Here is a 51,905-nt window from a genome sequence, read left to right as displayed (position 1 = left end):
GAGCAGGCGCCGCAGCGACCGCAGCCGGCCTTGATGTCGGTTGCGCGGAGATTCGCGCCGACCAGCATGTCCGCGAGGGGTTTGAGGATGCCGTGCATGAATTCGGGGCCGGGCGCCGGGTGGCTCTCCAGCGGCGTGCCGGAGATCGGCACGAACGGCACCACGAACGGGTAGACGCCCATCCCGATGAGGCGCTCGGCCATCTCCAGGATCGCCTCCGGCGCGTCGCCGAGGCCGGCCAGGATGTAGGTCGAGACCTGGCCCCGCCCGAAGACCGGAACGGCCGCCTCGAAGGCCGTATAGTACCGCTCCAGTGGCACGCTCGCCTTGCCGGGCATGATCCGGGCCCGGACCTCGGGCGTGACCGCCTCCAGGTGCATGCCGAGGGCGTCGATGCCCGAGGCCTTCATGCGCTCGAACCAGCGGTCGTCATCCGGCGGCTCGCATTGCGCCTGGATCGGCAGGTCGACCGCAGCTTTGACGGCGAAGGCGCTCGCGCAGAGGACGGCGGCGCCCCGGTCGGTCGCGTTCGGGGTGCCTGTGGTCATGACCATGTGCTTGACGCCGTCGAGGAGCACGGCCGCGCGGGCGACCTCGGCGAGCTGTTCGGGTGTCTTGTGCGCGACGGTGCGACCGGCGGCGAGGGACTGGCCGATGGAGCAGAACTGGCAGGTCTTCGTGCGGCTGGCGTAGCGGATACAGGTCTGGAGCACGGTGGTGGCGAGCACGTCCCGCCCGTGCAGAACGGCGATCTTCGCGTAAGGCACGCCGTCGAGGGTCGAGAGCGCGTAGAAGCGCGGCTTGCCCGGGAAGGTCGCCTGCCCGATCACCACCCCGTCATGCTCGATCGCCGAGACCCCGTTGGCGTCCGGGTGACGGACCAGGAAGGGCGAGCCGAAGGCGGCCTCGGTGTGGACCGGCACCATCACGGTGCGGCCCGCGATGGTCATGGCCTTGTGGTCCGACGGTCCGGCCCCGCCGCGGCGGCTCGGCGCCCCGGCGCGGGTGTCGGCGAGCCTAACGCCGTAGGACTGCAACGCGTTGATCAGGCGCTCCGTCGGCATCCCGACCAGTCCCGCTACCACCGGCGGACACGCGGGACGGCTCGTCGGAAGCGGAGAACGGCTCATGGTCGAGGCTCCGGAAATCGGTCTGGGAATGGATCGGCTGGTGCACGAACGAGGCCGGACGGTCGTCGTGGAGGAGGCTGAGGAGTTCGGGCCTTGCGTAGTGGCCGACCGCGTCCATCATCCGCTTGCGCTTGGTCACCAGCGCGAGGTCCATGTCGGCGACGAGGATGCCTTCGCCGGGCCCGAGGGGATCCGCGAGGTGCTTGCCCTCCGGCGAGACGATGGCGGTGCAATTGCCCCCCCGGCAGGCGCCGCGCAGGCGCTCGTCCGGGCACACCTGCGCCACCTGCGCGTCGGTGAGCCAGCCGGTGGCGTTGACCACGAAGCAGGCCGCCTCTAGCGCGTGGTGGCGGATCGTCACCTCCATCTGATCGGCGAAGATCTGGCCCACGAGCGAGCCGGGGAACTGCGCCGCGTGGATTTCCTCGTGGCGCGCCATGAGGGCGTAGCGGGCGAGGGGGTTGTAGTGCTCCCAGCACGCCAGCGCGCCGACGCGGCCGACCGCCGTCTCGACCACGGTGAGCCCGGCGCCGTCGCCCTGACCCCAGATCATGCGCTCGTGGTAGGTCGGGGTGATCTTTCGGCGCTTGAGCTTCAGGGAGCCGTCCGCATCGAAAATCAGCTGCGCGTTGTAGAGCGAGCCGTGGTCGCGCTCGTTGACCCCCAGCACGATCACGGCGCCGTGGCGGCGCGCGGCGGCCGAGACGGCCTGCGTCACGGGTCCCGGCACGGCCACCGCGCGCTCATAGAGGCGGAGGTGCTCGGCGCCCTGCAGCGCGGGCGGCAGCACGAAGGAGAAGTAGGGGTAGTAGGGGACGAAGGTCTCGGGGAAGACCATGAAGCGCGCGCCCTTCGCGGCGGCCTCGTCGATGGCGTTCAGCACCCGCTCCAGGGTCCCCTCCGGCCGGTCGAGATCCGGCGCGATCTGGACGGCGGCGGCCCGCACGATCCGGTTCTCTGACATGGTTGAACCTCCGGCTGTGACGGCGGCCACGTCCCGCATGGCCGCCGGATGCGACGTCCCGGATTGGGGGCCGAGGGCCCGGTCAGACGGTCCAGGTGTCGATGATCACGGCGTTGTCGCGCTTGTGCAGGAGGATGCAGTCGAGGACGTCGAGGGGATTGATCATGCGGATGCCTTCGATGAAGGCGGCCTCGCAGTGTCCGTAGAGCGCCTGGGTCGAGAACCGGCAGGCATAGACCTTGCCGCCCTCGGCCATGAACTTCTCAAGCTGGTTGTTGAAGTTGAGGTGACCTGGAAAGGCCTCGTCGCCGAGCCTCGGGAAGCCGCGCTGGACGCCCAGCGTAATGCCCGGGCCGTAGAGAAGGATGGACGTCTCGAAGCCCTTGCGCTGCAGGCGCGTCGCCTGAAGCAGGTTGACGAGGCCGATGGAGCCCTCGAACGCGACGGTGTGGAAGGTGACAAGCGCCTTCTGGCCCGGCTCGGCTTTAACGTCCTCGAAGACCTTCTCCTCGTAATCGACCAGGACATCGCCCTTCTTGTGAGGCTCGCGGTTCACAGCAGGCATTGATCGTTCTCCTCGATGGATTGAACCGCGGCAGACTGATCTTCGAGCGGTCGCAGTCCATTCATGGCAAGCGGTGTGCCAGAGGGCTTCGATCAATGGGCCATACAAAGCGCGGGTGTTATATTCATACAATAATGCGATCAATAATCACGGCTTAGGTTCGCTGGATCTGTATCCGGGGCCTACCAGATGGGCGGGACGTGGACAAAAAATCGCCAACGCGTGCGCATTCGCGGATCTGCGATTATATGGATTGTATGGAAATCACCCAGGGAATGTTCGAGGTATGGCCGCGGTATGGCTATTGCTAGCCATACAATCACGCATTGATCGCATCATGATCTGGGCCGCCACGCATGACTTCGCCGGAGCGAGACGCACGACCCAACCCGCAGACGGGTGGGGTCGGACTCTGGGTGCCGGATCTGAAGCGGTGGGGTAAGCCTCGTTACCTCGCCATTGCAGAGGCGTTGGCCGATGACATCCGGACCGGGCGTCTGACGGCGGGGACGCGCCTCCCGACCCAGCGCGCACTCGCCGAGGCGCTCGACCTGAACTTCACGACGATTTCGCGCGGCTACGTCGAGGCCCACAAGCGCGGTCTGATCGAGGGGCGCGTCGGCCAGGGGACCTTCGTGATCGATCCGGCGCGTCCGCCCCGTTCGACCGGTGCGGCGGCAGCGCGTCGGATCGGGCCGGTCGACTTCACCATGAACCTGCCACCAGAGCCCGACGCGCCGGCCCTGCAAGCCCGCATGCAAGCCGCGTTCGTGGACCTGTCCGGCGATCTCACCAGCCTGCTGCGCTACCAGGGCTTCGGCGGCACCGAGGAGGATAAGGAAGCGGCTCTGCGCTGGCTGAAAGGCCGCGGAATCGTCCCGCCCCGGGAGCGTCTGCTGATCTGCCCCGGTGCGCACAGCGCCCTGTTCAGCATACTGGGTCAGGTCGCCAAGGCGGGCGATACGATCTGCGCGGAGCGGATTACCTATCCGGGCATCCGCGCGCTCGCCGCGCATTTGCGGCTGCGCCTCGTCGATCTGCCCATGGACCGATTCGGGGTCGACCCGGATGCTTTTGCCGCCGCCTGCACCAAAGTCGCACCGAAGGCCATCTACCTGAATCCGTTGCTGCAGAACCCCACCACCGCGACCCTGCCCAGGGCGCGGCGCGAGGCCATTATCGCGGTTGCGCGGCGATACGCCGTCACCATCATCGAGGACGACGCCTACGCGCGCATCTGCCCGACTCCGCCACCGAGTTTTGCGGAGCTTGCTCCGGAGATCACCTACTACGTGGCGGGTCTCGCCAAGTGCCTGGGTGCCGGACTTCGCCTCGCCTTCCTGGTCGCCCCGAGCGCCCGTTCCGCCCTGCCGCTCGGCGGCGCACTCCGAGCCGCGACCGTGATGGCCTCGCCGATCGCGACGGCCTTGGCGACACGCTGGATCATGGATGGCACGGCGGAGTCCATCGTCCAGTTCGTTCGCGAGGAATCGGCCGCGCGCCAGCGCATCGCGGCCGCGATGCTTCCAGCCGGGACCTATACTGCCGACCCGCATGCCTTCCACGTTTGGATCACGCTTCCGGAGGGCTGGACGCGTTCGGCCTTCGCCAGCCAAGGTCGGTCGGCCGGGCTCGGCGTCATCGGCAGCGACCCGTTTTGCATCGCGGGGACGCCGCCGGAGGCGGTGCGTCTCTGTCTCGGCGGCCCCTCGACCCGGCAGCAGATCACGCACGGATTGGAAGTGCTCGCCCACGCGCTCGAAGGCTCGCCGGCCCTGGCCTCCGCCTATATCTGACCCGTCCGAGCCGCGCACAGGTCGAAGTGACCTGACCGGCCGGCTTTGGGCCGGGCTGATTGAGGGGATCGGCCAGGACCGGAGGAGTCGGACATGCGGCGAGGCCGGAAGACGGGTGCGCAACAGGTGGTGCTGAAGCTGCGCCAGATCGAGGTTCGGACAGTCCCAGGCAAGAGCTTGGTGCCGGCGAGCAAGGAGATGGAGATCTCCGCGTAGAGTGATAACCGCTGGCGCAAGGAGTGAGGCGTCTCAAGAAACCGGCTGCGGCCCTCGTCGAGCGCCGATGGGTGTGCGCCATCGGCTTTCCGGGATCCGGCTTGCTTCGACGTCGCGCTCAGCAAGCATCGCTGGCGCGATCACCCGGACGATGATTGGCTTGCCGAACTTGTTCCGCCCGACGCTGACAGTCCAGCGCACCTGGTCAGGAAATACGGAGTTGATGGTCGATCGAAACTGACCATCATCTTTCGGATAGGCGGCAGGTGATCCAAAAGATCCCCTATTGCCGACATCGGCCCACGAGCGCGATAAAAATCTGGTCGCTGTACTTCGTTCGTATCGATAAACAATCGGCGTCGCGAATAAGATCTAAGAACTGACTTGGTCGTCTAGACTTTCAACCAAGCCTTCGTTCCGGCAGGAAGGCCTGCCGTCCCATTCTCCGGCGTGCGGAACCTTCCGGGCTAGCTTTCCTACTTCCGGCTCGAAACAATGGCGCCAGCCTTCCCGCGGAACGAACGAAGGTACGAAGTCAGGATGACCGAATGCTTTGAAGGAACGGGCTGGCAGTTGAGGGGAGGGGATTGCTGCAGCCTCGCGTCCGGTCAGACGATCAGCCACGGCCCTCGCGCGGCTCCTTTGAGCCCGGTGGTCCCTCAGGCCCATCGGACGATGGTTATTTGTTCGCGGGATGTGCTTTGCAGCCGCCGAACATTAGCAGCTACGCCTGAAGAAAAGCCGCACAGGAGAGGCTAAATCTATTGTACAATCGTCGTACGGGACCAGTCGCCGGCTGATGAGCAACGAGCGACGATGCTGCCTGACACCTTGGGCAGGTGAAAAAAACTTTGGAGCGGGCGATCGGGATCGAACCGACGACATTCAGCTTGGGAAGCTGACACGAATCGCCCCGGGCAGCGCGGCCGCCCTTAACCATCGCCGCACAAACCCCTCTCACGCCTACGAATTCCGGTGCCCTGCGTAGCCAAGCGGGTTGACCCGGCATGCCCGGCCGGCGTGGTATCGCGGTGGTACAACATCCACGGACGGCGGCGGAATGGCATACGCGCGGGAGCGGTCGAGGCTGACGGGCGAGCACGTGAAGAAGGCGGCCGCCCTCGTCGCCGCCGGCAAGGTGCCCGGGCGGGGGATCGACCATGCGGACGTCGGCTGCCCGGGGCTGATCCTGCGGACGACGCCGCTCGCCGTGACCTGGCTCTACAAGTCGCGGGTCTCGACGGTACGCCTCGGAGCCGGGGACGAGCTGACGCCGGCGGCCGCCCGGGAGGCCGCGACCCGCGCCCGCCTGGCGCTCCGGGACGGGGCCGACCCCCGCCAGGACCTCCAGGTGCTCGGGCATGCCCTGCGGTCGGGCGCGAGCGTCGCCGACGCGATGGACGCGGCCTTCCCGGAGGAGATCGCGGTCCCGACCGACGAGGAGCGCCGGCGCCGGGGGCCGTGGCAGTGGCGCGACCTCGTGGAGGAGCACCTGGCGGCGAAGCTGCCCAGGCTCCGGCCCCGGTGGGCGGCGCAGTACGAGCGGCACCTGCGGCGGTCCGCCGACGGCGCGCTGGCAAACAGGCTCGTCTCCCTCGTGACCCTCGACGACCTGGTGGGGGTCCGGGACCGCATCGCCAAGGCGGGGGCGCCCAGCGCGGCCGCCGACACGGTCGAGGCGATCAAGGGGGCGCTCGACTGGGCCTGGCAGCACCACGCCCCGCGGGCCGGGCTCGGCCGCGTCGAGTTCCCGTGGTGGCGGGACCGGCTCTCGATGGACTGGACGTCGACGCCGCGGACGCACACGCCCCGGCTCGACGAGCTCGCCCGGACCCTGGTCATCGCGGAGCGGCACAAGGCCCTGGGCGGCACGGCGAAGGAGGTCAGCCCCGGGATGCTGGCGGCGCTGTGGGCCCTGGTGCTCACGGGCCAGCGCGCCGGCGCGCTGACGGGCACGCTGCGGGCGAACGTCGTCGCCTGGGAGGGGCGGCCGGGCTGGCAGATCTGGACCTGGCCGGGCAGCGCCATGAAGGGGAGCCGCCCCCATGGGATCCCGGTCCCGCCAGACGCCGTCGCCGCCATCGCCCGGCAGGGGGCGGACCCGACGAGCCGGTGGCTGTTCCCGAGCCGGGTGCCCGGCAAGTCGGTGACGCCGGTAGGGCTCACGCAGTGGTTCGACCGGCTCCGCGGCAAGCCCAAGGCGGGACGGGACGGGGTGGCGATCCTGCGCCCCGAGGACGACCTGCTGGGGGCCGCCGGGATCCGGCCTTGGACGCCCCACGACGTGCGCCGGACGCTCGGCACCTATCTCGACCTCGAACGCCTCGGCGGGGCTGGATCCGCCATCCTGGCCCACAAGCCGGCGGCGGCCAGGGGCGAGCAGGCCGAGCGCGAGCTCGCGGAAGCGATCACCCTCCGGCACTACGTCCACAGCCAGCGCCTCGACCTCAAGGCCGAGGGGATGGAGGTCTGGTGCAAGGCCGTCCTTGATGCCTACGAGGCCGCGCTGCAAAAGACGTGAAAAATCCGCCGGCGATTTGAGAACGCCACCATGCCGGCCAGGGGTTCGGTAACACCCTTGTGCTAGCCTCAAGATTCGTCCCGGAGAGATCCATGCCCAAACGCGCGCCCGCCGCCCTTCCCGACACTCGGAGGACCTGAGCGCGCGCGCCGGCCTCCTCACGACAGGAGGCCTCGATGGCCACGTTTTTCGTCGCGGACACGCACCTTTTTCACACCGGGATCCTGCACGCCTGCAAGCGTCCCTTCGCCTCCATCGAGGAGCACGACGCGCTGATCACGGAGGCGTGGAACGCCACCGTCGCGCCGGGCGACACGGTCTATCACCTCGGCGATTTCGCCTTGTCCCGGGACGCGGCCGCCGTCGAGCGGGCGTTCCAGAGATTGCACGGGCGCAAGATCCTCATCGTCGGCAACCACGACCGACGCAGCCGTCGCCTGCCCTGGGTGGAGCAGCACGAGGGCATCCACGAGACGTCGGTGGAGGGCCGGCATCTGGTTTTGTGCCACTACCCCATGCGTAGCTGGCCCCGCGCGTTCCGGGGCTCGCTGCACCTCTACGGCCACACGCATGGGCGCCTGCCGGGGACGACGCAGTCCTGCGATGTCGGGGTCGACGTCTGGGGCTACAGGCCCATCAGCCTCGGCCAGATCGTCGACGCGATGGCGCTGAGCGACACGCAGCCGGAGGAGCTTGTCCGGACATGAGAAGGCCCGCCGAACCGAGGGGCGCGGCGGGCCTTCATCACTCGACCTCGTCGAGCGCCAGCGTGAACTGCCGCTCGGCCTCCTCAGCCAGGATCCGCGCCATGTCCCGCTGCAGGGCGTAGAGCTCCCTGCGGCGGGCGTTGCGGGCATCCCGGCGGCGGTTGACGGCGGCGATGGCCCAGTTGGCCCTCTCCACCTCGCCCGCCCCGAACAGGTCCCTCTCCTCGGGCCCGTTCCCGTTGTCGTTGTCTCCTTCCATCGTCGCCTCCTTGTTGACGGAGTGCGACGGGGGAGACGCTACCAAAGACGGGTTAGGATGATTCATTCCGGGACACGTCGAATCCCGGGGGTGTCCTCAACCCGGCGGTAACCCTGGGCGCCGGGTTCAGGCCGCGCCCAGGGTCAGCCGGCGATGCGGGCCGCGACGGCGCGGGCGGCGGCCGCCTCGGCTTCGAGGGCGCTGGCGTGGGCTTCGAGGAGCCGCGCCAGGGCCGGGCCCACCCACGCCGGCACCTCGCGCGCGCCGGAATGCCAGCGGTCGACGCCGCGGGGGTCGAGGCTCTCGCGCGGGCCGTCGGGGTGCAGCGGCCCGAGCAGGCGGGCCAGGGGGCGCTTCCAGCCCTCGGGGTCGTCGCTGAGGAGGCGGCCGGCGGCCTCTAGGTCGGCGGGATCCATCGGGTGCTCCGGAACACGGGGAAGGCCGGGGCTCTCGCCCCGGCCCGGTCCTCAGATCTCGGTGACGTCCAGGCCGAGCTCGTAGCCGGCGGCCCGGCGGCACTCCTCGTCCGAGGCGCCCGCGATCATGTGGAGGGCGGTGACCGCCTCGTGCTCGGCCCGGTCGATGAGGTCGCGCTGGGCTTCGAGGAAGCTGGCGATCCGGCCGAGGGTGAGGCGGGCCTCGGCCTCGGCGTCGAGGCGGGCCTCGGTGGTGTCGGCGCCGGCGGCGGCGAGGTCGAGGACCTTCCGGGCGGCGGCCTTGACGGCGGCGATCCGGGCGGAGAGCTCGATGTGGGCGGGGGCGGTGAAGGTCGTCATCGTGGTGGTTTCCCTTCCTGTTACCGGGTGACGGCGCCGTCCCGGTAAAGAGAATATGCCACCTGCCGCCGCAGAATACAAGTATAATCGAAGACTTTATCGAAGTTTTTTCGGCGTCCGGAAGTAATGATGGAAGTGCATCCCGGGGGACTCTCGCACCCCAGGCCTTGGGTCACCTTAGCGACTGCCGCGTCAGCCGCGTCCGGGGCGCGGCCGCCCACGCCTGCATCGCCTCGACGAGCTCGGGCGTGAACTCGACGGTGGCGGCGTCGCAGTACCAGCCCCGGTAGTGCAGCCGGGGCTCGACTCCCGCGCCGCGCGCGATCTTGAACGCCGTCGACCGCGAGCACCCGAGGACAGCCTGGATGGCGTAGACCTCGCGGGCCGCGCCGACCGGCGGCGGCTCGATCTCGAACGGGGCCCGGGCGAGCGTGTTGACCGCCTGGAGAAGGCGTGTCTCGCGCCGCCTGGCCTGCTCGCGGGCGAAGGCCTGCGCCCGCTCCCGAGACGGCCGGTCCTCCCGGATTACGCGGGACCGCTCGCCTTCCTCCCACCGCCAGAACGCGGCATCCACGACGTGCCGGATGTAGCGGCCGTGAAAGGCTTCCGCCGCCGGGCCGACTAGCAGGGCCCGGGCGGACCAGGCCTCGCCGTCGCCGCCGTGCGCCACGTACGCCCGGAGCGCGACGCCGGCATCGAGCTGTCCGGCAATCTCGGCCGCGACCCGCCGGGGTAGGTGCCCCAGGCGGATCCCGTTCCGCCACCACACCTCGACGGCGTCCGCGTCGTGAGGGTTCTCGGGCTCGCGCACGAGGGAGAGGCGGTCGCCGGCTGCCGGGATCAGGGGCTCGCCCGTCAGCTCGTCGACGAGGCCGTAGTCGTAAAACTGCAGGCCGGCGATGCTCGCGTCGACCCAGGGCTCGCCCTGCCGCAGGACCTCGATCTCGACGCCGGCATCCGTTCCGTCGAGACCTGTGAGGTCGGGCAGGAGGTCGGGGGAGACGACCTGGATCTCAGCGTCCATCGCCATCCTCCCCGCCCATGCCGTCGATGGCGCGGGCGAGCTCGCGCAGGTGGCTGCCCACGGGCTCAACCGGCCGCGCGAGCTCGGACGTCGACACGGCCCGGCAGGCGCCCCGGACGATGGCGCGGGCCTCCGTCTCGGACAGCTCCGGCTCGTGCCGGGTGACGCCATCGACGACCACGGACCCTGCCGGGAGCGGGGCGGCCGCCTCGACGCCGGCGCCGGGCGCGCAGGCCGTGCACAGGTTGTCCGAAGCCCAGCCGCAGCCGTCGGGGCACGGATCGAGATGGCTGCACCCGCAGGCATGGCAGACCATGCCGACCACCGAGGGGATCCGGAACGTGCCGGCATCGGCGGTGCCCTCCCACCAGGACCCCTCGGGCACGCCGTCGTACCCGACGACCGCCTCGCGCAGGAGCTCGCCCGCGCGCTCGACGGCCTCGTCGCCGGCGCGGCACGCCGGCATCCTGGCGTGCTCCGAGAGGGCCATCGCGACGCCGAGCTCGACGGCAGCCGCCCCGATGCGGGCTTGCACGTGCGCCGGGAGCCCGGCCCACGCGACCGCACCGTCGAACGCATCGGAGGCGATGTTACGGCGCTCACACATCGAGGGGATCCTCCCCGCCCGTGTTCATGGGTTCCAGCACGCCGCCGGCGTGGGCGACGTAGGCGATGGTCAGGAAGACGAACCCGAACACGAGTGCCCACTCGGCCACGACGAACGCGGCTAGGGCGAGCGCGCCGGCGTGGCCGGCGAACGCGAACATGAGCGTGGTGAGGAAGGCGGCGGTGACGAGCGTGGCGCCGACGGTGCCGCACGTGATTGCGAGGAAGGCGCGCATCAAGCGGCCTCCCCAGGGGTGGAAGCGCGGTCCGACGCGGTGGCGGCGATGAAGGCGGCCGCCCCCTTGCGCGCCTGCGAAAGCGCGAGTGAGACCGCATCCCGGGTGGCTTCTTCGATACCTCCCTCGTTGCAGAACCAGGCCGTCTGCACCTTGATCTCCCGCTTCTCAGAGAAGTCACCGCGGGTGAGCAGCGCGGTGGCAGTGGCCTCGATGACGTGATCGCGCACGGTAGAGCTGGGGCGGATATCGACCACTCCGGGCATCACGCTGGCGAGGACCCAGGGCGCCGGTGTCCGCGTCTCGACCCGGCCTGCGTCGCTCTTGGGGACGCGGATGACGTCGGGCCGGGCGTCCGCCTTCGGGACGATCTCGACGCCTTGATAGTCGAGCTCGACAAGCAGGGAGTTCAGGGCCGAGGTGGGCTCGAAATGCTGGCCCGTAACGCCGCACTGGTGAGCCTGGACGAGCTCGGTCCTGATGGCACTGAGGGCCTCGGCGGGGATACGCATGTCGTGTGGTCCCTTCGATTGGGCTGCTGCTGGATCGCGGCGCCACTCCCCCGGCGCCGGGGGGTGTCTCAGGGCCTCGGGCCGTGGATGCCGGCGACCAGCGCGGCCGCTGCGCGGACGCCGGCGTCGCCCTCCGCGTGGACGGCGAGAACGGAGATGCGGGCGGGCTCGACGGTGTGGATGTCACCGCACTCGTCCCGGCGCAGCCCGATGGCGTCCAGGATGGGCGGCGAAATCCGTTGCGTGCCCCGCAGGGACTTCGAGAGGGCGCTGTTGTTGCTGCGGGCCGCGACAGGCAACCCGACCGCGCGGGCGAATGCGACCTGCCCTCCGGCGGCGGCGACGGCATGGCCGAGGCGAATGCGAGCCTGGCGTTCGGTCATTCTCAATGGGGCTCTCCTGTCACCACGGGATGTCGGCGTCTGCGGGGTCGATGGGCGGCGGCGGCGGGGGCGGTCGGTACCCGGGCAGGGGCTGCACGCGAGGGAGCGGCGCTCGCGTCTGGACGGGCCGCACCGGCGGCTCCGGCGCCTCGGGTGGACCGTCCTCGGCCGGCGCCGCCTTCCTCAGTCCGGCCAGCCCGCCCGGCGTCGGGGGGCGCGGCGCAGGGACCGGCGCTGGGACCGCGGCCGCCGTGGGCGCCGGAACACGGCGCATCGGGGGGCGCGGCGCGGGCGCAGGGACGGGCTCCTCGGCCGTGGGCGGCTGCATGCCTTGCACGAGCGCGGTGACGCCCTCGCGCATGGCGCGGACGACGTCGTCCTCGACTGTGCGGACGAGGCCGACGAGGGGATGGCTCTCGTCGCCGCCGGCGGCCGCCAGGGCGGCCGCCCGGGCTTCGACGAGGCGCTGGCGCAAGGCGACGCCCGTGAGGCCATCCAGGCCTTCGAGGAGGGGATGGCTCACGGGCGGGACTCCTCGATGACGATCCAGCGGGGGCCCATGCACCGGACGAGGCCGGCCTTGCGCAGGCGCTGCAGGGACGCGGACACTTGGCGGATCTCCAAACCGAGCGCGGGCGCGAGATGCATGGGAAGCGAGCTCGGCGGCTTGGCCTGCAGAGCGGCGAGGACGGCGGCATCGCGGGCTTGAGAAGCAGCGCTCACCGGCACCCCCGCACGTATGCCCGACCGATGCCCAGGGCCCGGAGGATGCCGGCGCCCGGGGGGCGGCGACCGGAAAGGACGTCGGCCAGATAGCCCGGGCCCACGCCATGGCGGCGGCCCCACGCGGCCGCGGACCCCTGGCGCTGGATCGCGGCGCGGAGCTCGTCGAGGACGGCCTGCGGCGCCACGACCTGCGTCGCCTCCTCGCGGCTCAGGGCGGCCGCGTCGTACGAATCGTCGGGGTGCCAGCTCACGCGCACGCCCCCCGGAGGGCGGCGCGGCCGGCGGGATCGGTCGGCAGGCCGAGATACCTGGCCCGGCTCTGCAGCGCCGGCGGCGTGACGCCCAGCGCCGCGGCCGCCGCGCGAAGGGACAGCGGGCTGCGGATCGCCGCGGCGACGTCGGTGTCGCTGACGCGCTGGCGCTCCGGCATCCGTGCCGTCGGCGGCACTGCCTGGATCGCGACGCCGGCGAGGCGAGCCCAACGGTGAGCGGTGTACTGCGAAACGCCGAGCCGGCGCGCGACGGCGCCGACACCAACCGTGGCCGCGACGACGCGCCGGACGTCGGGCACGGTCACGCCCGAGCCGACTTCTCTCCAGACCCGCATTGCCGTCCTCCGAATCCCCACGTGACGCTTGTGCGAGGGTATTTGAGCACGTTCGTCTTTTGACGAAAGGGGTCTCGGGCCACAAAGTTAACGGAGGCCCGTTTGAACATTGTTCAAAGACCTCGGACGGACCAAGCATAAGGGAAATATGCTTCAGGCTTCTGTCCAAAGTTGACGCCAGGACTGCAAAAAATCTTGCAGGCACCCGCGTCGGTGCTAGCATTCGTCATGTGCCGAACGCCGGCACGGCAAATTCGGAGGGATGCGATGCCGTACGAGAACCGTGTGACCCGAGCCTGGCAGGGGCCGCCGCAGGGGCTGGGGCTGACCTGGCGGCCGGCGCCGCGGGAGCTCCGCGTGAGCGGCGTGCTCAAGGCCCTCTGGACCGCAGAGGCGACGACGCAGGACTATGACGACGCGCTCGCCGGGCCGGAGGGGCGGCACCTGCGGACGGTCGGCTACTCGCGCGACCGCAACAACGACCTGCCTGTGTTCTGGGAGGGCGCGCACCTCGACCGCCCGGCCGCGCAGGTCCTCGTCAACACCGCCTCCAACGGGCTCAAGGCCTTCCGGGAAAAACTCGCCCGGCAGCACGCCGAGGCGGCCGCGCGCGAGGCTCAGGAGGCGGCCGACCGGGAGCGCCAGGCGGCGGAGGACCTCGACCTCGCGACGCGCGCCATCGCCGCGGCACGGGAGTCGCTGGCGAAGCACGAGTGGGCGTGGGCCCTTGCGGATGACGTCACGCGGGCGAAGCGACTGGTCCTGATCCCGCCCGCGCAGCTGGAGCGGCGCCTGGCCTGGGCGCTGGAGATGTACGTCGAGCGGGCCGAGGCCAACATCTCCCGTGCGATGGCCTCGATGACGGCGGTCTACGAGCCTGAAGCCGAGCGGGCCGCCATCGAGGACGTCCGGATCGCAGCGCTGGAGGGCTGCCGGCTCCTGACCGCGCGCGACAGCGACCGGGCCAGCGTCGTCAACAGGGCGGGCTGGGGAAGGACGACGTCCGTGAAGGGGCACGTCCTCGCGGGCCACGAGGCTTTCGACACGATCCTCGCGAGCCACGCACTGCGGGCGCTCCGCACGCACCGTCGCCAGCTCCCGGCGGACCTGGACAGGCGCCTGTTCGGGCTCGACGGCGAGGCGTGGATCGCGGCCAGCGCCGCCTGATTGTGGCTTGCCGGGGCGAGGCGATCATCGAGGCTCCACACACCAAGGAACCCCCGATGCGTTTCCTCGCCCGCCTCGCCGCCGTCCTCGCCGCCGTCGCCCTCGCCCCGATCGCTCTGGTCTGGGACGGGGCGCGGTGGATCCGCAAGCTCGTCGCCCGGCCTGACCCCGTCCTGCCCACCGCGGTCGCGGCTGAGGACTACCTCGATGCCGCCGCGGCGGCCGCCCCGTCCGCGCCGGTGCCCGAGGGCATCCCGGCGAGGCACCCGGTCGGCATGGCCCTCGTCCTCCACGCCCGGCACGTGACCGCCAACGGGGACCCCGTCGACCTGTCCGGCCTGCCGGCGGACGTCGCGACCTGGCTGCACTCGCTCTCGCCCGAGGAGCTCGCCGTCCTCGCCCGCACGATGCCCCACGAGGCCCAGGCCCTCGCCGCTGGAACGGGACACGTCCCCGGCATGCAGGGCCCGCACGCCGCGGACACGTCCGCGGCGCCCGGGACGCATCCGCAGGATGCGGACATGTCCGAGGCGCCGGCATTCTCCTGGCCGTATAGGGGCGCCCTGGGCGACAGCGCGATGGCAGACCTGCTCGCACACGTTGAAGCCCTCAGGCACCGCCAGGTCCGGGTCGCCTGAGCCGCCCCAGCCCCCGAAACAACGAAGCCCGCCGGATCACCGGCGGGCTCTTTCATGTGGGCACGACGTCGGCCTTCGTGCGGCTCCTGTGCGTCTCTCTGCGTCCCCGCGCGGGCGCACCCGGCAAGCCGCAAGCGGAATCTATAGGCGGCGCGACGATTGCTCAGGTGCGCCGGGCAGGGATCCGGGCCTCGGCCTTGGAGGCCCGGATCCGCAGGCCGGCAACTTCGGCGCGAGCGGCGGCAAGCTGCCGGGCGAGCTCTGCCTCCCGGGCGCGGGACGCCAGCAGGGCTTGGCCGAGCCGGTGGACAGCGGCCTCGGAGCGGGCCTCGGCCCGGTCCCATGCGTCCTGCTCCCGGGCGGCCCGGGCGGCACCGTCGGCGGCGAGTAGGGCGCCGTACAGGCCTCCGCTGATGCCGTCATGAAGGTTGTCTACGTGCCGGGACATGCTCGCCTCCGTCAAACTAAGGAGGCCATAGATTCAGCTCGCCGACCCGGCGTCCAGCTGATCCTCGCGGCAGTGTTACCTATTCCCTGGGCGGGGGATTACAGAGTGATGCGTCCGGTGGCCTGCGCGGGCCCGGACGATCAGCCCTCCCGTTACTTCCTCAATGGGGAACAATAATCCAAGGGGACGCGGCGCATGGATCTAAGAGGGTGCAGAAACGGACGTTCGGCTTTGCGCCCATACCAGTCACGAGACGCCGCTTGTGCGCATCTTAAAAGCGGACATCGGTCAAGCCGAAAGCCCCGACATCCTAGCGTTGTGATGCATCAATCGTGCTGATTGCGCCCGCCAGATTCTGCGGGGGCCGCGAGCAACCGGCTCAGGCGACCAAGCTTGCCAGCATTCACGCAGCCTTCGTGATCATGCGTCGAGACGGCCTGCGCGTGTGCACGCGCCATGACGGACGGCGTCACAAGCATGGCGAACGTCGTACGGATCATGATCATCCAATCCCAATGGTTTCGTCGCGGTGAATACTTTTCGGCCAGCCGAGATTGAGGGAGCACGCGACAGTCATCAACTGATTAAGGTAGGCTGACTCGACCAAGGGAGACGTGGCGCTCTTGGGTCACGGACGACCGGGCTGATAGTGATTGGCAACGCATAAGGCGAGATCGTGCACTTCGGGGACGCCGCTTCAGAGTTTCGATACTTGGCGAGCCTCAAAACGCCAGGGCTGAGCGAGGCGGAAATGACGGTGCCCGCAGAGAAGCAAAGCTCCTGCTGACCTGCAATATGCAAATTCTCGGGCTTTAGGCCCTTCCCCGGATTCGAGACTGGACTACGGTAGGAAGTCGACCAAACAACTCACCCTACGATCTTAAGCTTGGCTTAAGTCTCAACGTTAATTGGGCTGTCCGAGCGCGGCGTTCCAAGGGAGATAACTCTAATGCCTCGAATGAGATGGCTCAGCCTTGCATTGGGATTTTGCATTTTGGGGGCCCAGACTTACTCAAGCCACGCGACCGACTTGCCCGTGGACCGCTTTCCCCCCTGGCAGAATGGCGGCAACAACCCTTCCGCTGATAAGGGGCTGGAATTCACGGTTAAGGAAGCCGACAACCTCGCCGACTTCCACGGCGATCTGACCAACGCGCGCCTCGTACTCTATGTGGGCGGCAACTACTTCTTCGCCATGGCGCCGCTGGTGGCGGCCTTTGAGGCGAGGCACCCTGAACTCAAGGGCCAGATCTACTACGAGACGATTCCGCCCGGTCTGCTCGTCCGACAGATGAAGGCCGGCGGGCGCATCACCGTCGGCAACATGACTTGGACGGCAAAGCCCGATGCGTATTTCTCGGGCCTCATGGCGGTCAACCGGCTCATCGAGGCGGGCGATCTCCTCGGCCCACCGACGATCTACGCGACCAACCAGCTTGCGATCATGGTGCCCAAGGGCAACCCGGCGGGCATCAGAAGCTTGGCTGATCTTGCGCGGCCGGGACTGACCCTCGCCATGCCCAATCCGGAATTCGAAGGCGTCGCCCGCCAGATCAAGTCCTCCCTGGCCAAGGCGGGGGGCGATGACTTGGTCAAGGCTGTCTACGAGACGAAAGTCGCCGACGGGACGACGCTTCTGACGCGGATGCACCATCGCCAGACGCCGGTCTGGCTGATGCAGGGACGCGCACAAGCCGGCGTCACGTGGCGTTCGGAAACCTTGTTCCAAGAGCAGGTTGGACTGCCGACCGAGCGCATCGACATTCCGGACGAGCAGAACGCCACCGGCATCTATGCCGGAGCGGTCGTGAAGGACGCCGCGCATCCGGCCGAGGCGAAACTCTGGCTGGACTTCCTCATGGGCGACGACGCGCGAGCGGTCTTCGCCCGCTATGGTTTCGGCCAATATCGGCCCTGAAGTCCGCGGACCGTCGTCGTGATGCCCCGCCGGTTTGCGTCATCGCCGGACCGGCGAGGCCTTCGGGCTACGGGACAGGGCGCGGTTGAGCGTGCGCAAGGCGCGGTCGTCACGGGTGCAAAGATCGTGGGCGAAGGCCTCTTCCAGAGTGGCTGCCTCCGCCGATCGTTTCGTCCGGTCGGCGGCCTCGACCGCCGTCACCGCGCCGAGGACGAGGATTCCGGCGAGACATCCGACACTCAGACCCTGCACTGTCGGCCTCACTTCGCATAATGAAAGCCGGCCTGCTGCAACTCGGGCAGCGTGCCGACGGCGCCGGGGGTCAGGACGACGCCCGGAATGAGATGGTTCGTCAGCTCCGCCGCCAGCGCCTCGTGCGAGAGCTTGTCAGGGTTGAGGTCGCGCCGGATGAGTGCCGCCGCCTGTTCCCAGATCGCGTTGTGGCACGAGAGGAATACGGCGCCCCGGGCCATCAGCGCCGGGATGGTGTTGTTCTCCGGCGAGAACCTTCCCGCCGGGTCCTGGTAGTTCGCGGCCTCCGCTTGAGCCGCCTTCTTCGGCACGATCAGCGTATTGGTCTTGAACGCCTCGCCCGCGAGCTTGGTGAGTTGATACTTGTCCCACATCGCTTGGTCGTAAAGGGCGACATTCGCCGATCCATGGGTCGCCGAGGCGGCCAGAAAATCGGGATGCTTGAACGACCAGACCTGATTGTTCAGGGCGTTGCGCATGAGGTTCAGCCACGGCCCGCCAATGTCGGTGTTGTCCCAGACCTGGCGCGGGCCTCCCTTGTAGGCGATCACCTCCGACAGGGCCTCGTAGTCCCAGAGATCCGGCCGGTCGAGGATCATCGGCACGGTCTTGAAATCCCGCCGACGCGGGGCTTTCGCCAGGCGATCTGTGAGGTCCCGGAGGGTTCGGCTGCCATCGGGTAGGTCGGCGGTGGTGGCTGCCCCGGCGGGGCATGCCTCCGCCCAGCCAGCGGCGAGACCGGCACCGAGGGCGAGCAGCCTGCGGCGTTCGAGGGTCATGAGTGTCCTCTCAGGGGATGCGGTTGCGGTTCAGCGCGGCACGGTCCCGGCGGGCGGTGCCGTCTCACCGAGCGTCACGCCGTCCACGGTCTGCCCGTAGAAATCGTAAGGGCTGTTGTGATGGGCCTTGCGGGTCGCTGCGAGATCGCCGGTAAAGCGTGGATCCTGCGGTCGCTCGCGGCTGTCGATATAGGCGGCGACGTCCCAGGCTTCGGCATCGGTGAGGCTGTTGCCCTGGCTCAGCGGCATGTTGGCCTTGATGAAGCCCGCTGCGTTGACGACCGAACTCATCCCCGCGCCCCAATTGTAGGAGCGGGCCCCCCACAGCGGCGGGAACACGACCGTCCCGTCCGAGCTCGCCTGCCCGGCACCGTCGCCACCGTGACAGAGGGCACATTTCGCGGCGTAGACCTCTCGCCCATGGGCCAGATCGAGGCCCTTGGGCTTGGTGAGCTTCGGGTACCCCTGCCCGGGTAGCTTCACCCCTACGGGAGCCCCGTGGGCGAGAAAGGCGGCATAGGTTTCCAGCGCGACCAGGATGGGATCGCCCAGTGGGGGCGCCTTGCCGTTCATGCTGTAGCGGAAGCAGCCCTGAAGCCGCTCGGCGAAGGTATTTACGTGTCCGTTCTTCGCCCGGTAGGCCGGGTAGACGAGATAGGCCGCCCAGAGGGGAGCGGAATGGCCGAGGCGGCCCCGGTCGAGATGACAGTTCGTGCAGCGCAGATCGTTGCCGACGAAGGCCCGCGCCTCGGCGCCCGTGTCGCGAAAGATGCGCTCGCCCAGGCGAATGACCTTGCCGAAGTCGTCGTCGAGGATGGCGGAATCGGGCTGGGGCACGAAGGGCGGTGCAGTTGTCTCAGCCCCTACGGAACCGAGGGGCGTCAGGACCGCGAGGCCCCCCATCGCCGTTGCCAGCGCGAGATGGGCTGCGAACCGTCTGCTAAAGCGCGTCATAAGGCTCATCGTCCGCCTCCGATCGCCGTGGCGGGGAGAGCGGCGTAGTAGACGGCGACGGCAGTGGCGTCGTCATCGCTCAGCCGGTCGGCGATCCCCTTCATCAGCCCGAGGGGATCGTTGCGGCGTGTCCCGGCTTTCCAGGCGGAGAGCTGGGCCGCGAGATAGGCGGCCGACTGGCTGGCCAGCGGCGGGAAGGCGGCGCCGACGCCCTGCCCAGCCGAGCCGTGGCATTGTGCGCAAGCGGGCAGTGCCTTCGTCCACTCCCCCGTCTGCGCCAGCATTCGGCCGCGGTCGGATGCCGTGCCGTCCGGCTGCGTTGTCCCGTCGGGCGGCGGGGCGCGGAGCCCGGCATAAAAGACGGCCACCGCCCGCCGCTCCTCCGGCGCCAAGCCTTGGGCGATCGGACCCATTATCTCATTGTCCCGGCTGCCGTCGGCGAAGCTGTCGAGCTCGTGCGCGAGGTAGCCCTCCGCGATGCCTGAAAGACGGGGAAAGCCGCCCTCGGCATTTCCGCCCCCGGCATCCCCGTGGCACGAGGCACAGGCCGGCACGCCGGCCTGCGTTCCGTTCCGGGCGATTTCACCACCGTCCATGGCTCGTGCTGGACAGACAGCAACACACATCAACAGTCCGCCGAATGCGATGCGGACACTCCTGCTCGCCGCCAGAGCTAACCTACGATTTATCGAAGGCACAGCGACGAGCGCAGGGAAGGCAAGGTGAAAAACTTTGAACGACGGTGCATACATGCTGCCATCCTCGCCGTCCTGCTTAAGCCAGGCTTAAGGCGGCTGCCTCCCCCCGTCCCCCCTCCACCGAACAAGGGGAAGTCACTCAGCACAACTGTACCTCATCGCGGCGGCGGGCTGGCATCCCGGGCCGGAGGATTGCACTGTCGAGACCGACGGCACGAACATCATTCTGGTCGAACGCGCTAACCGCCGTACGACCCTTCTGCACGATCGCACTTCCGCCAAACCGGCAGTGGCTCCGGCCTCGCTATCGCGGAGATCGCACTCGGCCCAATCGCGCGAGGGGGCCGACGAAGAGCTGAAGTGTCCTGAAGGGTGGCGTGCAGGATCGCGGTTGCCACAGGCCGACCGACACCCTTCACACTCCCTTGAGCAGCCACCGCAGCGGTAGGGCGATGGCGGTGAGGCTCGCCACGCTCAGCGCCCAGATCAGCACGAACCAGCCGAGCTTGCGCATCAGTGATACCCCGCTTCCGCCGTGACCTTACCGCGGAACAGCCAGTACACGTAGGCCGTGTAGGCCAGCACAAGCGGCACCAGCACCGCCGCCCCGTAGAGCAGGAAGGCCTGAGACTTCGGATGCGTCGCCGCCTGCCAGATCGTGACGCTCGGCGGCACGATGTAGGGCCACATGCTGATGCCGAGCCCAACATAGGACAGCAGGAAGAAGCCGAGCGCGCAGAGGAAGGGGGTCACCTCCTCTCGCCGTCCCAGGGCATGGGCGAAGCGCCACGCCAGGAGCCCGACGAGGATCGGCACCGGTGCCCCGATGAACAGGCCGGGCAGGCCGAGCCAGCGGTCACGGAAGGGCGCGCTGAGGCCGAGCATCGCCGCCGAGACTACGGCGATGAGGACCAGCGTCGCCACCGCCAAGGGCTTGGCGAGGTTATACGCCCGGATCTGCAATTCGCCGCTGGTCTTCCAAATCAGCCAGCAGGCCCCGAGCAGGCCGTAGCCTACGACGAGCGCGAAGCCGGTCAGCACAGAGAACGGCGTCAGCCAGTCCCACCAACCGCCAGCATAGGCGCGGCCCTCGATCTTGATGCCCTGGACGAAGGCGCCCAGCGAGATGCCCTGGCAGAAGGCGGCCATGAAGCTGCCCCAGGAGAAGGCACGGTCCCACCACAGCTGCCCGCGCGGCGTCGCCATGCGGAAGCGCATCTCGAAGGCGACGCCCCGGAACACGAGGGCGAGCAGCATCAGGATCAGAGGCATGTACAGGGCAGGAAGGATCGTGGCGTAGGCCAGCGGAAACACCGCGAATAGCCCGCCGCCGCCGAGGACGAGCCAGGTCTCGTTGCCGTCCCAGACGGGGGCGACCGAGTTCACCATCACGTCCCGCTCGGCTTTGCCTCGCACCGCCGGGAACAGGATGCCGAGGCCGAGATCGAACCCGTCCATCGCCACGTAGAGGAACACGGCGGTGGCGATCAGGATCGCCCAGATGAGGGTGAGATCGAGTTCCATCGTGGGCTCTCCTCACTCGGCCGGTTGCAGGTGCGCGTCACCGGCGAGTGCCGGCGCCGGGGTGATGCCGGCCGTGCGGACCGGCTGGCCGACGGGCGGGCCGGATTCGTGCGGACGTGGGGTCTGGTTGAACAGGTGGAACAGGTACCAGATGCCCGCCCCGAACACCGCGAAGTAGACCAGCGCGAAGGCCGCGAGCGAGGCCGCCACGGCGGGGGCGGCGATGGGTGAGACGCTGTCCGCCGTACGCAGCAGGCCATAGACCGTGAAGGGCTGGCGCCCGGATTCCGTCACCACCCAGCCCGCCGTCACCGCGATCAGCCCCGAGGGCCCCATCGCCACGGCGAAGCGGTGCAGCCAGGGCGTCTCGAACAGGCGGCCCTTGTACCGCAGGTACAGCGACCAAAGCCCGAGGCCGATCATCAGCAGCCCGAGCCCGACCATCACCCGGAAGGCCCAGAACACCAGCGGCAGGTTGGTCGGCCACGTGTCGCGCGGCAGATCCTTCAGCCCCGTGACCGTCGCGTCGAGATCATGCGCGAGATAGAGGCTCGCGAGACCGGGGATGCCGATCTCGTACTTCGTCTCGCCCGCCTGCGCGTCGGGCCAGCCGAACAGGATCGAGGGCGCGCGGGTCACGCTGTCGAAGTGGCCCTCCATCGCCGCGACCTTGGCGGGCTGGTGGTGGTAGCTGTTGCCGCCGTGGAGATCGCCGAGCACCATTTGTACCGGGGCGACGAGAGCCGCCATCCACATGGCCATGGAGAACATCAGCCGGGCGCGGGGATTGGTCCGGTCGCGCAGCAGGTGCCACGCGCCGACCGCGCCGACGATCATCGCCGTCGTCAGATAGGCCGCCGTCACGGTGTGGGCGAAGCGGTATGGGAAGGACGGGTTGAAGATCACGGCCGTCCAGCTTTCCGGCACGAACCGGCCGTCGGCATCGAGCGAATAGCCCGCGGGCGTCTGCATCCATGAGTTGGCGGAGAGGATCCAGAAGGCCGAGAGCAGCGTGCCGCCCGCGACCAGACAGGTCGCCAGGAAGTGCAGGCGCGGGCCGACCCGCTCCATCCCGAACAGCATCACCCCGAGGAAGCCCGCTTCGAGGAAGAAGGCCGTGAGTACCTCGTAGCCCAGCAGCGGCCCGAGCACGGGCGCGGTCTTATCCGAGAAGACCGACCAGTTGGTGCCGAACTGGTAGCTCATCACCAGCCCCGACACGACGCCCATGGCGAAGGCTACGGCGAAGACTTTCAGCCAGTAGCGGTAGGTGTCGAGATAGACTGGCTTGTCGGTGGCGAGCCAGAAGGCTTCCAGCACCGCGAGATAGCTTGCTAGCCCGATGGTGAAAGCCGGAAACAGGAAGTGCCAGACGACCGTGAAGGCGAACTGGCTGCGCGCGAGGTCGAGCGCGCTCGGGAGGTGGTCGGCAAGCATCCGTGGGCCCTGCCCCTGGCGGAAATGGGGACGTCCGGGAGGCCCGCCATGGACCGCACCGAACCAGGCATGCCGCCGGGACGTCGCCCCGCCTTCATATGCCGCAGCTCGGGCGTGTCAATACAAATTCATGATTCGAAGACCTATTCGATATTAATTTGCATATTGACCGGCATCGCAGCGACGTCCACGGTGCTGACCACACCGTTTTAGCGACGAGCGTTGTTCCATGAGTATCGAAACCGACAACGATCCTCCCGTGCCACCGCCCGCCTGCCCGCCGATCATCGGCGACGTCGCGCCGAACTTCCGCGCGCGGACGACGATGGGCGCGCGGACGCTCGCTTCGTATCGCGGACGCTGGCTGGTGTTCTTCTCCCACCCGGCCGACTTCACCCCCGTCTGCACCAGCGAGTTCGTTGCGTTCGCCCAGGCCTACGACGCCTTTCGGGACATCGACTGCGACCTGCTCGCCCTGTCCGTCGACAGCCTTTCCTCCCACCTGGCCTGGAAGCACAGCATCGAGCAGCGTTTCGGCGTGCGGGTGCCCTTCCCCATCGTCGAGGATCCCGCCATGGGCATCGCCCGGGCCTACGGCATGCTGCCGGCCGGCTCGACGTCGAGCGCCACCGTCCGGACCACGTTCGTCATCGATCCAGAAGGCATCGTGCGGGCGCTGATCGCCTACCCACTGACGGTGGGCCGCAGCATCGCCGAGATCCTTCGGCTGGTGCAAGCGCTCCAAGCCTGCGACGCGTCGGACGTCTCGACGCCGGAGGGATGGCGACCCGGCGACCAAGTGCTCGTGAACCCGCCCCTGACGAGCGACGAGATCGCCCAGCCAGGCGCTGCGGGGCAGGACTGGTACTATCGCTTGGGAAGCCTGTGATGGCCTCTGGCACGGACGAGGCGACGGCGATCCGGGTCGCCGACCTGCTCAAGGTCGCCGCCAACCCGAACCGGCTGCGCATTCTGTATCTCCTGGCGGAGGGAGAGCGGTCAGTCTCGGAGATCGAGCAGCAGCTCGGCATCCGCCAACCGACGCTGTCGCAGCAGCTCGGGGAGCTGCGCAACGCCGAGGTCGTGGCCACGCGGCGCGAGCACAAGGTGGTGTTCTACAGCCTGAGCGATGCCCGCATGCAGGCCCTCCTCGACGCGTTCGACGACATCCTGATCGCGGGCCGACCGCGGAGAAGCTTGCCCGCGCGCAGCCCGGATGCGCGAGCGCGGGCGCTCGGCCAGGCGGCGATGTTCGGTCAGGTCGGAGAACCTTGATGGACGCTGTCGCCCCGTTCCTCGCGCCGCTCGCCGGCGCTGCCCAGTCCTGCATCTGTTGGGCCTGGCTGGCCTCTGTCCCGGTCCAGCGCGCGCCGGGCTTTCCCTAGGCCTTCCGCAAATCGCCCTGTTCGTGGCGGCGACGCTAGTCGGCCAGGTGGCTCACGACCTCGCCGGTAGCCAACGGCGCGGGCTGGCCGGAGCGAACAGTAGCGTGCCCGGCCTATCGGGGCGCAATGGTGCGGCGACGGTAACCCGAGCCTCAGCCCAGTGGCCTTGCCGGCGCTGCCGCGCCGCTCCGAACACGTGCCTCACGGTCCGGAACCCTAGCTGTCGGCTGAGGGCATGCGATTGAGCCCGCATCGTCGACGCGCAGCGAGCGGCGCCGGGACAAAGCCGGCGCCGCTTAGCTTCAGGCGGCTGCCTTCTCCGGCTTAGCCATCCATTCGCGTCCCTTGAGCATGGCCTTCCAGTAGATCGGAGGCAGCATCCGCTCCTTCAGGAGCCATGCGAGGTGGCTCGGCTTCGTCCCGTCGATCAGCCATGCGGGGAAGCTCGGCATGAGTTTGCCTCCATAGCCGAATTCCGCGAGCAGGATCTTACCTCGCTCGACCGTAAGTGGGCACGAGCCGTAGCCGTCGTAGGCGACCTCGGCGCGGCGAAGGTAGCCCATCTCGACGAGGAGGTTGTGGGCCACCACGGGCGCCTGCTTGCGCGCGGCGGCGGCGGTCTTGGCGTTGGGCGCGTTGCAGGCGTCGCCGAGCGCGTAGACCTCAGGGAAGCGACGGTGGCGCAGGCTGCCGGGGTCCACATCGACCCAGCCGGCGGCGTCGGCCAGGGGCGAGACGCGGACGAAGTCGGGCGCCTGCTGCGGCGGCACGACATGGATCATGTCGAAGCCGGTCTCAACCGTCTCGCTGCTGCCGTCCTCCGCCTTGCGCGAGAACCACGCGCGCCGGGCCGGACCGTCAATCCGGGTCAGGGTGTGATTGAAATTCAGGTTCGCGTCGTAGCGCTTCACGTATTCCATCAGGGCCGGGACGTATTCCTTCACGCCGAACAGGACCGGACCGGCATTGTAGAGCTCGACCGCGATGTCCCCGAGCCGCCCCTGCCGCAGCCAGTGGTCGGCGGAAAGGTACATCGCCTTCTGCGGGGCGCCGGCGCACTTGATCGGCATCGGCGGCTGCGTGAACACGGCGCGGCCCCCGCGCAGGTTCCGCACGAGATCCCAGGTGTAGGGTGCGAGGTCGTAGCGGTAGTTCGAGGTGACCCCGTTCCGCCCGAGAGTCTCGGCGAGCCCCTCGATGCCGGCCCAATTAAGCTTGAGGCCGGGCGCGACCACGAGGCGGTCGTAGCGCACCACCCGGCACCCCTCCAGGATCACCGCCTTGCGCTCGGGCTCGAAGGCGGCGACCGCCGCCTTGATCCAGCGCACCCCGTCCGGGATCAGGGAAGCCATGGTCCTGGCCGTGGCGGCTGGCTCGAACACCCCGCCGCCGACCATCGTCCAGCCCGGCTGGTAGTAGTGCACGTCCGCCGGATCGATGACGGCGATGTCGAGGTCGGGCCTGCGGGCTTTCAGGCTCGCCGCGACGGCGATTCCGCCGGCCCCGCCGCCGACGACGACCACGCTGTGGAACTGGTCGTCGTGCTCGGTAGGAACCCGGCCGCCAGCGGCGATGCGCCGGACGACGCCGCTCAGATCGTATCCGGCCGCCTTGGTGGCAGCCAGGATGTCCGGAAGCGGCCGCGCAGCTGCCGCCTCGCCGAGCGCCCAAAGCGTCGCGGAGCGAGTCCCGGTGCGGCAGAAGGCGAGCACCGGCTTCGGCAGGGCCGCGAGCTCGTCGCGGAAGGCCATTACATCCCCATCCGTCACCTTGCCCGACGTGACGGGTAGGTACCGCGCCTCCAGACCGGCCGCACGCGCGGAGGCCTCCACCTCCCTGAAGCCCGGCTGGTCGCCGCCTTCGCCGTCGGGGCGATTGCAGATCACCGCCCGGAAGCCCGCCTTGGCCGCCGCCGCGAGACCGGAGGGGGCGAGCTGACCCGTCACCGACAGGTCCGGAGAGAGGCGTTTGACGTCCATGGCGGGGTCCTCATCTGATAGATTTATATTATGAGTTGCGATTTCTATAAATCATATGTTGACGTGCACCGCAAGAAGGTCCATCAGCAACGAAAGCGACGGCCTTTCATTTTGTTTTTTTATTAAATGAAAGGTCCGTCGGGATCGGGGCTTGCCGGCCGCCGACTGGTTCGACCGGTCGTGGGCCAGTCCCCTGGACGCGGAGGTCACCGGCCGATGAATGCGCTTCCCGCCATCCTGTCCGGGTCGGGGGTCGGCTTCACGCTCGGCCTCATCGGCGGCGGCGGCTCGATCCTGGCGACGCCGCTTCTGCTGTATGTGGTCGGCATGGCCCAGCCGCACCTCGCCATCGGGACCGGCGCGCTGGCGGTCGCGGCTAACGCGTTCCTGACCCTCGTCGGGCACGCTAGGTCCGGCAACGTGCGTTGGCGCTGTGCCGCCGTGTTCGCCGGGGTCGGCATCCTGGGCGCCCTCGTCGGCTCGACGTTCGGCAAAGCAGTCGACGGCCAGCGCCTGCTCTTCCTCTTCGCGATGCTGATGGTCGTCGTCGGCATCCACATGCTGCGGGGTCGCAAGGTTCAGGGTGGAACCTCGGAGCCTGTCGGGTGCGGTCCGGTACCTAGTTGGAAGGTCGTGGCCGTCGCCTTCGCGGTCGGGGTCCTGTCGGGCTTCTTCGGGATCGGCGGCGGGTTCCTGATCGTGCCGGGCCTCGTCTTCGCCACCGGCATGCCGCTGATCACCGCGGTCGGCACCTCGCTGCTCGCCGTTGGTGCCTTCGGCCTCGCCACAGCAACGAATTACGCCCTGTCCGGCATGGTCGATTGGGCCGTCGCTGGGGAATTCATCGCCGGCGGTCTCGTCGGCGGTTTCCTGGGTATGCGGCTGGCCAACCGGCTCTCCGGTTACAAGGGCGCGCTCAACACGGTATTCGCCACCGTCATCTTCGGTGTCGCCGGCTACATGCTCTACCGCAACGCCGGCGCTTTCGCCGCAACGCCTTGACCGTCGCCGAGGCGGGCGCCCGGTGCCGCACCCGCTTCGGTGACCACCGCGCGGCACCTTTCAGGAAAACCGCCATGACCCTCAATGTCGGCAGCACCGACCGCATCCTGCGCCTCGTCGCCGGCCTCCTGGTCGCAGGCCTGGGTTACGTGATGCTCGCGGGAGTCTGGGCCTATGTCGCCGCCGGCATCGGCGTTGTGCTGGCGCTGACCGCCCTGGTCGGCTCCTGCCCCGCCTACGCGATCCTAGGGATCAACACCTGCCGACGCCGGCTTCCCGGCGCCTGACGCCATCTGTCCGAGGACGACTGACTGGAGACAAGCAATGACCGAAGCCCGTGGCCCCGAACCCGTCATCCAAGCCTTCTTCGACGAGCCCACCAACACGGTGAGCTACATCGTGGCCGATCCCGAGACGAAGCAGGCGGCTTTCATCGATCCGGTACTCGACTACGATCACAACGGCGGCAGCGTCGACACCCGCTCCGTTGAGGCGATGCTGACGGCCGCCGACGAGGCGGGCTACACGGTGGTCTGGACGCTGGAAACCCACGCGCACGCCGACCACCTCTCCGGCTCACCCTACGTGAAGGCCAAGACCGGCGCGAAGATCGGCATCGGCGAGCACATCAAGGAGGTCCAGAAGATCTTCCGCCCGGTCTTCAACGCCACCGACCTGAAGACCGACGGCAGCGATTTCGACCACCTCTTCGTGGACGGCGAGACGTTTGCCATCGGCAATCTCGCCGTCGAGGTGCTGTACACGCCAGGCCATACGCCGGCTGACATCTGCTACCGCATCGGCGGCCACGTCTTCGTCGGCGACACGCTGTTCATGCCCGATTTCGGTACCGCGCGGGCCGACTTCCCCGGCGGCGACGTGCGCACCCTCTATCGCTCGATCCGCAAGTTGCTGGCCCTGCCTCCGGCGACGGTGCTTCACCTCTGCCACGACTACAAGGCGCCGGGCCGCGACGTGTATGCCTGGGAGACCACGGTCGGCGAGCAGCGCGAGCGCAACGTCCACATGAAGGAGGGCGTAAGCGAGGAGGAGTTTGCGGCCATGCGCACCGCCCGGGACGCGACCCTGGCTGCGCCGCGCCTTCTGCTGCCGTCGATCCAGGTCAATATCCGCGCCGGCAAGTTCCCCCCGGCCGAGGCGAACGGCGTTCGTTACCTGACCATTCCGGTCAAACTGAAAGGCGGAGCGGAACTGGGTGTTTGACAGGGCTCATCGGTATTGGGCGTACCTGAGCCGATGATGGACCTCCTGCCTGCGCATCTCGTTCGGGCGGCACTCGGCCTTGTGCTGGGTGCTGTGCTCGGGATGGTCGCGCGCCGAGGTCGGTTCTGTACGCTGGGCGCCATCGAAGATGCCGTCTATGCGCGTGACACGCGCCGCGCCCGGGCATGGCTGCTGGCGACCGGCATCGCCGTGGTGGGCACGCAGCTTCTGGAATCCGAATTCGGTCTCGACCTCGCCCGGTCGATCTATGCGGGGCCGCGCTTCGAATGGGGCGCGATGATCCTCGGCGGAATGATGTTCGGCTTCGGCATGGCGCTCGTCGGCACCTGCAGTTTCGGCGCGTTGCTGCGGCTCGGCGGGGGAGACCTGCGCGCCCTCCTCGTCCTCCTCGTCCTCGGCCTCTCGGCCTATATGGCGATCAGCGGTGTGACAGCCTTCCTGCGCGTGACGATCACCGCACCGCTCAGCCTCGATCTCGGCAGCCAGCGTCTCGGGGCCTTGTTGAGGCTCGATCGGACCGGCCGCGTGACCTTCAGCGTCATCGCAGGCATCGGCCTCTGTCTCGTGGCGCTGACCGGCAAAGACTTCCGTCGGACTCAGCGGCTCCTCGTCGGCGCCATCGCCATCGGGCTCGTCATCGTCGCCGGGTGGTGGACGAACGGGAGCGCGGGCTTCGACGAGTTCGAAACGCGGGCGGTCGGTTCCTTCAGCTTCGCGCGGCCGGTCGGCGACACCCTCCTCTACGCCATGCTCGCGAGCGGCACGCGAATCGATTTCGGCGTAGCCTCGGTCTTCGGCGTCCTGCTGGGATCCTTCGCGGCGGCGCGCGCCGCGGGGGAATTTCACTGGGAGGCGCCTGACGATGCCCGCGAGGTGAAGCGCCACCTGCTCGGCGCCTTCCTGATGGGCACCGGCGGCGTCACGGCGCTGGGCTGCACCATCGGCCAGGGATTGAGCGGGCTCTCGACGCTCTCGGTCGGCTCGATCCTCGCCCTCGGCGCGATCCTCGTCGGGGCTCGCGCGGGGCTCTACTACCTCGTGGACCGGCACACCTGATAGGCTTCGCCGGTTACGGTGTCCGTCCGTTGCAGAACGCGCGGTGCAGGGCGGCGATGATCTCGCGAACCTCCGGCCGGGCCAGCGCATAATAGATGTTCTTGCCATCGCGGCGGGCCTCGACGAGATCGTCGGCCCGTAACCGCGCCAGTTGCTGGGACACGGCCGGCTGCCGCAGGTTCAGCAATTGCTCCAGTTCCGAAACCGAGCGCTCGCCCTCGACCAGCAGGCAGAGGATGACCAACCTTGCCTCGTGCCCGAGGGCTTTGAGCAGCTCGCTGGCATCGCGGGCATTGGCCAGCAACAGATCCAGGTCGAGGCTACCCGGGGCCTCGACGCTCGTCACCGGTTGCGCCTGTTGCAACGGCATCATTCCACTCCTTTCCTCGCCGCCCGAAGCCCGTCATGGGGATCCGGGGAGCCGTTCGAGCAACCGCTCGGCCCGCCCCCAGAAGAAATCCTCACCCGGATAGCCCTCGATCCGGTCGAGCTCGGACCCGTCTTCGACGAGGACGAATGTCGGTGTGTAGCGGATCGGGCGCTTGAACGTGAGTCCGGGAGGGAGACCTGCGTCGAGATCGACACGGCGCAACGGCGCCCGCTTCCCGATATCCGTCTTCGGGTAGATCGGCCCGATCTCCTTGTCCCACGCCTTGCACCACGGGCAGCCGCGCCGCTCGAACTTGATCAGCTCGGCGGCCTTGATGAGGCCGGGCCATAGGGCGAACCCCCACGCCCCCGCCATGACCGCTCGCCTCGTTCCCCGCATCGGCCTTCCCAAGCCCAGGACCACCGATCTTGATATAGCAAAAGACGAATGTGTTCGAGGGGCAACGGCGCAGCCGCCGGGATCGTGATCGCCCTCGGCGCGGAGCCGCCGTCGTCCGTGCGGCTGCAGTGGCGGCCGGATGTCAGGAGGACCGGATTGCCAGGGGCAGGACAATCACTCTACACATGCAGGAACTAGAATATTTGGAGGTGACGCCATGTCGACCCGGCGCCGGTTCCTGGCGGGTGCCCTCGCGCTCGGCCTGCCCTCCAGGGCCATGGCCCAGGCGATCCAGGGCGATGACGGCCTCTACCGGGAGCCCTGGTTCCTCGAAAGCTTCCTCGATCTCCCCGACGATCTGAAGGCTGCGCGGGAGCACGGCAAGCGCCTCGCCATCCTCTGGGAGCTGAAGGGCTGTCCCTTCTGCAAGCAGATCCATCTCGTGAACCTCGCGGATCCGGCGACGAGCGCCTTCATCCGCGAGCATTTCGAGATCCTGCAACTGAACTTCATCGGTTCGCGGGAAGTCACCGATTTCGACGGGCAGATCCTTCCCGAGAAAGCGTTCGCAGAGAAGTACGGCATCCGGTCCACGCCGACCGTTCAGTTTTTTCCGGTGGAGGAGACGGCACTCGCGGGCAAGACCCCCCAGCAGCGCGAGGTCCTGCGAATGCGGGGCTACGTGCCGCCGGAGGAGTTCCGCCGGACTTTCGCCTTCGTGGCCGAGCGTGCCGACGAGCGGACGACCCTGCAGGATTACCTCCGCTCGCCGGAGGCGGCGCAGCGGGGCTGACAGTCCCGCCGCGATAGTCAGCGGCCTCGCAATTCCAGCTTGACTTAGGAGCGATCCACGTCAAACTTGCAATAATTCGCATATGTCGATGGGTTTGCCCGCCGGCAGAGCGAGCGGTCCGAGACGACCGCACCCGCCGCAAAGACGGCGCACCGAGGAAACGCCAGATGCGCAGGCCGATCACAGCCTTTGCGCTCGCGGGACTTTGCGTCCTCGCGACCGCCGCCGGAGCCGAGACGGCTTCCACCGGGCTCGCCCCGTTCAAGATCGTCGCCATTGATGGCAGCGACGCAATCCCCGAGCCGCTCACCGACAAGCCGGGGGATGCGGCGGCCGGCGCGAAGGTCGTCGTGAACCGGCGCCAGGGCAATTGCCTCGGCTGCCATCAGGTCTCGTCGCTCAAGGGCGAATCCTTCCACGGCGAGGTCGGGCCTTCCCTCGACGGCGTCGCGGGCCGGTGGGACGCAGCCCACCTGCGGATGATCGTCGTCAACCCAAAGCACGTCTTCACCGAGGCGACCGTGATGCCGGCCTTCTACCGGATCGACGGCCTCCACCGCGTGCGCGCCGAATTCCAGGGCAAGCCGATCCTGACCGCGCAGCAGGTCGAGGACGTCGTCGCCTACCTCACGACCTTGAAGTGATCTCGCGGGCTGAAGGAGCCGCTTCCCATGACCTCTGCCAAGATTCCCGCATTGAACCGCCGCCAAGCCCTGGCCTTCGGCACCGGCGCCATGGTGGCCACCGCCTTCGCTTTCCGCGCCGGCCCGGCCCTGGCGGCGAAGCCCGCGACCGATGAGGCCATCAAGGCCTTCACCCGCGGCAAAGAGCCGGTGAAGGGCAGGGTCAAGCTCGAACTCCCCGAGATCGCCGAGAACGGCAACACCGTGCCGATGACGGTGAGCGTCGACGGGCCGATGACGGCGGAAAGCTACGTCGAGGAGGTGATGATCGTCGCCGAGGGCAACCCGAACCCCGGCGTCATCAGCTTCCACTTCACGCCGTCGAGCGTCGCGGAGGCGAACACCCGGATCCGTCTCGCAGAGACCCAGAACGTCATCGCGGTCGCCCGCATGAACGACGGCTCCGTCTTCAGCGACGTCCGCCAGGTGAAGGTCACCATCGGCGGCTGCGGCGGCTAACCCATACGCGACAGCATCGAACGAGGACGGGAGGACCACATGGCCGACGTGAAGCCGCGGATCAAACTCGACAAGAAGGAAGTCGCCAAGGGCGGCGTCATCGAGGTGAAGACGCTCGTCTCCCACACGATGGAGTCCGGTCAGCGCAAGGACAAGGACGGGAAGACGATCCCGCGCAAGATCCTGAACAAGTTCACTTGTGACCTGAACGGCAAGACGATCTTCAGCGCCGATATCGAGAGCGCAGTCTCCGCCAATCCCTACTTCCAGTTCAAGATTAAGCCCGAAGAATCCGGAGCGCTGACTTTTACCTGGGTCGATGACGATGGATCGAAGATCCAGGCCACCGAGCAGATCAAGGTCGCCTGACGCGCGCCCGGGGCCGTTCGCCCCGGAGCGCCTCTCCCTGCCGCGCCGGAGCCCTCACCATGGTCCGCCCAACTCTCGCCTTTACAGCGCTCGCGTTCGTCGCGTTGGCCGTCGCGCCACACGCGCAGGACATGCCGTCGGCGCCCGCCGCGAAAGAGCCGTCCGAGCGCCCGGCGTGGCAGGCGCACGGCATGAAGCCCCAGAACCCGGATTCTCCGTTCGAGGAAGTCGTCTCGGGCCTGTATTTCCGTTCCAAGGAAACGCAGGAGATGCAGGCCGACGACTTCAACAATCCGGGCTTCCTCGCCGTCGAGCAGGGCGAGGAACTCTGGTCGAAGGTCGATGGCGCGGCCGGCAAGTCCTGCGCGAGCTGCCACAACGAGGCCTCGACCTCGATGAAGGGCGTCGCGGCGGCCTATCCCAAATGGAACGAGAAGCTCGGTAAGCCGGTCAATCTGGAGCAGCGAATCAACATCTGCCGCAGCGGCGCCTTGAAGGCCGAGCCTTACGCCTTCGGCTCGCCCGAACTCACGGCGATGACCACCTACATCCGCAATCAGTCCCGGGGGATGCCGGTCGCCGTGAAGGTGGACGGGCCGATGACGCCCTGGTTCGAGCGCGGTAAGTCGCTCTACTACCAGCGGAACGGCCAGCTCGATCTCGCCTGCGCGAGCTGCCACGAGAAGAACCACGGCAAATACCTTCGGGCCGATTTCCTCAGCCAGGGGCAGAGCAACGGCTTCCCCGTCTACCGCCTGCGCGACCAGCGGCTGGTGCCGCTGCACGAGCGCATGGAGGGCTGCATGCAGGACGTCCGGGCCACGCCGTTCAAGCCGCTCTCCGACGAGTTCCTCGCCCTGGAGACCTACGTCGCGTGGCGCGGCCTCGGCCTTCCGGTCGAGACGCCTGCCGTGCGCAACTAAGGGTCGGATCGTCCCATGACCTCACGCCGCGACTTCCTGCAGATCGCCGCCGCCACAGCGGCCCTGGTGCCGACGGGCTGGACCCGCGCCTTCGCCCAGCAGCGCCTGACCCAGGACGACCTCCTGGCCTTCGAGCCGATGGGCAACGTCACCCTGGTCCACCTGACCGACATCCACGCGCAGTTGCGGCCCGTGCTGTTCCGCGAGCCCTCGACCAATCTCGGGGTGGGCGAGGCGCGCGGTCAGGTCCCCCACGTCACCGGACGCGCCTACCTCGACCTCTACGGCATCCCCGGCGGCTCGCCGCTGGCCTATGCGCTGACGCCGGAGGACTACGTCGCCTTGGCCCGCAGCTACGGCCGGATGGGTGGCCTCGACCGCATCGCCACGGTGCTCGACGCGATCCGCGCCGAGCGCGGCGACAAGGTACTGTTCCTCGATGGCGGCGACACTTGGCAGAACAGCTACACCTCGATGGTGAGCAAGGGCCAGGACATGGTCGACTGCATGGCGCTGCTGAAACCCGACGCCATGACCGGCCACTGGGAGTTCACCCTCGGCACCGAGCGGGTGAAGGAAATCGTGGATGGGCTCGGCTGCCCGTTCCTCGGCCAGAACGTCCGCGACGCCGAGTGGAACGAGCCGGCTTTCGAATCCACGAAGATGTTCGAGCGCGGCGGCGCGAAGGTCGCGGTAATCGGGCAAGCCTTCCCCTACACGCCCATCGCCAACCCGCGTTGGATGATTCCGAACTGGTCCTTCGGCATTCGTGAGGAGGATGTCCAGGCGAGCGTCGACAAGGCCCGGAAAGAGGGCGCCGACCTTGTCGTGCTGCTCTCCCACAACGGCTTCGACGTCGACCGCAAACTCGCCTCGCGGGTGAAGGGAATCGACGTCGTCCTGACCGGCCACACGCACGATGCGCTGCCGCAGGCGGTGAAGGTCGGCAATACCATGCTCATCGCCTCGGGCAGCCACGGCAAGTTCCTCACCCGTGTCGACCTCGACGTGCGGGACGGCGCCGTGAAGGGCTACCGCTCGAAGCTCATCCCGATCTTCTCCGATGTCATCGCCCCGCAGAAGGCGATGGCGGCCAAGATCCAGGCGATCCGTGCACCCCACGAGACGATGCTGAGCCAGGAACTCGGGCGGACCGAGGCCCTGCTCTACCGGCGCGGCAATTTCAACGGCACCTTCGATGACCTGATCTGCGATGCGCTCCTGTCCGAGCGCGAGGCCGACATCGCCCTCTCGCCCGGCTTCCGCTGGGGCACGACCCTCCTGCCCGGACAAGCGATCACCCACGAGGACGTCTACAACGCCACCGCCATCACCTACCCGGCGGCCTACCGGATGCCCATGACCGGCGCCCGGCTGAAGGAGGTGCTGGAGGACGTGGCCGACAACCTCTTCAACGCAGACCCGTACTACCAGCAGGGGGGCGACATGGTTCGGGTGGGGGGCGTGTCCTACGCCATCGACGTCGCCCGTCCGGCTGGCAGCCGCATCTCCGACCTCACCCTCCTGCGCACCGGCAAACCCATCGAGGCCGGCAGCAGCTACACCGTGGCGGGCTGGGCGAGCGTCAACGAGGGGACCGAGGGTCCGCCGATCTGGGACGTCGTCGCCTCGCACATCAAGGCCAAGGGAACGGTGAACCCGACGCCCGCGCAGGTCACCGTCCGTGGCGCCTAGTCGTCTTCAAGATATTCACACATTGCTATACTTGAAACAGTTCGGAGAGACCGATGTCTGAACCGAAGCCGCGCCCCGATCCGTCCGGGCCGACCTCCCGCCGATCCTTCCTGCGCACCAGCCTCGCTCTCGGCGGAGCGGTCGGGGCCGGGGTGGGAACCGGCGCTTTCGCGGGCCGTGCGGCGGCCGCCGCGCCGGAGGCGAAGAACCTGCCGCCGAACGTGCCGGAATGGTCGCAATCCCTCGGTGACGGTGTCGTGAGCCGGCCCTATGGCCGCCCCTCGAAGTTCGAGGCGGACGTGATCCGCCGCGACGTTGAATGGCTGACCGCCTCTCGCCAGAGCTCGGTGAGCTTCACGCCGCTGCACCAGCTTGAGGGGATCATCACCCCCAACGGCCTCGGCTTCGAGCGCCACCATGGCGGCATTGCCGAGATCGACCCGGCCGAGCACCGGTTGATGATCCACGGCCTCGTCGAGAAGCCGCTGATGCTGACGCTGGAGGACATCAAGCGCTTCCCCCGCGTCAACCGGATCGCCTTCCTCGAATGCGCGGCCAATTCCGGCATGGAGTGGAAGGGCGCGCAGCTCAACGGCTGCCAGTTCACCCACGGCATGATCCACTGCGTCATGTACACGGGCGTGCCGCTCAAGCGCCTGCTCGAAGAGGCGGGTCTCAAGACGAACGCCAAGTGGCTGCTGCCGGAGGGGGCCGATGCGTCGGCCATGACCCGCTCGGTGCCGATCGAAAAGGCGCTCGACGACGCCATCGTCGCCTACGCCATGAACGGCGAGGCGCTCTATCCCGAGCACGGCTATCCCCTGCGCCTCGTCCTGCCCGGCTGGCAGGGCAATATGTGGGTGAAGTGGCTGCGCCGGATCAAGGTTGGCGACGAGCCCTGGCACACCCGCGAGGAGACCTCGAAGTACACGGCCCTCATGGCGGACGGACAGGCGCGGCGCTTCACTTGGGCCATGGACGCGAAGTCCGTGATCACCAATCCGAGCCCGCAGGCGCCCATCCACGGCAAGGGCTTTACTGTGCTCTCGGGCCTCGCGTGGTCGGGACGCGGGGCGATCAATGGCGTGGACGTCTCCCTCGATGGCGGTCGCAACTGGCGCGCCGCCCGCCTCGACGGTCCGGTCCTCGATAAGGCGCTGACGCGCTTTTATTACGAGTTCGACTGGAACGGTGAGCCGCTGCTGCTCCAGTCCCGCGCCAGGGACGAGACCGGCTATGTGCAGCCGACCAAGGCGGCGCTGCGCCAGCATCGCGGCCTGAACTCGATCTACCACAACAACGGCATCCAGACCTGGCACGTGCTGCCCACCGGGGAGATCGAGAATGTCGAGGTCGCGTAACCTCATTCCGGCCGCCCTTTCGGCCATCCTCCTCGCCGCGACGCCGGTGGCGGCCGAGCGCCTAAACATCGGCCGCGCGGCAACGCCCGAGGAAATCAAGGGCTGGGACATCGACGTGCGGCCGGACGGCCAGGGGCTTCCGGTCGGCAAGGGAACGGCGGCACTCGGTGAGACCATCTTCCAGGAGCGCTGCGCCAGCTGCCACGGCGAGTTCGGCGAAGGCGCGGGCCGGTGGCCGGAACTCGCCGGCGGATCCGGGACCTTGAAGTCGGAGAACCCGGTCAAGACCATTGGGTCCTACTGGCCCTACGTCTCGACCGTCTTCGACTTCGTGCACCGGGCGATGCCGTTCGGCGCGGCCCAGACCTTGACGCCGGACGAGACCTACTCGGTCACGGCCTATCTCCTCTATCTCAACGACATCCTGAAGGATCAGGATTTTGAGGTGAACGAGAAGAACCTCGCCAGCATCCGCCTGCCGAACGAGAAGAACTTCTTCATGGACGACCGCGAGACGGCGGAGAAGGAGTTCTGGACGGCCAAGCCCTGCATGACCAACTGCCTGCCCAAAGAGGCGACCATCACAAGCCATGCGCGCATCCTCGACGTGACGCCCGACAAGGCTGCCGACTCCGCGAAGAAGGCGCCGCCGGTCCAATGATGACCGGCGCCCCTATCCCAGGATCGCGGTGCGACAGGCGTCTCTTCATGGCGGGGCTTGCGGTAGGCCTCGCGAGCGCGTGGCCGACCAACAGCGCGTCGGCCAACCCGGCGGAAGCACTGAAGGTCGGCGGCGCCTCCATCGAGACGGCGAGCGACGGCACGCTGTCCTCCTCCCTCGCGTTCATGCTGCCCAACACGCCGCGCGAGGAGGTGGAGACTGTCTTCAAGGTCGAGGGCCAGCGCGCGGAGGCCACCCCAATCCCGACGAACGCGAGCCTCGTGCGAATTGGTTCGGAGATCATCCTGATCGATGCTGGCTCGGGCAACTCATTTCAGCCTACGGCAGGCAAGCTCGGAGAGACATTGGAGAGCCGGAACATTTCGCGCGAGGCGATCACCCAGGTCGTGTTCACGCACGCCCATCCCGATCATCTCTGGGGCGCGATCGACGATTTCGACGACAGCGAACGGTTTCCCAATGCCCGCTACGTGGTGCCGGCGGCGGAATGGGATTTTTGGACCCGCGACGACGTCGAGAACCTGGTGCCCGACTGGCTGAAGGGTCTCTCCGTGGGCTCGCGACGGACCCTGCGCCGTCTTGAGTCGAAGCTGGAGCGCCGCAAGCCCGGCGAGAGCATCGCTCCCGGCCTCACCTACGTCGCGACGCCGGGGCATACACCCGGCCACGCCTCCGTACTCGTCGAAGCGGGACGGGATCAGGTACTGATCGGCGGGGATGCCCTAAGCCATGGCGTCCTGTCGTTCCGGCGTCCCGCCTGGGCGTTCGGAAGCGATCTCGACCGCGACCTCGCTTCCCGCACCCGCCTGACCCTGCTGGACCGGTTGGCGAACGAGCGGATGACGCTCGTTGGCTTTCATCTCCCGGGCTCGGGCGTCGGACATGTCGAGCGTGCCGGCGACAGCTATCGATTCCTGCAGACCTGACGAGATGGTTCCAAGAGGAGCGCGCGTCTCGGATCAGGATCGTTCGACAACGGAGGGGACGAGATGATGCTGTCGCGCAGGGGTGTGTCCGGATTGGCCGCGCTGCTGGCCGGACTCGGGGCGAGCAGGGCCACGGCGGCTCCGGCAACCGGCCCGAAGACCCACCGGGTCGCGATGCAGGTCAGTTCGCGCGAGAGCGGCGTGTTCGATCTTGCCCTCAACAATGCGGTCAACCTCGCGCGCGAATACAGCGAACAGGCCGAGGAACTGGAAGTCGAGATCGTCGCCTATGGCCCAGGCCTGCACATGCTGCGGGCCGATACATCGCCCGTGACGGCGAGGATCCATTCCATCAGCGAGAGCGTGCCCGGGATCGTCCTCTCGGCCTGCGGCAACACAATCAAGGCTACGGAGAAGGCCGAGGGACACCCTTTGGAACTGCTGCCCCACGTCGGCATCGTTCCAGCGGGGGCGGTCCGTCTCGTGACCCTTCAGGAAGCAGGATGGAGCTACCTGCGCGTTTAACTGAGTCCGGTGGGTTGACGAGTTCGTCTCAGCGAATGACGAGCGCCTCGATCCAGCGGGCGCCTGGAACAATGTCCGCACGGGCAGCCTGATCGAACGGGGGCACGGAGGGATCCTGGGGCGGAGCCGCGATGTCGTTGAGGTCCACCGCCATCGGCCTTCCAACCAGCCCGTCCTCCGTTTTCTGAAGAGCGTAATAGAGGCCGTTGCTTAACTTGGCTCCGTAGTCGGCCGGCGCCTTGTAGAGGAAAAGCAGGGCGTGCTCCAGCCACGTGAAATCGCCCGGGCGGACCGTTCCCGGGTTCGCGTAGGGATAGGGGACGTGGCACTGGACCTCGGGCCCCTCGACGCATTTGAACTCACGCATCGACAGAAAGAAGTCCTTGAACTTCGTCCGGTCGAGGGTGACGACGAACCGCGTGGCGTCCGGCCCTGGGGTGAACGTCACGGTGCCGATTGGGATGGACGTACCGTCGCGGGTGCGTAGCTCAAGCTGCTTCGTGCCGACCAATTCCCAAGCATGTGCCGGACCTGCAATCCCGAGAAGGATGGCAGCGTAGAGCAGGCAGGTCCGGAGAAGGTAGGGTCGCATGGGGCGGGCTCTGGAGGCAGATGCCATCAAGGTCAAAGGCGGGTCGTCAGGTCGGTGAGCCGAGCCGGCGAGGCGTTGACCAAGACGGTCTCCGCAGCCTTGTCGTAGCCCGTGGCGATCATCAGGCCGGTGGCCACGAGGATGGCGCCCAAGGCGACCTTCAGCCCCTTGCCGAGCCCCATCATCCGGTCGCGCCAGCGCATCAGTACCTCGCGGGACAGCGTGCCGAGGAGCAGAAGCGGAAGGGCGGCGCCGATGCCGAACAGAAGCATCGTTGCCGCCACCGTACCCAGGTCTCGCCCCTGCGATGCGAGGAGGGACGCGGCCCCGAGGGTCGGCCCCACGCAGGGGCTCCAGACCGCGCCGAGCAGCAGCCCGACCCCAAACTGTCCCAGGAGCCCGGCAGTCGAGAAGCCACCGAACCGGCTCTCGGTCCAATTGCTTACCGGGCCGGCGGCGACGGCAAGCCGGGTCTGGGCGGCCGGAACCATCAGGACGAGTCCGATCAGGACCAGCATGATGGCCGCCACGGTGCGGAAGACATCGGCGTCGAGGCCGAGGGCGAACCCTACTGTCGCCACGAACAGCCCGATGGCCACGAAGGACACCGCGAGGCCGGCGGCCAAGGCGGCGGGGCCGAGCCTGTGCTCCGATGCGGCTGCGCTCAGAACCAGCGGCAGAAGGGGCAACACGCAGGGCGACATCACCGAGAGGATGCCGGCGAGGAACGCGAGGCCGAACGTCGTGGCCATGGCCGACCTACAACGCCTTCTCGACGGCGCCCTCGATCCACTCTGGCTGGGTGTCGCCGACCGAGCGCCCCGTCTCCTTCTCGCCCTTGAAGGTGATCAGGGTGCTCTGCGTCGTCACGCCGAACCGCTTCAACACGTCCTTGCGGCTGTCGAAGTCGACGTCGAACACCTGGAGGTCCTTGAACCGGGGTTGGGCTTCCAGCTTGGCCAGGATTGGTTTCTGTGCAGCGCAGACGGTGCACCAGGGCGCTGTGACATGGACGAGGATCGGCTTGCCCGCCTTCTGCGCCGCCTCGAAGGCATCGGGTGTGAAAATCGCCTCGGCGGCTTGGGCGCCTGTGCCGAACAGCAGGGGAGCGGCGGCCAGGGCGCCGAGCAGGATGCGACGGGTGGTCATGGGGCGGCTGTCTCCTTCATGGAATGGCGCGGCGGACGGGCGGCTCAGTTGGATGCCTGGGTGACGGCGCGGTCGATGTTCACGCGCTCGGCCCAATCCTTGGCTTCCTGCTGCCCCTTGAGGTCGATCAGCCGGGCACCGCTGACGTCCACGTTCTTGAAGTCCGCGCCCGTGACCGTAGCCCCGGTCAGGTTGGCCCCGGACAGGTCCGACCCCATCAGAACCACGTCGGTGAGGTCGGCATCCTTGAGGTTGGCGTATTCGAGCCGCGACCGCCCGAGGTCGGCGCCCTTCAGGTTCGCACCGGAGAGGTTCACCGACACGAACACGGCGCGCATCAGGCCCATGGACTGGTTCCTGATGTCGGCGCCGCCCTTGAGGTCGACCAGAGTGGCGCCGCTCATGTTGGCGCCCTTGAAGTCGCCGATGGGCATGGACCGGCTGAGGTCAGCCCCGCTGAGGTTGGCGTCCCGTGCCGTGATGCCGAACATCTTCGCGTCCGCCAGCTTGGCGCCGGACAGGTCGGCCTTCAGGAACCACGCCTGTTCGAGGTTCGCACCGCTGAGGTCGGCGCCGCGCAGGTTGGTCTTGTTCAGGCGTGCCGTCCGGAGGTTGGCGCCCCGGAGGTTCAGCCCGGAGAGGTCGAGGCCGGACAGGGACTTGTCATGCAGGTCGACCGGCTTGCCGTCCGCGGCCTTGACCAGCGCCTCGACGTCGGCGCGGCTCATCTCGGCCTTGGTCATGGCGGGCGATAACATGTCGGCCCCGAGCAGCAGGTCCTGTTCGGCCGCGGCGGGGCCGGTGGCGAGGGCGGCGAGCATGAAGCTCAGGGCGAGGCGGCGCATCGGTTCACTCCCGGTGGGCACCACGCATGGGTGCCCTTATCGTGTTCGTTGTGTCGCGATGCTATGCCGAGCCGCTGCACCCGGTCGGTGACCCAGGTCACACAAGTCCAGAGCGGCGGGAGAAAAACGCAACGCGAGCCGGACGATCAGCCCGTCGTCATGGCCGGGGGGACTACGCCGCCATGATGGATGCCCAGAAGGTCGAACGCTGGATCGACCGGTTTCCGCTGCTCCAGGCTCTCAGCCCGGCGCATCTCCAGATCGCCCGGGGGACAGTGCATTTCCCGGTGCTAGACGCGGGGGCCATCGCCTACGAACTCGATGGCGAGTGCGCCAACTACCTGATGTGCCTGGAGGGCCGCACGCGCATCTTCCGCATGTCGGAGGGCGGGCGCGAGGTGCTTATTTACAAGGTCGGCCCGGGGGGCACCTGCGCCCTGACCACGCAGTGCCTCCTGTCCGGCGGCAACTTCCCGGCTCAGAGCGTGGCCGAGGAGCGGACCGAACTCGCGGCCCTGCCGGTGAGCACGTTCCAGCACCTGATGGGCGACAGCGCCGCGTTCCGCAGCTTCGTCATGGACGACTACACCAGGCTGATGTCCGGCCTGTTCACGCTCATCGACGAGGTTGCGTTTGCCCCGCTCAAGCAGCGCCTCGCGCAACGGCTTCTGGCCGAGGCTGACCCGCGTGGGGTGGCCTCGGTGACCCACCAGAAGCTCGCAGACGACATTGGCAGCGTGCGCGAGGTGGTGAGCCGCATCCTGGGGCAATGGGCCGAGGCAGGCCTGATCGAGGTCCGGCGCGGCGCGGTCGAGATCGTCGACCGCCCAAACTTGGAGGCCGCCGGTCGCAAGTGACCTGCGGCTTGTCGGCTTGTCAGTCCCGATCAGGCTGGCTCGACGGTGCCGCCGGCCTTCGCCAGCGCGGGGAAGCCGCCGGCGACATGGGCGACCGGCCCGAGGCCCATGTCATTCAGGGTCTTGGCGGCAAGGGCCGAACGGTTGCCGGAACCGCAGTAAAGCACCAAGCGCTTGCCCCCGCCGAGCTCGGCCCGGTGGGTCGGGCTCGCAGGGTCGGCCTGGAACTCAAGGAAGCCGCGGGGGACGTGGACGGCGCCGGCGATCCTGCCGGTCTTGGCCAACTCCTCGCCCTCGCGCACATCGACTAGCACCGTGCCCGGCTGGCCGAGACGCGCCAGCGCCTCCTCGGCCGACAGGGTGTCCACCTCCCGGTTGGCCTGCGCCACAAGGTCCTTCGCGCTGATCTTTGCCATGGTGACCTCCGTCATTCGCCCCACGCCGCGCCGTCGAGGGCGTCCAGCGGGATCTTCAGGTAGCGGCGTCCGTTCGTCTCGGGCTCGGGCAGGCGCCCGCCGCGGATGTTCACCTGCAGGGAATGCAGGATGAGCTTGGGCATCGGCAGCGCGCGGTCACGCGCCTCGCGCATCGCCACGAACGCCTCCTCGGTCGGGGTCTCGACGAGGTGCGGGTTCTCGCTCCGCTGCCGGGCGACGGTGCTCTCCCAGGCCGCTGCCCGGCCGCCCGGGCGGTAGTCGTGCCCGGTGAACAGCCGCGTGTCGTCCGGCAGGGCCAGGATGCGCTGGATGCTGCGCCATAAGGCGTGCGCGTTGCCGCCGGGGAAGTCGGCCCGCGCCGAGCCGCTGTCGGGCATGAACAAGGTGTCGTGGATGAAGGCGGCGTCGCCGATCCGGTAGGCGATGGAGGCCATGGTGTGGCCGGGCGTGAACAGCACCTCGACGTCGAGGTCGCCGATCCGGAAGCGCTCGCCGTCGGCGAAGAGCCGGGACCACTGCGAACCGTCCGTGCGGAACTTCTCCGGCAGGTTGTAGAGCCCCTTCCAGAGCCGCTGCACGTCGACGACCTTCTCGCCGATGGCGGTCGGGACGCCCGTCCTATCGTGCAGATAGCCGGCCGCCGAGAAGTGGTCGGCGTGCGGATGCGTGTCGAGGATCCACTCCAGGACGTAGCCCTCCCGCTCGATATGGGCGAGCAGGGCGTCGGCGGACCGGGTCGCGGTCGCGCCGGACTTCGGGTCGAAGTCGAGGACCGGGTCGATGATCGCGCAGCGCTTCGTCCCGGGGTCCGCGACGACGTACTGGATGCTGCCGGTCGGCTCGTCGTGGCAGCCGGTCACGATGGGATGCCCGCGCAAGGGGCCGACGGTCTGGTTCGACATGGATCTCCTCCTTCCGAGGTTCAGTTGCCCGCGCCGAGGAGCGGCAGAGCCCCGCGGGCGACGACGTAGAGGCCGACCAGGATGACGAGGCCGGCGAAGGTGACGGTCAGGGCGCGCTTGCGCCCGGTGAGGTGCTGGCCGACCCTCGATCCGACGAGGCCCCCGAACACGCCGCCTAAGATGAACAGGCCGGCGAGCGGCCAGTCGATCAGGCCGGAGGCGGCGTAGCTCGCCGCGGTCGCCGCCCCGAAGGCGCTGACCGCGACCAGCGAGGTGCCGATGGCCATGGGCAACGGCATCGACGTCGCCAGCATCAGGCCCGGCACGATCAGGAATCCCCCGCCGATGCCGAAGAAGCCGGAGAACAGGCCAACCGCGAGGCCGATGCCGAGAAGCCACGGCAGGAGCACCGGCGCGCTGGCCTTGGTCAGGCGCACGTCCGGATCGCCGTCGCCCTGCCGCTTGCGCAGCATCAGGCCGCCGACCACGAGCATGACGACCCCGAACAGGGCGAGCAGGCTCTTCCCGTCGACCGCCTTGGCGGCCGCCGAGCCGGCGAGCGCGCCGAGGATCCCGGCGAGCGAGAACGCGGCCGCGCAGCGCCACTTCACGTTCCCGGCCCGCCATTGCGGGACGAGGTTGCCCGCCGCGCTGACCGAGACCGCCAGGGCGCTCGTGCCGATGGCCACGTGGGGCGAGGACACGCCGACCACGTAGGTCAGGAGCGGGACCGCGAGGATCGAGCCGCCCCCGCCGACGAGGCCGAGGATCACCCCCACGACCCCGCCAGAGCCGGCGGCGAGGCCGGATGTGAGGGGAGCGGGCATCATGCGTCGGCTCCCGGCACGGCCGTCGGCTTCAGGCGCGCCGCCGGAACCAGGCGGAACAGCAGCATGCCGGCTACCATCGCCGCCCCGAAGGTCACGGCTTCCATCGGGGCCACGGTCAGGATGGTGAGGGCGGGCCCGGGGCACAGGCCGGCCAGCCCCCAGCCGAGGCCGAAGATCGCGGCCCCGGCGATGAGACGCGCGTCGAGGTCGCGCCGGGTCGGGACATCGAACCTGGGCGCGAGCACCGGCCGGCCGCGCCGCAGCGCCAGGCGGTAACCGGCGGCCGAGACCGCGACGGCACCCGCCATGACGAGGGCGAGGCTCGGGTCCCAGCGGCCCGTCACGTCGAGGAAGGCGCGCACCTTGGCCGGGTCGGCCATGCCCGAGACGAGGAGGCCGAGGCCGAACAGGAGGCCGACGGCGAGGGCGGAGACGGTCTTAGCCATGGCTCAGGCTCCGACGAGACGCCGCGCGACGAGGACGGTGAGGATCGCGACGGTCATGAACGTGCCGGTCGCGGCCAGCGAGCGGGGTGAGCCGCGGCCGATGCCGCAGACGCCGTGGCCGCTGGTGCAGCCGGCGCCGAGGCGCGCCCCGAACCCGACCAGCAGGCCCGCGAGGACCAGGATCGGGAACGATGCCCCGACCGTCACCGGCGGCAGGTTGCCTCCCAGGCCCGCGTAGGCGAGCGGCGCCAGGACGAGGCCTACCACGAAGGCACCACGCCAGCCGGTCTCGCGAGAAGGTGGAGCCAGGAGGCCGCCGAGGATGCCGCTGATGCCGGCGATGCGTCCGTTGAGGAGCAGGAACAGGGCCGCGGCGGTGCCGATCATGGCACCGCCGGCGAGGGCGCTGACGGGTGTGAAGCCATCCATGGTGGTCGCTCCCAGGCGTTGGTCCGGACCAGGTCCGGCTGGCCGCGGGGAACGACGTCCCACGCGGACTAAACATTAGATGATTCTTGATTAGCGATATCTAATAGAATGGCAAGCGGGAAACTTGCGCCCTGGCTCGGGATGCGCTGCGTGGGTGCGGTGGCGCACGGGCGCCCCCCGCCGACGGGGTGCCGGCGGGGCGCGCGTCGACTACAGCTCGACGAGATCAGGGATGGATGTAGGCGAACCCCATGCCCTGCAGGCGCGCGAGTTCGGCGACGCCGCTCGGCACGAGGTCGTCCTCGCCGACGCCGTACAGGGTGGTGCGGTCGATCTTCCGTTCGCGCAGGGTGTTGGCGCAGACCAGGAACCGCACGCCCATTCCCTTGAGGGCGTCGATGCGGCCGGCGAGCTCCTTGTCGTTCGCGGCCGACTGGAACAGGCCGACACCGTCGCCGAGGCTCACCACGCGGATTTCGACATGCGCCCTGCCCACGGCCTCGACGTGGTTGCGCAGGTTGCCGAGCAGGCGCTTGAAGTAGGCCCCTCCGTCCGGGCCGCCCCCGCCGTTGTGGTAGACCACCTTCTGGTCGGCATAGTAGCCGGCCGGCGCCTCCGAGCCGGCGCGGACCGCGCCGATGCCCATCGTCGCGAGGACGACCGCCAGCATCAGGCTCCTAAAGACCGTCTTCATCCGCCACTCCGTCGTCTGTCAGGGGTTCGGGCGCCTCCGAGGCGTCGCGTGAAAGGTCGTCTAGGCGCGTACGGTCGAGGCCGCCGCTCGTGTCCGGCCCGGTCCCGGCGTCGCCGCCGAGGCTGCCGGTCGTCTCCGGCGCCGCCGGCCGCGCGGCCTGGGCGGTGCCCCGCGACCCGAGCACGACGACCTTCGTGCCGGTGGGCACGCGGCGATGCAGGTCGATGACGTCCTGGTTCAGCATACGGATGCATCCGGACGAAACCGCCTCGCCGATGCTCCACGGTTCTGTGGTGCCGTGGATGCGGTAGAGCGTGTCCTTGCCGTCCTTGAACAGGTAGAGCGCACGGGCCCCGAGGGGATTGCGTGTGCCCCCGGGCATCCCGCCGGCCCAGCGCCCGTTCCGCTCCGGGTCACGCCGGAGCATGTCGGGGGTCGGCGTCCAGCGCGGCCAGGACGCCTTGCGCGCGACCGTCGCCTCCCCGGTGAACTCGAAGCCGGCCTTGCCCACCCCGACCCCGTAGCGCATCGCCTTGCCGCCCTCCATGACGAGGTAGAGGAAGCGCCGATAGGGGTCGACCACCAGGGTGCCGGGTAGCTGCTTGGTCGGATAGTCGACGACCTGGCGGACGTTGCGGGCCTTCAGGTCGCGCGGATCGACCGCATCGACCGGGAACGGTTCGTCGGTGACGGCCGCGTAGCGGCGGACGGCATCCGCCGGAAGGCGCGGTCCCGCCTCGGCGACCGGCCCGGGGGCGCCCATCGATGCCGAACAGGCCCCGAGCGCTGCGGCGAGCGCGAGGATCGCCGGGAAGCGCAAGATCGGCCGCATCACGAGCGGCCCTTGGCGCGCGCCTGTGCCACCGCCTGCTTGAAGCCGTCGTAATCGAGGGCGGCAGCGACCTTGAGCGGGCCGATCAGGAAGACCGGCGTGCCCTGTAGGCCGAGGGCGTCCGCTTGGTCGAGGTTGCGCTGGAGCAGGGCCGCGATCTCGCCCTGGTGGGACGCCCGGTCCGACTCCAGCCGGGCCATGTCGACCCCGGAGGCGGACACCGCCTCAAGCATCCGCTCCTTCGGGATCTTGCGGCCGGGGATGCCCATCAGCGTGCGATGCACGTCGTCGTAGCGCCCCTGGTACCTCGCCGCGAGGGCGAGCTGGGCGCCGTAGACGGAGGCGTCGCCGAGGATCGGCCAGTCCTTGTGGACGAGGCGGATGCGGCCGTCCGCCTTCACCAGCCGGAGCAGGTCCGGCTCGGCCTTCTTGCAGAAGGGGCAGTTGTAATCGAGGAAGGCGACGATGGTCAGGTCGCCCTTCGGGTTGCCCGAGACCGGCGCCTCGGGGTCGTTGAGGATGGCGTTCGGGTCGATGCCCTGGGCGAAGGCCTCCTCGGTATGGGGCGCCAGCGACAGCAGGGCTGGCGCGAGGGCGACGGCGGGGATCAGGGCGAGCAGGGTCCTGCGGTCCATGACGGTCTCCGTGGGTATGGTTGGTTCGAGAGGGGGAGCTCAGGCTCCGACGAGGGCGAGGCGGCGCTTCAGGTCCTCGACCGTGAGCTCGCCCTCGGTGCGGGCCTCCCGGACCTCGCCGCCGTCGGGGCGCATCAGGACGAGGGTCGGCGGGCCGACCACCTCGAAGCGGCGCATCAGGGCCCGGGTGGCGTCGTCGTCGCGGGTGACGTCGGCGCGGATGACTGAGACGGCCCTGAGCCGCTCCCGGATGTCGGCATCCGCCAGGACCGTCCGCTCGTTCGTCCGGCAAACGGTGCACCAGTCGGCGGCAAACTCGACGAGCACCGGCTTGCCCTCGGCTCGGGCCGCCAGGAGGGCTGCCTCGAAATCCGGGACGGAAGAGACCGTACGAGCGTCGCCGATGTGTTCAGGTCGTGACGAGCCGAGGCCGGCTAGGGGCCGCAGCGGGTCGTCCGCACCTGTGGCGACGCCGAAAAGAAGAAGGCCGCCATAGGTGACGGCCACCAAGCCCGCCGCGCGACCGGTGCGTGACGGGCGGCCGTTCGCCGTGATCGCCGCGAGCGCCAGCCCGAGGCCGATGACCAAGACCGCCCAGAGGAAAAGCGATAGCCCGTCCGGAAGGAGGCGCGTCACGAGCGAGGCCGCGAGAGCGAGGAAGACGAAGCCGAAGGCCTGCTTCGCCCGCACCAGCCACGGGCCGGACCGGGGCAGGATGCCGGCGCCGAACGCGCCGACGAGCACCAGCGGCGCGCCCATCCCGAGGCCGAGGGCGAAGAGGGCCAGCGCCCCGCGCAGGACGTTCCCCGTCTGGGCGACGTAGAGCAGCGCGGCGGCAAGGGGCGGCGTTACGCAAGGACCGACGACGAGGGCCGAGCTGAAGCCGAGGAACGCGGCGCCCGCGACCGACCCACCTTCCGCCGCCGGGGCGCCGAAGCGGTCCCGCCACCAGCGTGGCGCCTGTAGGTCGAAAAGGCCGAACATCGACAAGGCCAGCGCGATGAAGGCGGCGGCCATCAGGCCGAGGGCGAGCGGGGTCTGGAGGGCGACCTGCAGGTTGCGGCCGAGCCACGCCGCCGCGACCCCGAGGCTGGCATAGGCCGCCGCCATGGCGAGGACGTAGCTTCCGGACAGCGCGAGGCCCCGCCCCGGCGTGAGGCCCTGGCCCGAGCGGACGATCATGCCCGACAGGATCGGCACCATCGGCAGCACGCAGGGGGTGAACGCCAGGAGGAGGCCGAGCCCGAACATGCCCGCCAGGACACCGAGGAGGTTGCCGACGAGGAGGGCGGCCGGTCCGGCGGGGAAGACGTCCTGGCGGGTAGGTGCGGCGGCCGTTTCGCCTACCGGGGTGGCTTCGCCGCCTTGGGACGCTCCGGCGCTCGCCAGGGCGGCGAGGTCCAGCCGCTTCGTGACCGGCGGGTAGCAGATGCCCCGCTCGGCGCAGCCCTGGTAGGTGACCCGGACTTCTCGCATGCTGGCCAGCGCCGCGCCGGGCACGAGGGCCTCCACCGAGTCGTGGTAGATCTCGGTCGGCCCGAAATTCGGGTCGTCCTTTGTCTCCGCGGGCGGCGTGCTGACGGGAAGCTCCGTGCCGGTACCGGCCTCGGCGCGGATCCTGTCGCGGTAAAGGTAGGTGCCGGGCGCGATGGTCCAGCGCAGGTGGAGGGCGAGGTTCGCGTCACGGGTCGCGGCGAGCGTGAAGGGCGTTGGCCGCGCGGCTCTCTCCTGGGACCATCCCGGAGACCAGGCCGCCGCGCCAGCCCAGACTAGGGCGGCGAGGATGAGGTGGGCGAATACGTTCGGCATGGGCGGGGTCCGGATCGGCCCGCCGCGGGTCCGAAACGCAGCTTAAGCCAGGCTTAAGCCAGGCCCGCAGGATGAGGGGCGGTCAGGGGGGACACACGCATGCGCATCCTCGTCGTCGAGGACGATCCCATCCTCTCGGACGGGCTCAGGGCGGGCCTCGGCCTCGGCGGGGCGACGGTCGACTGCGTCGGGACCTGCGCCGACGCCGAGGCAGCGCTGGCGGCGAGCGCGTTCTCGGCCATCGTGCTCGACCTGATGCTCCCTGACGGCTCCGGCCTCGACGTGCTGCGCGGCCTGCGTCGCCGGAAGGACCGGACGCCCGTCGTCCTGCTGACCGCCCTCGACGCGGTGGCCGACCGGATCGCCGGGCTCGACGGCGGCGCCGACGATTACCTCGGCAAGCCCTTCGACCTCGACGAACTCTCGGCCCGCATCCGCGCGGTCGTCCGCCGGGCCTCGGGACGGGCCGCCGCACTCCTGGAGCACGGCGGTATTCGGCTCGATCCCAGCAGCCTCGCTGTGACGGTCGACGGCGTGCCGGTCGGCCTGTCCCGGCGCGAGGTCATGGTGCTGGCGGCCCTCATGGAACGTCCGGACGTGCTCCGCTCCAAGACCGAGTTGGAGGAGCGGCTCTACGGCTGGCAGGAAGAGGTCGAGAGCAATGCGGTCGAGGTCCACGTGCACAACCTGCGCGCCAAGATCGGCAAGCACGCCATCGAGACGGTGCGCGGCCTCGGCTACCGGATGAGGGCGCCGGCATGACATCCCTGCGCGTCAGGCTCTTCGCGATCCTGCTCCTTGCGACCGGGCTGATCTGGCTCAGCGCCGTCGCCTGGATCTACCTCGGCTCGAAGCGGGAGGTGGAGCAGGTGCTCGACAACCGCCTGCAGGAAGCCGCACGCATGGTCGGCTCCCTGGTGGGCGCGGTCGGCGGCACGGCCCCCGACGGGACGCTGCCGACCTTCCCGGCGCCGACGGCCTACGAGCGGCAGCTATCCTGCCAGATCTGGTCGCTCGACGGGCGCATGGTCGCGCGGTCGAGCGGAGCCCCGGAGCGGCGCTTGACCGACGCGCCGGCCGGTTTCTCCGAGCGCGAGGTCGACGGCGAGACGTGGCGGGTCTTTACCGTCGAGGACGCCGGGAAAGGCGTGCGCGTCATGGTCGGCGACCGCCTGGGCCTGCGCGAGCGCCTCGTCACCGACCTCATCATGGGCCTCGTCACCCCCGCGCTTCTCGTCGTGCCGTTCCTCGGGATGCTGATCTGGGCGAGTCTCGGGCAGGGCCTGCGCCCCCTGCGCCGGATGGCTCGCGACCTCGCGGGCCGCGACGCCGACGACATGAGCGCCATCGACGCGGGCCGGGCGCCCGCGGAGGTCCGGCCGCTGGCCGACGCCCTCAACGGCCTGTTCCTCAAGGTCGAGGCGGCGCGCCGGCACGAACGGGAGGTGACGGCCTTCGCCGCGCACGAACTGCGAACGCCGCTCGCCGGGCTGAAGACCCAGGCCCAGGTCGCGATTGCCACCACCGACCCGGACGTGGCGAAGGCGGCGCTGCACCAGATCCTGGCAGCCGTCGATCGCACCACCCGCCTCGTGCGCCAACTGCTCGACGCGGCCCGGCTCGACGCCGCCGGGGAGACTCCGACCCTGGCCGAGGTCGACGTGGGCGCGCTGGTGGCCGAGACCGTCAACGGCATGCGGGTGTCGCCGGGGGTTCGCACCCTGATCGACCCGGGGCTGCGCGGCTATACCCTACGGGCCGATCCCGAGAGCCTGCGCCTCGCGGTGCGCAACCTGCACGAGAACGCCGTGCAACACATGGAGGCCGGCACGGTGGAATGGCTGGCCCGTCCCAGTGGGGAGGGCGTGCTCGTGCGCGACGAGGGGCCGGGGATCCCCGCCGAGGAACTGCCGCACGTCACGACGCGCTTCTTCCGCGGCCGCCACAAGAGCGCCACCGGGAGCGGGCTTGGGCTCGCCATCGCCGAGATGGCGTCCCACCGGAGCGGGCTGAGCCTGCGGCTGCGCAACCGGCCGGATCGCCCGGGGCTTGAGGCGGAGATCCTCCGTGTCTGATGCCGTCAGCCAAGTTCCGGACAGAAGATGTCCTTGAGCGTCGCCAGCACCCGGGCGGCGCGGGGATCCTCTAGCCTGTAGTGGAGCGTCTGGCTCTCGCGGCGATAGGCGACGAGCCCGTCCTCGCGGAGCTTGGCGAGGTGCTGCGACAGGGCCGACTGGCTGAGCTCGACCGCCTCGGCGAGGCTCGTCACGTCCATCTCTCTACGGGCCATCAGCAGACACAGGATAAGCAGGCGCTTCTCGTTGGCGAGGAGACGGAGCAGGCGCGCAGCATCTCCGGCCTTGTCCTCAAGCCGCGTCAGGTCGTTCGGCGTTACGGCGTCCATCGGCGTCGTTCCTGAGTCGGTGATCTCAGTTCATTTAGCGCCTACTAATATAGTGCGTCTGTTCCGTCGGGCCATATAGGCGCATGCCGGCAAGGTCACCGGTCCGGGTGGAGAACTCTCGTTGCGACGGAGGGCGCCACCCGCTCATAAGGAGCCCATCTTTACCGAAGCTGACCAGCACCTTTCGGCGTAGCTAGGTCGACAGAAGGCCGTCCGCTTTTTAAGCGCCCTCACTCGGAAGCAGCCATTCCGTACGTGAAGAGTTTCGGGCGCCGTGAGGCGTACGAAAGTCTCCGAAGAAGGAACCCGCGGGGACCGAGGCGCTCAGCTATGGGGATTGGTCGTTTCG

At 68.9% G+C, this 51,905-nt stretch carries 66 protein-coding genes, 1 tRNA gene and 2 pseudogenes (1 of these 69 running past the window's edge); 27 read left to right on the top strand and 42 right to left on the bottom strand.

The annotated features are described in order from the left end of the window. The 3 genes from BM396_RS05180 to BM396_RS05170 all read right to left on the bottom strand — a co-directional run. Window positions 1–1,064, bottom strand: partial view of an MSMEG_0568 family radical SAM protein gene (locus tag BM396_RS05180; RefSeq protein ID WP_043378880.1) — the 5' portion only. Its footprint begins 40 nt before the window's first position; only the first 1,064 of its 1,104 coding nucleotides appear in the window; the start codon lies at window positions 1,062–1,064; its stop codon lies off the left edge, out of view. Continuing rightward, window positions 1,018–2,094: a Nit6803 family nitrilase gene (locus BM396_RS05175; RefSeq protein ID WP_043378877.1), complete on the bottom strand. Its 1,077-nt coding sequence runs from the start codon at window positions 2,092–2,094 to the stop codon at window positions 1,018–1,020. Before BM396_RS05175 ends, BM396_RS05180 begins: the two co-directional genes overlap by 47 nt. Window positions 2,095–2,176: 82 nt before the next feature. Next, window positions 2,177–2,659, bottom strand: coding sequence for an MSMEG_0572/Sll0783 family nitrogen starvation response protein (locus BM396_RS05170; RefSeq protein ID WP_043378875.1), 483 nt, complete (start codon window positions 2,657–2,659; stop codon window positions 2,177–2,179). 356 nt (window positions 2,660–3,015) lie between these two features. On the opposite strand from BM396_RS05170, the gene BM396_RS05165 reads away from it, so the two are divergent. Then, window positions 3,016–4,455, top strand: a complete 1,440-nt coding sequence (locus BM396_RS05165) for an aminotransferase-like domain-containing protein (RefSeq protein ID WP_043378874.1) — start codon at window positions 3,016–3,018, stop codon at window positions 4,453–4,455. 93 nt (window positions 4,456–4,548) lie between these two features. After that, window positions 4,549–4,668, top strand: a pseudogene (locus BM396_RS31805) (IS3 family transposase); the annotation flags it as partial. Between the two features lie 855 nt (window positions 4,669–5,523). Here BM396_RS31805 and BM396_RS05160 read toward each other — a convergent pair. Next, window positions 5,524–5,601: transfer RNA gene (locus BM396_RS05160), tRNA-Gly, on the bottom strand. 130 nt (window positions 5,602–5,731) lie between these two features. Here BM396_RS05160 and BM396_RS05155 point away from each other — a divergent pair. After that, window positions 5,732–7,192, top strand: a complete 1,461-nt coding sequence (locus tag BM396_RS05155) for an integrase arm-type DNA-binding domain-containing protein (protein ID WP_051975915.1) — start codon at window positions 5,732–5,734, stop codon at window positions 7,190–7,192. A gap of 176 nt (window positions 7,193–7,368) precedes the next feature. Continuing rightward, window positions 7,369–7,899 (top strand): metallophosphoesterase family protein, encoded by a 531-nt coding sequence (locus BM396_RS05150; protein WP_043378870.1) that lies wholly within the window; start codon window positions 7,369–7,371, stop codon window positions 7,897–7,899. A 37-nt stretch (window positions 7,900–7,936) separates the two neighbouring features. On the opposite strand, the gene BM396_RS05145 is transcribed toward BM396_RS05150, so the two are convergent. The 12 genes from BM396_RS05145 to BM396_RS05105 all read right to left on the bottom strand — a co-directional run bounded on the left by BM396_RS05145 (window position 7,937) and on the right by BM396_RS05105 (window position 12,998). Continuing rightward, window positions 7,937–8,158, bottom strand: a complete 222-nt coding sequence (locus tag BM396_RS05145; RefSeq protein WP_043378868.1) for a hypothetical protein — start codon at window positions 8,156–8,158, stop codon at window positions 7,937–7,939. A gap of 143 nt (window positions 8,159–8,301) precedes the next feature. Continuing rightward, window positions 8,302–8,574: a hypothetical protein gene (locus BM396_RS05140; protein ID WP_043378866.1), complete on the bottom strand. Its 273-nt coding sequence runs from the start codon at window positions 8,572–8,574 to the stop codon at window positions 8,302–8,304. A 51-nt stretch (window positions 8,575–8,625) separates the two neighbouring features. Then, window positions 8,626–8,934 carry a hypothetical protein gene (locus BM396_RS05135; RefSeq protein WP_043378864.1) on the bottom strand — a complete coding sequence of 103 codons (309 nt, stop codon included), beginning with the start codon at window positions 8,932–8,934 and terminating at the stop codon, window positions 8,626–8,628. A gap of 172 nt (window positions 8,935–9,106) precedes the next feature. Further along, entirely contained in the window at window positions 9,107–9,958 is an 852-nt protein-coding gene (locus tag BM396_RS05130) for an HIRAN domain-containing protein (RefSeq protein WP_051975914.1), read from the bottom strand. After that, window positions 9,948–10,565 (bottom strand): hypothetical protein, encoded by a 618-nt coding sequence (locus BM396_RS32650; protein ID WP_051975913.1) that lies wholly within the window; start codon window positions 10,563–10,565, stop codon window positions 9,948–9,950. Before BM396_RS32650 ends, BM396_RS05130 begins: the two co-directional genes overlap by 11 nt. Continuing rightward, a complete protein-coding gene (locus tag BM396_RS32095; protein WP_043378862.1) occupies window positions 10,558–10,800 on the bottom strand; it encodes a hypothetical protein in 243 nt (80 codons plus the stop codon). Before BM396_RS32095 ends, BM396_RS32650 begins: the two co-directional genes overlap by 8 nt. Then, complete coding sequence (locus BM396_RS05125; protein WP_043378860.1) at window positions 10,800–11,312, bottom strand: hypothetical protein; 513 nt, start codon at window positions 11,310–11,312, stop codon at window positions 10,800–10,802. Before BM396_RS05125 ends, BM396_RS32095 begins: the two co-directional genes overlap by 1 nt. A 68-nt stretch (window positions 11,313–11,380) precedes the next feature. Then, entirely contained in the window at window positions 11,381–11,695 is a 315-nt protein-coding gene (locus BM396_RS05120; RefSeq protein ID WP_043378858.1) for a hypothetical protein, read from the bottom strand. 19 nt (window positions 11,696–11,714) lie between these two features. Next, window positions 11,715–12,218: a hypothetical protein gene (locus BM396_RS05115; protein ID WP_043378855.1), complete on the bottom strand. Its 504-nt coding sequence runs from the start codon at window positions 12,216–12,218 to the stop codon at window positions 11,715–11,717. After that, entirely contained in the window at window positions 12,215–12,418 is a 204-nt protein-coding gene (locus BM396_RS32090) for a hypothetical protein (protein ID WP_139239458.1), read from the bottom strand. The genes BM396_RS05115 and BM396_RS32090 overlap by 4 nt, the downstream gene beginning before the upstream one ends. Next, window positions 12,415–12,672 carry a hypothetical protein gene (locus tag BM396_RS05110; protein ID WP_139239457.1) on the bottom strand — a complete coding sequence of 86 codons (258 nt, stop codon included), beginning with the start codon at window positions 12,670–12,672 and terminating at the stop codon, window positions 12,415–12,417. Before BM396_RS05110 ends, BM396_RS32090 begins: the two co-directional genes overlap by 4 nt. Next, window positions 12,669–12,998, bottom strand: coding sequence for a hypothetical protein (locus tag BM396_RS05105; protein ID WP_139239456.1), 330 nt, complete (start codon window positions 12,996–12,998; stop codon window positions 12,669–12,671). Before BM396_RS05105 ends, BM396_RS05110 begins: the two co-directional genes overlap by 4 nt. A gap of 297 nt (window positions 12,999–13,295) precedes the next feature. Here BM396_RS05105 and BM396_RS05100 point away from each other — a divergent pair, with 297 nt between their 5' ends. Both BM396_RS05100 and BM396_RS05095 read left to right on the top strand, forming a co-directional pair. After that, the gene (locus BM396_RS05100) at window positions 13,296–14,195 is read left to right on the top strand and encodes a hypothetical protein (RefSeq protein ID WP_051975912.1); all 900 of its coding nucleotides are present in this window, start codon (window positions 13,296–13,298) and stop codon (window positions 14,193–14,195) included. A 56-nt stretch (window positions 14,196–14,251) separates the two neighbouring features. Further along, window positions 14,252–14,833 (top strand): hypothetical protein, encoded by a 582-nt coding sequence (locus BM396_RS05095; protein ID WP_139239455.1) that lies wholly within the window; start codon window positions 14,252–14,254, stop codon window positions 14,831–14,833. A 163-nt stretch (window positions 14,834–14,996) separates the two neighbouring features. On the opposite strand, the gene BM396_RS05090 is transcribed toward BM396_RS05095, so the two are convergent. Both BM396_RS05090 and BM396_RS32645 read right to left on the bottom strand, forming a co-directional pair. Further along, window positions 14,997–15,281, bottom strand: a complete 285-nt coding sequence (locus tag BM396_RS05090; protein ID WP_051975910.1) for a hypothetical protein — start codon at window positions 15,279–15,281, stop codon at window positions 14,997–14,999. A 326-nt stretch (window positions 15,282–15,607) separates the two neighbouring features. Then, window positions 15,608–15,781 carry a hypothetical protein gene (locus BM396_RS32645; protein WP_170867467.1) on the bottom strand — a complete coding sequence of 58 codons (174 nt, stop codon included), beginning with the start codon at window positions 15,779–15,781 and terminating at the stop codon, window positions 15,608–15,610. Window positions 15,782–16,230: 449 nt separating this feature from the next. Here BM396_RS32645 and BM396_RS05085 point away from each other — a divergent pair, with 449 nt between their 5' ends. Next, window positions 16,231–17,199, top strand: a complete 969-nt coding sequence (locus BM396_RS05085) for a molybdate ABC transporter substrate-binding protein (RefSeq protein WP_043378847.1) — start codon at window positions 16,231–16,233, stop codon at window positions 17,197–17,199. A 39-nt stretch (window positions 17,200–17,238) separates the two neighbouring features. Here the strand turns inward: BM396_RS05085 and BM396_RS05080 are convergent, their stop codons facing one another. From BM396_RS05080 to BM396_RS05050, 7 genes are all read right to left on the bottom strand, one after another. Then, window positions 17,239–17,451: a hypothetical protein gene (locus BM396_RS05080; protein ID WP_043378844.1), complete on the bottom strand. Its 213-nt coding sequence runs from the start codon at window positions 17,449–17,451 to the stop codon at window positions 17,239–17,241. Between the two features lie 8 nt (window positions 17,452–17,459). Further along, the gene (locus BM396_RS05075) at window positions 17,460–18,230 is read right to left on the bottom strand and encodes a thiosulfate dehydrogenase (protein ID WP_051975908.1); all 771 of its coding nucleotides are present in this window, start codon (window positions 18,228–18,230) and stop codon (window positions 17,460–17,462) included. Window positions 18,231–18,260: 30 nt separating this feature from the next. After that, a complete protein-coding gene (locus BM396_RS05070) occupies window positions 18,261–19,193 on the bottom strand; it encodes a c-type cytochrome (RefSeq protein ID WP_244538805.1) in 933 nt (310 codons plus the stop codon). Beyond that, window positions 19,190–19,936, bottom strand: coding sequence for a c-type cytochrome (locus BM396_RS05065; protein WP_043378838.1), 747 nt, complete (start codon window positions 19,934–19,936; stop codon window positions 19,190–19,192). The genes BM396_RS05070 and BM396_RS05065 overlap by 4 nt, the downstream gene beginning before the upstream one ends. A gap of 361 nt (window positions 19,937–20,297) precedes the next feature. Next, window positions 20,298–20,396, bottom strand: coding sequence for a DUF2474 family protein (locus BM396_RS05060; protein ID WP_081948549.1), 99 nt, complete (start codon window positions 20,394–20,396; stop codon window positions 20,298–20,300). Further along, on the bottom strand, window positions 20,396–21,406 hold the full coding sequence (gene cydB / locus BM396_RS05055; RefSeq protein ID WP_043378836.1) for a cytochrome d ubiquinol oxidase subunit II: 1,011 nt from the start codon (window positions 21,404–21,406) through the stop codon (window positions 20,396–20,398). Before cydB ends, BM396_RS05060 begins: the two co-directional genes overlap by 1 nt. A 12-nt stretch (window positions 21,407–21,418) precedes the next feature. Continuing rightward, window positions 21,419–22,843 carry a cytochrome ubiquinol oxidase subunit I gene (locus BM396_RS05050; RefSeq protein ID WP_043378834.1) on the bottom strand — a complete coding sequence of 475 codons (1,425 nt, stop codon included), beginning with the start codon at window positions 22,841–22,843 and terminating at the stop codon, window positions 21,419–21,421. A 229-nt stretch (window positions 22,844–23,072) separates the two neighbouring features. Between BM396_RS05050 and BM396_RS05045 the strand changes: the two genes are divergently transcribed. The 3 genes and pseudogenes from BM396_RS05045 to BM396_RS33205 all read left to right on the top strand — a co-directional run. Beyond that, the gene (locus tag BM396_RS05045) at window positions 23,073–23,732 is read left to right on the top strand and encodes a peroxiredoxin (protein WP_051975907.1); all 660 of its coding nucleotides are present in this window, start codon (window positions 23,073–23,075) and stop codon (window positions 23,730–23,732) included. Then, complete coding sequence (locus BM396_RS05040; RefSeq protein ID WP_043378831.1) at window positions 23,732–24,118, top strand: ArsR/SmtB family transcription factor; 387 nt, start codon at window positions 23,732–23,734, stop codon at window positions 24,116–24,118. Before BM396_RS05045 ends, BM396_RS05040 begins: the two co-directional genes overlap by 1 nt. 61 nt (window positions 24,119–24,179) lie before the next feature. Further along, window positions 24,180–24,287, top strand: a pseudogene (locus tag BM396_RS33205) (YeeE/YedE family protein); the annotation flags it as partial. A 243-nt stretch (window positions 24,288–24,530) separates the two neighbouring features. On the opposite strand, the gene BM396_RS05035 reads toward BM396_RS33205, so the two are convergent. Then, window positions 24,531–26,207 (bottom strand): bifunctional protein tyrosine phosphatase family protein/NAD(P)/FAD-dependent oxidoreductase, encoded by a 1,677-nt coding sequence (locus BM396_RS05035; RefSeq protein ID WP_043378829.1) that lies wholly within the window; start codon window positions 26,205–26,207, stop codon window positions 24,531–24,533. 216 nt (window positions 26,208–26,423) lie between these two features. Between BM396_RS05035 and BM396_RS05030 the strand changes: the two genes are divergently transcribed. From BM396_RS05030 to BM396_RS05015, 4 genes are all read left to right on the top strand, one after another. Further along, complete coding sequence (locus BM396_RS05030; RefSeq protein WP_043378825.1) at window positions 26,424–27,209, top strand: sulfite exporter TauE/SafE family protein; 786 nt, start codon at window positions 26,424–26,426, stop codon at window positions 27,207–27,209. A gap of 74 nt (window positions 27,210–27,283) precedes the next feature. Next, entirely contained in the window at window positions 27,284–27,496 is a 213-nt protein-coding gene (locus BM396_RS05025; protein WP_043378823.1) for a YgaP family membrane protein, read from the top strand. Between the two features lie 37 nt (window positions 27,497–27,533). Continuing rightward, window positions 27,534–28,433 (top strand): MBL fold metallo-hydrolase, encoded by a 900-nt coding sequence (locus tag BM396_RS05020; RefSeq protein ID WP_043378821.1) that lies wholly within the window; start codon window positions 27,534–27,536, stop codon window positions 28,431–28,433. Window positions 28,434–28,466: 33 nt separating this feature from the next. Then, window positions 28,467–29,510: a YeeE/YedE family protein gene (locus BM396_RS05015; protein WP_043378818.1), complete on the top strand. Its 1,044-nt coding sequence runs from the start codon at window positions 28,467–28,469 to the stop codon at window positions 29,508–29,510. A gap of 13 nt (window positions 29,511–29,523) precedes the next feature. Here BM396_RS05015 and BM396_RS05010 read toward each other — a convergent pair whose 3' ends face one another. Then, complete coding sequence (locus BM396_RS05010) at window positions 29,524–29,880, bottom strand: ArsR/SmtB family transcription factor (protein ID WP_043379005.1); 357 nt, start codon at window positions 29,878–29,880, stop codon at window positions 29,524–29,526. 33 nt (window positions 29,881–29,913) lie between these two features. Then, window positions 29,914–30,255 carry a thioredoxin domain-containing protein gene (locus BM396_RS05005; RefSeq protein ID WP_170867466.1) on the bottom strand — a complete coding sequence of 114 codons (342 nt, stop codon included), beginning with the start codon at window positions 30,253–30,255 and terminating at the stop codon, window positions 29,914–29,916. 241 nt (window positions 30,256–30,496) lie between these two features. On the opposite strand from BM396_RS05005, the gene BM396_RS05000 reads away from it, so the two are divergent. The 10 genes from BM396_RS05000 (at window position 30,497) to BM396_RS04955 (ending at window position 38,695) form a co-directional block, all read left to right on the top strand. Continuing rightward, window positions 30,497–31,072 carry a thioredoxin family protein gene (locus BM396_RS05000; RefSeq protein WP_043378816.1) on the top strand — a complete coding sequence of 192 codons (576 nt, stop codon included), beginning with the start codon at window positions 30,497–30,499 and terminating at the stop codon, window positions 31,070–31,072. 167 nt (window positions 31,073–31,239) lie between these two features. Continuing rightward, window positions 31,240–31,716 (top strand): sulfur oxidation c-type cytochrome SoxX, encoded by a 477-nt coding sequence (gene soxX, locus BM396_RS04995; RefSeq protein ID WP_043378814.1) that lies wholly within the window; start codon window positions 31,240–31,242, stop codon window positions 31,714–31,716. 27 nt (window positions 31,717–31,743) lie between these two features. Continuing rightward, on the top strand, window positions 31,744–32,214 hold the full coding sequence (soxY, locus tag BM396_RS04990) for a thiosulfate oxidation carrier protein SoxY (RefSeq protein ID WP_043378812.1): 471 nt from the start codon (window positions 31,744–31,746) through the stop codon (window positions 32,212–32,214). Between the two features lie 39 nt (window positions 32,215–32,253). After that, the gene (gene soxZ, locus BM396_RS04985) at window positions 32,254–32,583 is read left to right on the top strand and encodes a thiosulfate oxidation carrier complex protein SoxZ (RefSeq protein ID WP_043378809.1); all 330 of its coding nucleotides are present in this window, start codon (window positions 32,254–32,256) and stop codon (window positions 32,581–32,583) included. Between the two features lie 59 nt (window positions 32,584–32,642). After that, window positions 32,643–33,506, top strand: a complete 864-nt coding sequence (gene soxA / locus BM396_RS04980; RefSeq protein WP_043378806.1) for a sulfur oxidation c-type cytochrome SoxA — start codon at window positions 32,643–32,645, stop codon at window positions 33,504–33,506. 15 nt (window positions 33,507–33,521) lie between these two features. Continuing rightward, window positions 33,522–35,201: a thiosulfohydrolase SoxB gene (gene soxB / locus BM396_RS04975; RefSeq protein WP_043378805.1), complete on the top strand. Its 1,680-nt coding sequence runs from the start codon at window positions 33,522–33,524 to the stop codon at window positions 35,199–35,201. 53 nt (window positions 35,202–35,254) lie between these two features. Beyond that, a complete protein-coding gene (soxC, locus tag BM396_RS04970; RefSeq protein ID WP_043378802.1) occupies window positions 35,255–36,562 on the top strand; it encodes a sulfite dehydrogenase in 1,308 nt (435 codons plus the stop codon). Beyond that, a complete protein-coding gene (locus tag BM396_RS04965) occupies window positions 36,546–37,223 on the top strand; it encodes a c-type cytochrome (protein ID WP_043378799.1) in 678 nt (225 codons plus the stop codon). The genes soxC and BM396_RS04965 overlap by 17 nt, the downstream gene beginning before the upstream one ends. Beyond that, the gene (locus BM396_RS04960; protein ID WP_043379000.1) at window positions 37,223–38,170 is read left to right on the top strand and encodes an MBL fold metallo-hydrolase; all 948 of its coding nucleotides are present in this window, start codon (window positions 37,223–37,225) and stop codon (window positions 38,168–38,170) included. The genes BM396_RS04965 and BM396_RS04960 overlap by 1 nt, the downstream gene beginning before the upstream one ends. Window positions 38,171–38,233: 63 nt before the next feature. Next, window positions 38,234–38,695: a DsrE family protein gene (locus BM396_RS04955; RefSeq protein WP_043378795.1), complete on the top strand. Its 462-nt coding sequence runs from the start codon at window positions 38,234–38,236 to the stop codon at window positions 38,693–38,695. A gap of 28 nt (window positions 38,696–38,723) precedes the next feature. On the opposite strand, the gene BM396_RS04950 is transcribed toward BM396_RS04955, so the two are convergent. The 4 genes from BM396_RS04950 to BM396_RS04935 are packed head-to-tail and all read right to left on the bottom strand — an operon-like array spanning window position 38,724 to window position 41,281. Continuing rightward, on the bottom strand, window positions 38,724–39,287 hold the full coding sequence (locus BM396_RS04950; RefSeq protein ID WP_043378792.1) for a hypothetical protein: 564 nt from the start codon (window positions 39,285–39,287) through the stop codon (window positions 38,724–38,726). Window positions 39,288–39,319: 32 nt separating this feature from the next. After that, window positions 39,320–40,039 carry a cytochrome c biogenesis CcdA family protein gene (locus tag BM396_RS04945; RefSeq protein WP_043378789.1) on the bottom strand — a complete coding sequence of 240 codons (720 nt, stop codon included), beginning with the start codon at window positions 40,037–40,039 and terminating at the stop codon, window positions 39,320–39,322. 7 nt (window positions 40,040–40,046) lie between these two features. Then, window positions 40,047–40,436 carry a thioredoxin family protein gene (locus BM396_RS04940; protein ID WP_043378787.1) on the bottom strand — a complete coding sequence of 130 codons (390 nt, stop codon included), beginning with the start codon at window positions 40,434–40,436 and terminating at the stop codon, window positions 40,047–40,049. A 44-nt stretch (window positions 40,437–40,480) separates the two neighbouring features. After that, window positions 40,481–41,281 (bottom strand): pentapeptide repeat-containing protein, encoded by an 801-nt coding sequence (locus BM396_RS04935; protein WP_043378784.1) that lies wholly within the window; start codon window positions 41,279–41,281, stop codon window positions 40,481–40,483. 182 nt (window positions 41,282–41,463) lie between these two features. Between BM396_RS04935 and BM396_RS04930 the strand changes: the two genes are divergently transcribed. Then, the gene (locus tag BM396_RS04930) at window positions 41,464–42,138 is read left to right on the top strand and encodes a Crp/Fnr family transcriptional regulator (protein WP_043378781.1); all 675 of its coding nucleotides are present in this window, start codon (window positions 41,464–41,466) and stop codon (window positions 42,136–42,138) included. Window positions 42,139–42,167: 29 nt separating this feature from the next. Here the strand turns inward: BM396_RS04930 and BM396_RS04925 are convergent, their stop codons facing one another. The 9 genes from BM396_RS04925 to dsbD all read right to left on the bottom strand — a co-directional run bounded on the left by BM396_RS04925 (window position 42,168) and on the right by dsbD (window position 49,152). Then, window positions 42,168–42,554: a rhodanese-like domain-containing protein gene (locus tag BM396_RS04925; protein WP_043378997.1), complete on the bottom strand. Its 387-nt coding sequence runs from the start codon at window positions 42,552–42,554 to the stop codon at window positions 42,168–42,170. An 11-nt stretch (window positions 42,555–42,565) separates the two neighbouring features. Next, a complete protein-coding gene (locus tag BM396_RS04920; RefSeq protein ID WP_043378778.1) occupies window positions 42,566–43,477 on the bottom strand; it encodes an MBL fold metallo-hydrolase in 912 nt (303 codons plus the stop codon). A gap of 20 nt (window positions 43,478–43,497) precedes the next feature. After that, window positions 43,498–44,307, bottom strand: a complete 810-nt coding sequence (locus tag BM396_RS04915) for a sulfite exporter TauE/SafE family protein (protein WP_170867465.1) — start codon at window positions 44,305–44,307, stop codon at window positions 43,498–43,500. Further along, entirely contained in the window at window positions 44,304–44,753 is a 450-nt protein-coding gene (locus BM396_RS04910; RefSeq protein ID WP_043378775.1) for a DUF6691 family protein, read from the bottom strand. Before BM396_RS04910 ends, BM396_RS04915 begins: the two co-directional genes overlap by 4 nt. 3 nt (window positions 44,754–44,756) lie before the next feature. After that, the gene (locus BM396_RS04905) at window positions 44,757–45,182 is read right to left on the bottom strand and encodes a YeeE/YedE family protein (RefSeq protein ID WP_043378772.1); all 426 of its coding nucleotides are present in this window, start codon (window positions 45,180–45,182) and stop codon (window positions 44,757–44,759) included. Between the two features lie 226 nt (window positions 45,183–45,408). Beyond that, the gene (locus BM396_RS04900) at window positions 45,409–45,876 is read right to left on the bottom strand and encodes a DsrE family protein (protein WP_042674191.1); all 468 of its coding nucleotides are present in this window, start codon (window positions 45,874–45,876) and stop codon (window positions 45,409–45,411) included. Next, entirely contained in the window at window positions 45,860–46,708 is an 849-nt protein-coding gene (locus BM396_RS04895; protein WP_170867464.1) for a L,D-transpeptidase, read from the bottom strand. Before BM396_RS04895 ends, BM396_RS04900 begins: the two co-directional genes overlap by 17 nt. Then, window positions 46,708–47,343, bottom strand: a complete 636-nt coding sequence (locus BM396_RS04890; RefSeq protein WP_043378767.1) for a DsbA family protein — start codon at window positions 47,341–47,343, stop codon at window positions 46,708–46,710. The genes BM396_RS04895 and BM396_RS04890 overlap by 1 nt, the downstream gene beginning before the upstream one ends. Window positions 47,344–47,382: 39 nt before the next feature. Continuing rightward, entirely contained in the window at window positions 47,383–49,152 is a 1,770-nt protein-coding gene (dsbD, locus tag BM396_RS04885; RefSeq protein ID WP_043378765.1) for a protein-disulfide reductase DsbD, read from the bottom strand. Window positions 49,153–49,251: 99 nt separating this feature from the next. On the opposite strand from dsbD, the gene BM396_RS04880 reads away from it, so the two are divergent. Together BM396_RS04880 and BM396_RS04875 are read left to right on the top strand one after the other, a co-directional pair. Then, on the top strand, window positions 49,252–49,914 hold the full coding sequence (locus tag BM396_RS04880; protein WP_043378763.1) for a response regulator: 663 nt from the start codon (window positions 49,252–49,254) through the stop codon (window positions 49,912–49,914). Further along, window positions 49,911–51,227 (top strand): ATP-binding protein, encoded by a 1,317-nt coding sequence (locus BM396_RS04875; RefSeq protein WP_043378760.1) that lies wholly within the window; start codon window positions 49,911–49,913, stop codon window positions 51,225–51,227. Before BM396_RS04880 ends, BM396_RS04875 begins: the two co-directional genes overlap by 4 nt. Before the next feature lie 5 nt (window positions 51,228–51,232). Here the strand turns inward: BM396_RS04875 and BM396_RS04870 are convergent, their stop codons facing one another. Next, window positions 51,233–51,556 carry an ArsR/SmtB family transcription factor gene (locus tag BM396_RS04870; protein ID WP_043378758.1) on the bottom strand — a complete coding sequence of 108 codons (324 nt, stop codon included), beginning with the start codon at window positions 51,554–51,556 and terminating at the stop codon, window positions 51,233–51,235. Window positions 51,557–51,905: the final 349 nt, after the last annotated feature.

It is taken from the genome of Methylobacterium sp. UNCCL125 (assembly GCF_900116795.1).
Classification (GTDB): domain Bacteria; phylum Pseudomonadota; class Alphaproteobacteria; order Rhizobiales; family Beijerinckiaceae; genus Methylobacterium; species Methylobacterium fujisawaense.
Note: the sequence above shows the minus strand (reverse complement) of the source record. Positions and strands in the feature narration are given on the sequence as shown.

Coding starts and splice junctions, on each gene's coding strand:
- BM396_RS04880 (WP_043378763.1), top strand. CDS start 49,252: ATGCGCATCCTCGTCGTCGAGGACGATCCCATCCTCTCGGACGGGCTC.
- BM396_RS05075 (WP_051975908.1), bottom strand. CDS start 18,230: ATGACCCTCGAACGCCGCAGGCTGCTCGCCCTCGGTGCCGGTCTCGCC.
- BM396_RS05005 (WP_170867466.1), bottom strand. CDS start 30,255: ATGGCGGGGGCGTGGGGGTTCGCCCTATGGCCCGGCCTCATCAAGGCC.
- soxB (WP_043378805.1), top strand. CDS start 33,522: ATGACCTCACGCCGCGACTTCCTGCAGATCGCCGCCGCCACAGCGGCC.
- BM396_RS04895 (WP_170867464.1), bottom strand. CDS start 46,708: ATGCGGCCGATCTTGCGCTTCCCGGCGATCCTCGCGCTCGCCGCAGCG.
- BM396_RS05030 (WP_043378825.1), top strand. CDS start 26,424: ATGAATGCGCTTCCCGCCATCCTGTCCGGGTCGGGGGTCGGCTTCACG.
- BM396_RS05155 (WP_051975915.1), top strand. CDS start 5,732: ATGGCATACGCGCGGGAGCGGTCGAGGCTGACGGGCGAGCACGTGAAG.
- BM396_RS05125 (WP_043378860.1), bottom strand. CDS start 11,312: ATGCGTATCCCCGCCGAGGCCCTCAGTGCCATCAGGACCGAGCTCGTC.
- BM396_RS05140 (WP_043378866.1), bottom strand. CDS start 8,574: ATGGATCCCGCCGACCTAGAGGCCGCCGGCCGCCTCCTCAGCGACGAC.
- BM396_RS05145 (WP_043378868.1), bottom strand. CDS start 8,158: ATGGAAGGAGACAACGACAACGGGAACGGGCCCGAGGAGAGGGACCTG.
- BM396_RS05035 (WP_043378829.1), bottom strand. CDS start 26,207: ATGGACGTCAAACGCCTCTCTCCGGACCTGTCGGTGACGGGTCAGCTC.
- BM396_RS05090 (WP_051975910.1), bottom strand. CDS start 15,281: ATGTCCCGGCACGTAGACAACCTTCATGACGGCATCAGCGGAGGCCTG.
- BM396_RS05060 (WP_081948549.1), bottom strand. CDS start 20,396: ATGCGCAAGCTCGGCTGGTTCGTGCTGATCTGGGCGCTGAGCGTGGCG.
- BM396_RS05000 (WP_043378816.1), top strand. CDS start 30,497: ATGTCGACCCGGCGCCGGTTCCTGGCGGGTGCCCTCGCGCTCGGCCTG.
- soxX (WP_043378814.1), top strand. CDS start 31,240: ATGCGCAGGCCGATCACAGCCTTTGCGCTCGCGGGACTTTGCGTCCTC.
- BM396_RS05135 (WP_043378864.1), bottom strand. CDS start 8,934: ATGACGACCTTCACCGCCCCCGCCCACATCGAGCTCTCCGCCCGGATC.
- BM396_RS04935 (WP_043378784.1), bottom strand. CDS start 41,281: ATGCGCCGCCTCGCCCTGAGCTTCATGCTCGCCGCCCTCGCCACCGGC.
- BM396_RS05150 (WP_043378870.1), top strand. CDS start 7,369: ATGGCCACGTTTTTCGTCGCGGACACGCACCTTTTTCACACCGGGATC.
- BM396_RS05065 (WP_043378838.1), bottom strand. CDS start 19,936: ATGTATGCACCGTCGTTCAAAGTTTTTCACCTTGCCTTCCCTGCGCTC.
- soxC (WP_043378802.1), top strand. CDS start 35,255: ATGTCTGAACCGAAGCCGCGCCCCGATCCGTCCGGGCCGACCTCCCGC.
- BM396_RS04925 (WP_043378997.1), bottom strand. CDS start 42,554: ATGGCAAAGATCAGCGCGAAGGACCTTGTGGCGCAGGCCAACCGGGAG.
- BM396_RS32095 (WP_043378862.1), bottom strand. CDS start 10,800: ATGCGCGCCTTCCTCGCAATCACGTGCGGCACCGTCGGCGCCACGCTC.
- BM396_RS04945 (WP_043378789.1), bottom strand. CDS start 40,039: ATGGCCACGACGTTCGGCCTCGCGTTCCTCGCCGGCATCCTCTCGGTG.
- BM396_RS04875 (WP_043378760.1), top strand. CDS start 49,911: ATGACATCCCTGCGCGTCAGGCTCTTCGCGATCCTGCTCCTTGCGACC.
- BM396_RS04920 (WP_043378778.1), bottom strand. CDS start 43,477: ATGTCGAACCAGACCGTCGGCCCCTTGCGCGGGCATCCCATCGTGACC.
- BM396_RS04965 (WP_043378799.1), top strand. CDS start 36,546: ATGTCGAGGTCGCGTAACCTCATTCCGGCCGCCCTTTCGGCCATCCTC.
- BM396_RS05045 (WP_051975907.1), top strand. CDS start 23,073: ATGAGTATCGAAACCGACAACGATCCTCCCGTGCCACCGCCCGCCTGC.
- BM396_RS04905 (WP_043378772.1), bottom strand. CDS start 45,182: ATGGATGGCTTCACACCCGTCAGCGCCCTCGCCGGCGGTGCCATGATC.
- soxA (WP_043378806.1), top strand. CDS start 32,643: ATGGTCCGCCCAACTCTCGCCTTTACAGCGCTCGCGTTCGTCGCGTTG.
- BM396_RS04890 (WP_043378767.1), bottom strand. CDS start 47,343: ATGGACCGCAGGACCCTGCTCGCCCTGATCCCCGCCGTCGCCCTCGCG.
- BM396_RS32645 (WP_170867467.1), bottom strand. CDS start 15,781: ATGATCCGTACGACGTTCGCCATGCTTGTGACGCCGTCCGTCATGGCG.
- BM396_RS04950 (WP_043378792.1), bottom strand. CDS start 39,287: ATGCGACCCTACCTTCTCCGGACCTGCCTGCTCTACGCTGCCATCCTT.
- BM396_RS05085 (WP_043378847.1), top strand. CDS start 16,231: ATGCCTCGAATGAGATGGCTCAGCCTTGCATTGGGATTTTGCATTTTG.
- BM396_RS05040 (WP_043378831.1), top strand. CDS start 23,732: ATGGCCTCTGGCACGGACGAGGCGACGGCGATCCGGGTCGCCGACCTG.
- BM396_RS05070 (WP_244538805.1), bottom strand. CDS start 19,193: ATGAGCCTTATGACGCGCTTTAGCAGACGGTTCGCAGCCCATCTCGCG.
- dsbD (WP_043378765.1), bottom strand. CDS start 49,152: ATGCCGAACGTATTCGCCCACCTCATCCTCGCCGCCCTAGTCTGGGCT.
- BM396_RS05130 (WP_051975914.1), bottom strand. CDS start 9,958: ATGGACGCTGAGATCCAGGTCGTCTCCCCCGACCTCCTGCCCGACCTC.
- BM396_RS04960 (WP_043379000.1), top strand. CDS start 37,223: ATGACCGGCGCCCCTATCCCAGGATCGCGGTGCGACAGGCGTCTCTTC.
- BM396_RS04930 (WP_043378781.1), top strand. CDS start 41,464: ATGATGGATGCCCAGAAGGTCGAACGCTGGATCGACCGGTTTCCGCTG.
- BM396_RS05015 (WP_043378818.1), top strand. CDS start 28,467: ATGATGGACCTCCTGCCTGCGCATCTCGTTCGGGCGGCACTCGGCCTT.
- BM396_RS05165 (WP_043378874.1), top strand. CDS start 3,016: ATGACTTCGCCGGAGCGAGACGCACGACCCAACCCGCAGACGGGTGGG.
- BM396_RS05100 (WP_051975912.1), top strand. CDS start 13,296: ATGCCGTACGAGAACCGTGTGACCCGAGCCTGGCAGGGGCCGCCGCAG.
- soxY (WP_043378812.1), top strand. CDS start 31,744: ATGACCTCTGCCAAGATTCCCGCATTGAACCGCCGCCAAGCCCTGGCC.
- BM396_RS05120 (WP_043378858.1), bottom strand. CDS start 11,695: ATGACCGAACGCCAGGCTCGCATTCGCCTCGGCCATGCCGTCGCCGCC.
- cydB (WP_043378836.1), bottom strand. CDS start 21,406: ATGGAACTCGATCTCACCCTCATCTGGGCGATCCTGATCGCCACCGCC.
- BM396_RS04910 (WP_043378775.1), bottom strand. CDS start 44,753: ATGGCTAAGACCGTCTCCGCCCTCGCCGTCGGCCTCCTGTTCGGCCTC.
- BM396_RS05050 (WP_043378834.1), bottom strand. CDS start 22,843: ATGCTTGCCGACCACCTCCCGAGCGCGCTCGACCTCGCGCGCAGCCAG.
- BM396_RS04915 (WP_170867465.1), bottom strand. CDS start 44,307: ATGATGCCCGCTCCCCTCACATCCGGCCTCGCCGCCGGCTCTGGCGGG.
- BM396_RS05010 (WP_043379005.1), bottom strand. CDS start 29,880: ATGCCGTTGCAACAGGCGCAACCGGTGACGAGCGTCGAGGCCCCGGGT.
- BM396_RS05020 (WP_043378821.1), top strand. CDS start 27,534: ATGACCGAAGCCCGTGGCCCCGAACCCGTCATCCAAGCCTTCTTCGAC.
- BM396_RS04955 (WP_043378795.1), top strand. CDS start 38,234: ATGATGCTGTCGCGCAGGGGTGTGTCCGGATTGGCCGCGCTGCTGGCC.
- BM396_RS05175 (WP_043378877.1), bottom strand. CDS start 2,094: ATGTCAGAGAACCGGATCGTGCGGGCCGCCGCCGTCCAGATCGCGCCG.
- soxZ (WP_043378809.1), top strand. CDS start 32,254: ATGGCCGACGTGAAGCCGCGGATCAAACTCGACAAGAAGGAAGTCGCC.
- BM396_RS05025 (WP_043378823.1), top strand. CDS start 27,284: ATGACCCTCAATGTCGGCAGCACCGACCGCATCCTGCGCCTCGTCGCC.
- BM396_RS04940 (WP_043378787.1), bottom strand. CDS start 40,436: ATGACCACCCGTCGCATCCTGCTCGGCGCCCTGGCCGCCGCTCCCCTG.
- BM396_RS32650 (WP_051975913.1), bottom strand. CDS start 10,565: ATGTGTGAGCGCCGTAACATCGCCTCCGATGCGTTCGACGGTGCGGTC.
- BM396_RS04870 (WP_043378758.1), bottom strand. CDS start 51,556: ATGGACGCCGTAACGCCGAACGACCTGACGCGGCTTGAGGACAAGGCC.
- BM396_RS05095 (WP_139239455.1), top strand. CDS start 14,252: ATGCGTTTCCTCGCCCGCCTCGCCGCCGTCCTCGCCGCCGTCGCCCTC.
- BM396_RS05170 (WP_043378875.1), bottom strand. CDS start 2,659: ATGCCTGCTGTGAACCGCGAGCCTCACAAGAAGGGCGATGTCCTGGTC.
- BM396_RS04900 (WP_042674191.1), bottom strand. CDS start 45,876: ATGAAGACGGTCTTTAGGAGCCTGATGCTGGCGGTCGTCCTCGCGACG.